This window comes from Psychrobacillus sp. OK032, from assembly GCF_900111345.1.
Classification (GTDB): Bacteria; Bacillota; Bacilli; order Bacillales_A; family Planococcaceae; genus Psychrobacillus.
The window spans coordinates 230,685-288,355 of sequence record NZ_FOGY01000001.1 but is presented as its reverse complement, the minus strand read 5'-3'; the positions used below and the strand labels follow the sequence as shown (position 1 = coordinate 288,355).

The following is a 57,671-nucleotide window of genomic DNA, read 5'->3' as shown; positions in this document are numbered from 1 at the left end:
CTCTCCATATAACGGATGAGTTGAAAAGAGGGGGTATGTGGATAAGTGGTTTACCGATAATTGGAACCTCGTCCTTAAATTTAATCGATTATACCCTATCTTATGGAGCTGGAAATATTTCAGATTTATTTTGGCAACGGGCCATAATTCCAGTGAAATATGAAAATGATTATTTAACTGTTCATTCAAATGAAGAACTTTCCAAAGAAATGAGTTCGCGATTAGATAAGTTAAATATTCCAAATAATACACATATGACCTTGCTTTTCACTGAAAATATAAATAATATTAAGTCACCACGTATCGCATTTACGAAGGATAAAGATATTGACTCGATAGTTGCTGAGTTAATAGTGAAAAATGTTAAATTACAATATGGATTAACCGACGAGCGTCCTTTGCTTGCAGAAGTTGTAAGTAGTTTTTCAATTGATAAACCAATTGGGGCAGAAAAATCAATTTGGATGTATGAAACACTTAAAAATTATTTTACAATGAATCAATTCTCAGAATGGAAAACGGCATTGACTAAAATTAGTTCCTTAAATGCGGAAAAACTAGATAAATTGCTATCAGAAATAATTGGATTTAAAACTTCTTTTTTTCAATTGAACGGACAGGCTGAATCAGAAAAATTTCCGTTGCTTTTTGAGGATTCACGTACTGTGTATGTAAATGGAGTACAACAAGAAGAGATGAAATTATTAATGAAAGACGGGAAAATTTTATATGCCGCTGAACCTTTGCTAGTTGAACTAGGTTACACATTAAATGATACAGATAAAGGTTTATATGTGCAAAATGATACAAGAGCATTTCGATTTCCAATCCAGGAACCTTTTTACGTATTGAATGAAAAAAGATATGACGCAATGTCAGAACCATTTGAGCGAATCGGATCAGAATTTTATATCGAAGAAGGATGGATGATTCGATTGTTTTTATTGAATATAGAAAAACAAGAAGACCGGATAAATATTACGGAATCCGCATCATTTTAACTTCATTCAGCAAATGTTCTCTTGCGACGAGCTTGCGCAAAGAGCAGATTTTTTTTGCGACGAGCTTGCGCAGGAGCAGAAGTCTTCCACTTCTATAAATGGTGTGATAAATTCAAAGCATGTATTCAGTTCAGTGGGGTACACAAACCCTGCTGAAATATCGGGGAACTCTGGCTAAGCTCGCCGCGTCCTGCGGCAACGCCTGAGTGACCAACGTTCTGTCGGCCCAAAGCCTCCGGCGGATGCTACAGATTTTAGAGGAATTTCTCGAGCTTGCTCGAGAAAAATCTGAGCGCACTGTTTTCTGCGACGAGCTTGCGCAGGAGCAAATTCGACGAGGCGAATTTGATCATTAGGAGTTTAAACATGAGAGTCATTTCAGGATCTAAAAAAGGGTTGCCACTAAAAGCGGTGCCTGGAACGAATACACGTCCTACAACGGATAAAGTAAAAGAATCTATTTTTAACATGATTGGTCCTTATTTTGACGGAGGGATCGCAGTAGATCTATTTGCGGGAAGTGGAAACTTAGGTATTGAATCATTAAGTCGTGGAATCGATTTATGTATTTTCATCGAAAAAGATCAGAAAGCCATCCAAACGATAAACGAAAATTTAAAGAAATGTCGTTTGGAAGATTCGTGTGAAATATACAAAATTGATGCTGCCCGTGCAGTAAAAGCATTTGAAAAAAGAGAACTGAAAATTGAGTTACTATTTGTAGATCCACCGTATAATAAGACTGTATTTTATGATTTAGCCAAAAAGATTGTAGAAGTTGGATGTATGAGTGATACGGGACTTATCGTATGCGAACATGATAAAACGGTTGACTTGGCAGCTGATTTAGGAACTTTTACTCTTGCTAGGCGGGAAACGTACGGTGGTACTATTATTTCTATTTATCGTAGACGTTTAGAAGAAGAGGGGGATTAAATTGGTTAAAATTGCAGTTGTACCAGGAAGTTTTGATCCAATAACTAATGGACATTTAGATATTATTAATCGAGGAGCGGCTGTCTTTGGACAAGTCAATATTGTCGTCTTAAATAACTCATCCAAAAATCCACTATTTTCCGTTGAAGAAAGAATAGAACTTATTAAAGAGGCAACAAGCCATCTTACCAATGTAATAGTGGAGACTTATTCTGGATTATTGATGGACTATGCGGAAAGTGTCCATGCAAGCGCAATTATTCGAGGACTACGAGCAGTTTCTGATTTCGAATATGAAATGCAAATTACATCGATGAACCGCGTATTGAACGATGAAATAGAAACATTTTTCATCATGACAAAAAACCAATATTCTTTTTTAAGCTCTAGTATCGTTAAAGAAGTAGCTAAGTATGGAGGAAAGATTGAAGAATTAGTTCCCCCACACGTTGAAGCTGCTCTTCGTCAAAAATTCAATAAATCTTAACCTTGCCGTAGTGGCAAGGTTTTTTTCATCCCTAGGAAACTACCAGTTCAAAAAGAATATAGGGATTATAAGCATGTGTAGGAAGCGAAATAAAATATAACGTTTAATAGGAATACGGGCTTTTTGAGCAAGTACAATGATTTGCATATGAATACTTATACCGCTAAAAGCGATGATAATTGCTACGACAAATGGGAGTATGGCTTTTCCGGCAAGTATTTCACCAGCTAAACTTATCCCGCCAGTCATCTCGAAAAAAGATGCAACAAATACTAATAATAACGGTGAAATAGATGGTAATATTTCCTTCACAGATTCAAAAACAATAATACTCACCGTAGTAAAAAAAATAACGGTTGTACCGATTAACAATAATATTTGTGATGTTTCTTTAATACTTTCTTGAAATGGGGAAACAGCCATTGTCGTTTTGTAATCATTCTGTTGAATAGGGTTTGAAAAAATGATGAATACTAAGAGGAAGATTAAATTGATAAGATGTATAATGATTAACAATTTTATTCCTGCAAATTCTGCGTTGAAAATTTCAATTCCTACAAATCCAATAACAAACATCGGACTCGGGGCATGACAAATCCCTAATAACCAACTAGCGTTTCGTTCATTTAAAGTGCCCATTTCCTTTAACGAAGAAATAACAGCAGCTCCACTTGGAAACCCTCCTAATGCACTTAATATGTAAACATTCATATATAATTTAAACTTATTCGTTGTATGTAAAAATGTATTTTGTGATCTAATAAACATTTGCGTAATAACTAAATAAGGCAACAAATAGGGAAGTAATGCCGTCGTAAAGATACGCATGCCTTCTACAGCACCCTTATGGGCCGTACCAGGTTGTAGAAACAATAAAATAATGAGTGCCCAGCTTGCGATAGTGATTATTATATGCATGTAATTTCATCCTTTATTTTCGATTGTTTTGTCAGAAAAAAATGGAAGTGATAAACTAATACTCATATATAGTTAAGAAAGAGAGGGAGACCTATGAAGAAGAGAAAGTCCGTAATCCTTCTTTTCGTATTTGCGATTGTGTTGGCTCTTGCCTTTTATCCGATGGAGTCATATATTTCTAAACCAGGAGGTGCCTATGAGCTTTCTCCATTCGTTGAAGTGGACGGTGGAGATGAGGATGACATCGGCACAATGAGTCTACTTACCATTGCTCTTGCAAAGGCGACACCACTTACATACGCATACGCTAAACTAGTGGATAATCAAAAAATATATAAGGCAAATCAAATTCGGCAGGAAGACGAAGACGATAAAGAATATAATGTTCGTCAATTAAAGCTTATGTCTGATTCTCAATTTAATGCTATTACGGTTGCATACAATCGAGCGGAAAAGCCTTATACAGTAACAAATAACGGAATATTTATTTTTAATGTAGTGGATGGTAGTGCAGCAGATAATGTGTTAGAACCTGGTGATAAAATTTTAGAAATGGATAATTTGAAAGATTTGACAGAACAATCAATTCAAACATATTTAACAGACAAACGAGAAGGCGATACTATCCAATTACTAATTGAACGAGAAGGTAAGGAGCTAGTGAAAGAGGTCACGCTAAAAGTAGTTCCAGGCGTTCTTGATAAACCTGGTATTGGGATTTCCTATAAAGAAGACAAAGAAGTAGAAACTACCCCTGTCGTTCATATGAACACAGAAGATATTGGGGGACCTTCTGCTGGACTTATGTTTACATTGGAAATACTAAATCAATTGCTTTCTGAAGATATTACGAAAGGGTACAATATTGCCGGTACTGGGGAGATGCTACCCGATGGGACTGTCGGACGTATCGGTGGCATTGACTTAAAAGTAATTGCAGCAGATCGAAAAGGAATGGAAATCATGTTCGCTCCTGATGACGATATAGACCCCGCGGTGTTAGAGAAAAACCCTGATTTAACATCAAATTATGATGTAGCATTAAAAACGGCAAAAAAAATAGGTACAAAAATGGAAATTGTACCTGTTAAAACAATTGACGATGCACTTGCATATTTAGAAAAACTAGAGCCAAAATAAACGTATTATAAACGAATGGGTGCTATTCTAAAATCGCTTCCAACCATTTGCTGTCCAAACGAACTTTGTAAACCAAGATAATATAAGTTAGCTGCTTTAATATCTAACTGAAGTAATCTATTTTCTTTACTTGCGGCAACTCTACTAACAAGTGGAAGCTGCAAGTCCTTTTTTATCGACTGTAAATAAGCTTGTCCTTTTTGATTCATCCCTAATGGGCGAATATAAGTCGGTAACTCGGTTTCACGTAATTGTTTCCAAGTAAATTCAGTATAAATATGTGTTAACATTCGTTGAATTCTAGTCCATGTAAACCGCTTCGATTTTATCTTTTCCATAAAAGATTGAAAAGATATACAAGTAGTAGCGGCATTCCATATAGCATTTTCCATACCTTCTGTCACTTCTGCAAACTGAGCAAGTGATGCTTTTGTATGACGCAAAATAATTAGTCGAAGTAATGGATAAAATCGTTCCCAGCTACCAAAAGAGTTAGCTATACCTTGCCATTCGTATAGTGCATCTAAACTAGTAGGTGGCATAAAAGTTTGCACTCCAGTTAAATCATCATCGTCAAACAATACTTTTCGAATTCCGGTAGCACTCGCAATTGTTTCCGAAGTTTTCGCTGCATCATGATAATTTGCTATTACACGTTGAATCGTCTCCGGTTGAATTTTCGTATGTAACGTTTGGGCAGCCTCTATATAGTGATAACCTAAAATATTATTTGGCTTCGAAAGATCCACTAATGGCACGGACACATCTTTAGAAACAATCTTATAAGCTTCGTTTAATGCTTTAGGATAACTTATCCCTTTTTTCATTAGCGAGGATATCGCTAAATTATATGATGTTTTATTTTCCGTTAATAAATCATACGTATGTTGAAACGCTTCTAAAGAGCCCTCTTCGCTGCCAAAACAAAAAGCCTTACATTTTAACGCATCTAATAAAAAAATCGCTCCTTTTGCAAAATCACTTGCTTGAGCAGTAGCAAATGCATATGGTAGTTCAATTACTAAGTCAACACCAGCTAACAGAGCCATTTTTGTTCGCGTCCATTTATCAACAAGTGCAGGTTCACCTCGTTGCAAGAAGTTACCTGACATTACTGCAATCATAACTTCACTATTTGTTTTCAATCGTGACTGTTCTAAATGATGTAAATGGCCATTATGAAATGGATTATATTCCACAACAATTCCAGTAGCGTTCATATACTAACCAAATCCTTTCCTTATTCAAATTATAATGTTATTATTATGTAGTGACAAGAAATTATCTTGACATCTAAATTCAGTCATTATATAATCAACTTTGTTGTCTTGAGGTGATAATCGTATGAAATGGGCAATTAGTCAACTAGCAAAATATCGTGAAAACGGGATGCCGTTAGATGAGTTCGTTACCCTGGAAAATGTGAAGGAACGAAACCCGGACGTTCGAAACATTTCACCCGTTCATGTAAAAGGGCATTGCACGTTTGGTGCAGCGCAAATGAATTGTCATTTTCAGCTTTCAGGGACTCTAATATTACCTTGTGCACGCACATGGGAAGACGTAGAATTTCCATTTGAGATTCAATCTGATGAAATCTTTAACTGGTCTGAGACGGCAGCTGCTTCTGCGCAGGCATATGATAATTTTCATGTGGTAGAAGGGGATGTCATTCATGTAGACCCTGTTCTAGAAGAGTTAATTCTTTTAGAAATTCCATTGCAAGTGTATAAAGAAGGTGCAGACCAATTTAGACACGAAGGTGGAAAAGGTTGGAGTTATACAACAGATGAAGATCTGAACGATATGCAAGAAGATGAACAACCAAAATTGGATCCAAGACTAGCTGATTTAGCTAAGTATTTTGATCAAACAGACGAATAATAGATCTGTAAGGAGGTGCCACCAATGGCAGTACCAGCTAGAAGAACTTCTAAAACTGTAAAAAGAAAACGTCGTACACATTTTAAATTATCCGTACCTGGTATGGTTGCTTGTTCAAATTGTGGTGAAATGAAATTGGCTCACCGTATTTGTAAATCATGCGGTCAATACAAAGGGAAAGAAGTAGTGAGCAAATAATTCAGTATTTGTTCCATAAAAGACTACCAAAGAGACCATGGCTCTTCGGTAGTCTTTTTTTGTTTTAAGAAATTATGAAATATACGGTATGTGGTTAACTTCCTCTCAACAACTTAAGGTATGTCACTATTTAAGAATACTGCGCAATAGAAGCTCTATTAAGTGGCCGGTATGATTTCCGCTGCAGGCGGACGCTTACTGCCGGGTGAGCGATGAGCCATCTTACGCTTTCGTTGTGATGTCTCATCTGTCTTAGAGAGGAACAAAGGCTAAGAGCGCCACATCGTGTGGCAATGCCTTCGTGACCACCATCCTGTTGACCTCGGCTGGAGTCGCCGCCTTCCGCTACAATCAATGGAACTCGTTGACTAATCGATAGCTGAATTGAAAAGAGCACTAGGTTTATCAACATCCTCCTAGCAGTTTCTTAGTTAGAATCATTTTATACACATCATATAATTACAAGCAATAACCTGAGCATATTCGCAACATAGTGATACATTTACACGATATATTAAAGCTAATTAGAAAATGTCACCCAATGACAATGAAGGATTTACTATGAGAAAGTTTGTCACGTTCAGCGGGCGTTAGTAGAGTTCGGTATAGTCTTTGTCGTGTTCGAAGGATAGTTTGTACCTTAAAGTGTATCTTATCATCCCGAGCTAACCGTAAAGGATAGTTGGATATAAGAATACTGCGCAATAATGTGTTACCGCTAGGATTTCCGCTGCAGGGTGGACGCTTTCCGCGGGCATGGCTTCAGCCTCCTCGTCGCTTTGCTCCTGCGGGGTCTTCAGCTCATGCACCTGACGCTTCGCTTTCGGTGCAAAAAAACATCTGCTATTCCCGCTGGAGTCGCCGCCCTTCCGCTCCAATACATTGAGCTTGCTAGCTAATCAATGTCGCTGCCCTTAATCCGCTTCATGCAATTTTCTGCAGAAATCATGCTTCTTGTTAATCGATAGGTATGGTACCCTTGATATATAAAATTGCAAAAGGGGAATGGATATGGCATTTACAATCGAAAAAAGAGAAGACATCATTATCTTTGAAATCAACAGACCTGCAATCCATAATGCGATTAACGGAGAAGTAGTAGAAGGATTTAAACAATTAGTGCAAAAAGTAAAAACAGATCATTCCATTAAACTTGCTGTCATTACGGGAGCAGGGGAAAAAACATTTTGTTCAGGCGGTGATCTCTCTGTATTCCATATGCTAAAAACAGAAAAAGAAGCATACCCAATGTTAAGGGAAACTGCGCAAGTTTTATATGAAGTAGCAACATTAGACATTCCAACAATTGCTTTGTTAAACGGAACTGCTGTAGGGGGCGGGTGTGAAATCGCTACGTTATGCGATTTTCGTTTAGTGAAGAAAGAAGCGAAGTGTGGCTTTATTCAAGGGAAATTAGGAATTACATCAGGTTGGGGTGGAGGCTCGTACTTATTTGAAAGAGGAATGAGGCATGATCACGCGTTGCAAATGCTAACAGAAGCGGTACCATATACTTCTGACTATCTTCTTTCTATTGGCTGGGCAACAGAAGTTTACGAAGGAGATAAATATAGTGCTTTACATAAGTTTATCGAGAAAATGATTGTCCCACATTCTTCTGTTTTAAAAGCATACAAAAGACAGGCTATTCAAAAATGGGAAAATACCCATTTATATGAGCGTATTATGGATGAAGTATCAACTTGTGCGATTCTTTGGGGACAAGATGAGCATCACAAAGCAGTCGATGCTTTTTTAAAAAGATAACCATATTTAGAGTCTATTTGTACCCACTTTGCATATATTAGTAAAAAAGCAAAGGGTGATAAACATGAATGTTAAAATTAGAAAAGATAGTTGGAGTGCGGAAGAAGACAATCTTTTGAAAGAAATAGTTTTAAAGAAAATAGAACAAGGTCTTACGCAAATTTCTGGTTTTGAAGAAGCAAGCATTTTGTTAGGTCGCTCCAAACAAGCTTGTGCATTTAGGTGGAATAAAAATCTCCGACCACAAATATTTAAAAGAGATACTACGGGGAAAGAACATGTAGTAAGAGAATTGACGGACTCATCTACATTACAAAACCATTTACAGTTAGCGATGGAAAGCTATGATGAGATGAAACAATCGTATGATGAAATTTCTAGTGCCTATAATTTATTAAAACAAGATTACGAGCAATTATTAAATTGGGCAAAACAAGGAATTACGCATTTAGAACGTCAATAGTTAAAGTCTCTTCCATTAGAGGCTTTTTTTTTATTTGAGAAAATAGAAAATTAGCAATAAAGGACGCACAAAAAGTATTTTCTTCTGCTAGAATAGAAAGTGTAAAGAAAATATTCCATTATTCTATGAATTCTTACAAAAAGTGAGCTTTAGAAGTGGAATATAGGCAACATCCTTTTTAAGGGAATGATTCAAACATCAAAGGGAGGAAATATCAAATGAAAAATTTAGAATCAACAATGGCAGGAACAGTTTTTACGGTAAACGTAGCAGTTGGAGAGGAAGTTACCGCTGGACAAGTAGTAATGGTACTCGAGTCAATGAAAATGGAAATTCCTATTGAAGCAGAAACAGCTGGTAAAGTAGCGGCTATCAATGCAAAAGAAGGTGATTTCGTTAACGAAGGCGACGTACTAGTTACGTTTGAATAAAGTCAATCTTGAGCTTTCTTAAAGAATAAGGAAGTAAATCATTTCTATAAGGTAACTGTCCAGCTTCAGCGCCTAGCCCCTCGGGGCAGACATAGGCGCTTGCGCATTTCTATAAGGGGGTATATAAAGTGGGAGAAACAAAAGGGTATAATGAGCGACTAGAACAAAAACTAACATCTATCTACGCAGGTGGTCACGAGAAATATCATGAAAAAATGAAACAACAAAATAAATTATTTGTACGAGATCGCTTAAAATTACTTTTCGATAATGGGGAATATGCGGAAGATGGTCGATTTGCGAATGTAGAAGCAGGTGATTTGCCAGCAGATGGAGTTGTGACGGCGACTGGTAAAGTGAATGGACAAACAGTTTGCGTAATGGCAAATGATTCAACAGTAAAAGCTGGTTCATGGGGATCTCGTACAGTTGAAAAAATTATCCGTATACAAGAAATAGCAGAGAAAAATAGAGTTCCATTATTATATTTAGTAGACTCTGCTGGTGCCCGTATTACCGATCAACTAGATATGTTTCCAAACCGTAGAGGAGCAGGTAGAATATTCCACAATCAGGTGAGGCTTTCAGGATTTATTCCACAAATTTGCTTATTATTTGGTCCATCTGCAGCAGGTGGTGCATATATTCCAGCGTTTTGTGATATCGTCTTTATGGTAGAAGGAAATGCATCTATGTATTTAGGCTCTCCTCGAATGGCGGAGAAAGTAATTGGTGAGAAAGTTACTTTAGAGGAAATGGGCGGCGCACGAATGCACTGTACAGTTAGTGGTGTTGGAGATGTGCTTGTGACCTCCGAAGAAGAGGCCATTTCAGAAGCAAAACGATACTTAAGTTTCTTCCCTGCCAACTATACAAAAAAGCCTAAAAAGGTTGAAGCAAAAGCAATAAAAGAAGGAAGAACGCTAGAAGCGATTATTCCGGAAAATCAAAATGCACCGTTTGATATGTATGAAGCGATTGATGCAATTATAGACGAAGGTACATTCTTTGATGTAAAAAAACTATTTGCACCAGAACTAATTACAGGATTTGCGCGTATTGAAGGACAAGCGGTAGGGATACTTGCAAACCAACCGAAAGCAAAGGGTGGGGTACTTTTTGTAGATTCAGCAGATAAAGCTGCAAAATTTATTTCGCTTTGTGATGCCTTCTCGATACCGTTAGTATTTTTAGCGGATGTTCCAGGATTTATGATAGGGACGAAGGTTGAGCGAGCTGGCATTATTAGACATGGTGCTAAGTTAATTGCTGCAATGAGTTCTGCAACTGTGCCAAAAATCTCTGTAATTGTACGTAAAGCATACGGGGCAGGACTATACGCGATGGCTGGACCGGCATTTGAACCGGATGTATGTATTGCGCTTCCAACGGCTCAAATTGCGGTAATGGGTCCAGAAGCTGCTGTAAATGCTGTCTATTCAAATAAAATTGAAGCAATTGAAGATCCAAAAGAAAGACTAAAGTTTGTGCAAGAAAAGCATGCAGAATATAAAGAGGAAATTGATATTTACAAGCTAGCTTCCGAGATGATTATCGATGAAATCGTTGCGCCGAGTGATTTACGTCGAGAACTTGCAGACCGTCTTCGTTATTATGAAGATAAAGAAATTGCGCCTGCACCTCGAAAACACCCAGTGCTTCCTGTATAATATTTTTAAAAAGGTCTACCATTTCGGTAGACCTTTTTATAAGATAAGAAAGTATAAACATATCTAGCTCCAACGCTTTCCCTGTTTGCCTGTTGAAGGTCGGCAGGATGCAGGTCATGCTCCTGTGGTTACTCGTCGTAAAAGACATTGCAGTCGTTGTAAAATGTTTTATTTTGCGAAGAGCTTTGCGCAGGAGCACCACGATGTCGTGAGCTTAGACTGTATTCCTCTAATATAGGCGCTTGAGCTTTTCTTACTAAACCGAGGTGATTCATATGAAGATTGCAATTATAGGTGCAGGATCTATTGGAATGTTATTTGGAGCTTATTTAGCAGAAGCGAAACATAATATTACATTTTTAGTTCGAAATCCTAATACGCCAAATAATTTATACATAGAAAAAAGCAATACTGGAGAGCAGTTGATCCCTTGCAATCTTGTTTATAGTATGGACAAACTAGATGATATGGATTTAATCATACTTGCGGTTAAGTATCATCACTTGCAATCGTTAAAAGAAGAATTAGATGCATTGCCAAAGAATATTCCTCTTTTATTCTTGCAAAATGGGTTACTCCATCTCTCTTATGCTACTAATTTAAAGCAAGAAACTATAATGGTAGGGTCTGTATTACATGGTGCAACGAAAAAAAATGCTCATACCGTACAGCATTTAGGTGTGGGTGTAACGACGGTTGGCAATTGGAAAGGGGAGTGGGCAAGGATAGGGGAGCTATTCCTTCATCATAACGAGCGTTTTCCTCTGCAATTCTCGACTAATATAGAAGACGTATTATTTAAAAAAGCAATGTTAAATAGTTTGATTAATCCTTTAACGACTATTGCGCGTGTTCCAAACGGAGAGCTTGTTCAAAACATAGCTTATAAAACAATTGCTAAAAATATATACGATGAAATGCTGGATACATTTGATGAGTGGAAAGGTCGATTTTCATGGGATGAAGTGGTCACACTTTGCACAAATACACAATTTAATCACTCTTCCATGTTAAAAGATTATGAGGAAGGGCGCTTAATGGAACTTGATACAATTGTAGGGGCAATTATTGAAGAAGCGAGAAAAAGAAATAAAAAATTACCGATATTAAATACACTCTATTTACTACTGCAGGAAAAGAATAAAGTAGGTGAACGACATCTTTAATACGATTATCTCGTTTTTGCTATTATATCCTATCGTACTATTTATACTGACGTTTATCGTCTCTAAATACTTTTTTCATAAACGAAAAAAATCCATCGGCATAGCGGCAGATGTAACGACGTTTCTATTGTTTTTCTCCGTTTCTCATGTTTACACGGTTATTTTTGTAAAGAATATTGGATTCCTATTAATCATTTGTTCATTAGTATTTGCATCGATACTGACTTTTTTGGAATGGCGTACAAAACATGAGATTGAAGTTCGTTCGCTACTTCGAAAAATTTGGAGAATATTATTTATGTTACTTTGTCTATTTTATGCGTTCCTCTGGGTATTCGGAGTTATCCGATACGTATTTAGTTATATAAGCTAATAATTTTCCACGCATTCTCCTGTAATGATATACTCATACAAGTATTTGTCTTAATTCAGTAGCACGTAAGTCACTCTGTTGAATTAGGATTAAAACCGACGGCATATGAATTGTTTTTTATGAGAAGCAGTACAGAAAATACGCTAAGGTGAAATTGATAATTAGAGGTGGAAAAATCGTGCGATTAGAGCAACACACACAACCATTCGCGAACCTTTTTTATAAGAAATATTTGGAGAATACAACTAGTTTATCTTCTTTTTTTCATTATGAATGGAATCAAAAGGCGCTTAATAAAAGGCTTCAAGATACTGATTTTAGTAAAACCAAAAGAACGGAACTTGTAAACGTAATAACAAATTATATGCGTAAATTTGGACTTTCAGAAAAAAGCAATAAACATTTAGAAGAGCTACAAGATAATGGGGTTGTCGTAATTGGAGGACAACAGGCTGGTATATTAACGGGACCTATGTATTCTATTCACAAGGCAATATCGGTTATTACGCTAGCTAAGCAGCAAAGAGAGATACTTGGAGTTCCTGTTATCCCTGTTTTTTGGATAGCTGGAGAAGATCATGATATTGACGAGATTAACCATGTTTACATAGAAAAAAGTAGAAAACTTCAAAAGCTTGTATATCCGGCAAAATCGAAAATTAAGAAAATGGCTTCCGAAACAACATTTGATAAAACATTAATGGAGAATTACTTGACTGAAATTTTTCAAAGTTTACCGGAAACGTTATACACGAAAGAGCTATTTTCTAAAGTAATGAATCACCTAGAAAATAATGTAATGTATACGGACTTCTTTGCCGCACTTATGAATGATCTCTTTCATGATGAAGGTTTACTTATAATAGATGCTGCATACGAACCGTTAAGAAAGTTAGAAAGCGAATATTTTCAACTTTTCGTGGAAAACGCTTCTGAACTTTCGGAAATAGTATTTAAGAAAGAAAAGGAATTTGAACAAGCAGGTTTCGGATCGCCAATCCAAACAAAGGAATCAGCTGCCCATCTATTTTTTGTGGAATCTGGAGAACGGTTTTTATTAGAACGAAAAGATGGTATGTTCATCCATGAAGCAAAGGGGCTTTCCTTTACGACCGATGAGTTGATGAATATTGCAGTTAATCATCCTGAAAAGTTGAGTAATAACGTTGTAACAAGACCAATTATGCAAGAGATGGTATTTCCTGTATTGAGTTTTATCGGGGGGCCAGGTGAAATCGCTTATTGGGGGACACTAAAAACGGCATTTGAACTTTTCCATATGAAGATGCCAGTCATTATGCCAAGATTAAGTGTTACTGTTGCTAATGCAAGAACACAAACATTACTCGAAAAATTTTCATTCACTATACAAGATGTATGGGGTGGAGCAGTGGAAGATGCGAAACTTCAATATATTAACAATCATCGAAATGAACAAATTTCCGAGTTGATCCAAACGATGAAACAGGAGCTTGTAGCAAAGTATGCACAGTTAAAAGAGCTTTTAATAGAAGATGATCTTAAATTGAGTCCGTTAGTGGAGAAGAATTTACGTTACCATGAAAGACAATTAACATTTATTGAACATGCAATCGATGATACTCTTCTTGGTAAGTTGGATGCTTCTATTCATCGCTATGATCGAATTATTATGGACCTAATTCCAAATGGAGGACTACAAGAGAGAACCTATTCCCCACTTCAGCTATTAAATGAGGTAGGACCAAATTTTATAAAAGAGCTTTTAGAAGTTCCATACGAGTTTAATGGGAAACATCATGTAGTATATATATAACTTAATTCAGCAAATGTTTTATTGCGACGAGCTTGCGCAGGAGCAGATGTCTCCCACTGTTTATATGTGGTGAGATACAAATAAAAATCAAACGAGGGCCAACAAACCCCTGTTCCTGCGGTTACACCTCGCAAATAATTAATAACTTCTGAATAAAGTTATAGCCTCCGGCGGATGCCACAGATTTTCAGAGGATGTTCTCGAGCAAGTTCGAGGGAAATATTGGCGCAAATACGCCGAGGCATATTTGATTAAGCGCAAGCCCCCACAGTTTTGTGGGGGCTTTTGTATGAGGAAAAATATAGCTTTTTGGCACCGATTTTGTCTCAACAAGTACTATTTACGCATTTTGAAAAATTAAATGCTCATTTTTTTAAAAATGGGTGGAGGAAAGTGGGGGGATGTGGTATGTTAATGACATAAAGTGGGGTGAGTAGCATGTTCATGGGCGAATATCAACATAACGTTGATGCGAAGGGACGGTTAATAATACCTTCCAAATTTCGTGAACACTTAGAAGACTGTTTTGTTTTAACACGTGGTCTTGATAATTGTTTATTTGGTTATCCTATGAATGAATGGCGAAAACTCGAGGAAAAATTAAAAGAACTTCCTGTAACTAAAAAAGATGCACGGGCATTTACTCGGTTTTTCTTTTCAGGTGCTACAGAAGTTGAAATTGATAAAACGGGGCGTATTAATATTCCGAGTAATCTTCGTAGTTATGCAAAGATGGACAAGGAATGTATCGTGTTAGGAGTTTCAAACCGCCTGGAAATTTGGGCGAAGGATGCTTGGGAAAATTACTTTGAAGAATCTGAGGATTCCTTCAATGACATTGCAGAAAATATGATTGGCTTCGATATCTAACTTAATTCAGCCGGGGTCACCCCCAGTTTAATTGAGGCAGAGCCTCCGGCGGATGTCACGGATTTTTAAGAGATTGTATCGGGCATGCTCGAGTAAAAATCCAGACGCGCCGTTTTCTATGACGGGCTTTCGTAGGAGAATTCACTTTTGCGGGGCTGAACGAAGAAAAGGAGAGGCAAATATGCCGAGCCGATTTTGATTAAGGAGGAAAAGGCTTGTTTCATCACACAACAGTATTATTAAAGGAAACGGTAGATGGACTTGCTGTTCGTCCAGATGGTATTTACGTGGACTGTACATTAGGTGGTGCAGGTCATAGTGAATACTTAGTGCAACAATTAAATAAACAAGGTAAGTTAATTTGTTTCGATCAAGATATGACCGCAATTGAAAATGCAAAAATAAAGCTTGCACCTTATTTAGATCAAGTAACTTTTGTACATGCGAATTTTCGTTATTTGAAAAAAGAACTTGCTGAAATTGGGATTGAAAAAGTAGATGGCATATTATATGACCTTGGGGTATCTTCCCCACAGCTCGATACGCCAGAACGTGGTTTCAGCTATAACTATGACGCTCCTCTTGATATGCGTATGGATCAAACTAGCGAGTTAACTGCTTATCATGTTATTAATGAGTGGGCATATGAAAAATTGGTGAAAATATTTTTCCGATACGGGGAAGAGAAGTTCTCCAAACAAGTTGCTCGTAAAATTGAACAAGCTCGAGAAACAGCTCCGATTGAGACGACTTTCCAATTGGTGGAGTTAATAAAAGCAGGGATTCCAGCCGCGGCAAGACGAACAGGTGGGCATCCGGCTAAACGAATTTTTCAAGCAATCCGAATAGCAGTAAATGATGAACTTGGAGCAGCGGAGGATTCTCTCGAAGATGCTATCCAACTGATCAACGTGGGTGGAAGAATTAGTGTGATTACATTCCATTCGCTCGAAGATAGATTAGCAAAAACAATTTTTAAGGAAGCTTCGTCCTTACCTGATTTACCTCCAAACTTGCCAGTAATTCCAGCTGGGATGGAGCCAATGTTAAAACTAGTAACAAGAAAACCGATATTACCTTCAGCTGAAGAACTAGAAGTGAATAATCGATCTCGATCCGCTAAGCTACGAATTGTGGAAAAACTAATAGAAAAAGGAAGTGTTTAAATGGCTTTACGTAATCATCAGTCAGAGACTTACATAAGTCGTCCTTCTTTCCCAGAACAACCACAAAAACAAAAAACGGTCCAGAAACATAAAAAGCTTTTATCAAAAGGTGAGAAAATATTACTCATTTGTCTGCTTGCTGTTGTAACTTTACTCGCTGTCATGATTATCCAAACGCAAACCGCTGTTCGTTCTACAACTACGGACATTTCTCAAATCGAAAAACAAATCGATACTACTTCAAAAGAAAATACAGATTTGTCCATACAAGTAAGTGAACTATCTACCTATGATCGCATTTGGAAAAAGGCGGAAGAGCTCGGATTGAAATTGAATGAGCAAAACGTGAAGGTAGTACCAGGACAATGAATAAAAAATTTCGTTTTCAATGGGGAGCCTTTCTTATGTTTTTATTATATGGAGGGCTCTTTTTTCTATTATTGGGAAGATTCGTTTTCATTCAAGTGACCGGAATTGCAGAAGGACAAGTATTATCAGCAAAAGCAGATTCGAAGTATAGTAAAGAACAAGTTTTACAAGCGAGTAGAGGTAACATTATCGATCGGAACGGGGAAATTATTGTTCAAGACACATTAAGTTATAAAATGATCGCCGTTATAAGCCCAAAAGCTTCGGAGAATAGTAAAGTACCTAGACATGTAATAGATACGAAAGAAACCGCTCAAGTATTATCGCAATATATTGATATGACGGAAGAAGAGATAGAGGATTTATTGAACAAAAGTATAGAAAAAGAAAGATATCAAGTAGAGTTTGGAAAAGCTGGTAGAGATATTAGTCATAAAGAAATGAATGAAATAAAAGCACAAAATTTACCCGGAATTATTTTTGAGCAAGATTTGAAAAGACTTTATCCTAACGGTCAATTTGCTTCACATTTAATAGGATTTGCACTAAAAGAAGAGAATGAAGAGGGTGAAGCAGAAACCGTGGGGAAAATGGGGCTTGAATATATATATGACAAAGAGTTAACAGGAACCCCTGGGAAAGTAGAATTTAAAGGTGATACAAAAGGATTTTTACTTCCAAATGCAGAAAAAATGGTGATGGAACCGCAGAATGGTCAAGATATACATTTGACCATTGATAAAACAATTCAAAACTTTTTAGAAGATGCACTTAACAAAGCGGAAGAACAATATAATCCTGAGAAAATGACTGCCATAGTGGCGAATGCTAAAACAGGAGAAATTCTCGCAATGTCCCAAAGGCCAACGTTCGAGCCAAATACCCGAGAAGGCTTGTCTACAAATTGGTTAAATGAGGCAACAGAACAAACGATCGAACCTGGCTCTACTTTTAAAATCTTTACTTTAGCTGCAGCAATTGAAGAAGGTGTATGGGATCCAAATGACTATTTTAACTCAGGATCCTACACATTATTCGGTGATACAATTCGAGATCATAATGTATATGGGTGGGGCCCAATTACGTATATAGAAGGTTTTCAACGATCATCTAACGTGTCCATGGCATATTTACTTAACCGAATGGGAGATGAAACATTCATCGAATATATCCATCGGTTCGGTTTTGGAGAAAAAACAGGTATAGATCTTCCGAATGAAGCTACAGGAACTGTTCTTGATACCTATCCGTTGAACAGAGTAACAACGACATACGGGCAAGGTACTACTGTGACTCCTATTCAAATGATTCAAGGGATGACTGCAATAACGAACAAAGGAAAGATGATGCAACCATATGTTATTGATAAAATTGTTGATCCGAATACCGGTGAAGTACTAAGCGATCATCAACCTACCGAAAAAAAATCGCCTATTTCAGAAAAAACAGCTGATCAAGTGAAGGAAATTCTAGCTAGTACGGTTACATCTGAATATGGTACTGCAAAACGTTTTAAACTAGATGAATATACTACCGCTGGGAAGACAGGAACAGCACAAATTGCAAAACCAGGTGGAGGATATTACTGGGGCCGCGAATTATTTTTATATTCGTTCTTAGGAATGGCTCCTGTGGAAGACCCACAGTTAATCGTGTATGTCACTGTGCATAAACCGAAGTTAGAGTTATCGGAATCTGGGTCACAACCAGTTGCTGAAATATTTAATGCAGTAACAGAAAAAAGTCTGAAATACTTAAACGTTCAACCTGAAAATCTGGAGCTTGCTACCCCAATTGAAATGCCAAATGTAGTTGGTAAAAATATTTTTGAGAGTCAAAGTATGCTAGAGTCACAAGGCTTGAAAACTGTTATAATTGGGCAGTCAGAAAGTGTAATGGAGCAGTACCCGAGTGCTGGTACATCTATTATTTCTAGTGGCACGGTGTTCATTAAAGGACAAGGTGAAATTCAATTACCAAATTTTACAGGTTGGTCAAAACGAAATTTAATGATATATAAATCATTAGCGAATCTTCCTATCGAAATTATTGGGGAAGGGTTTGTGACAGAGCAAAGTTTGACAGCTGGTTCCATTGTATCTAATGAAACACCAATCGTTGTCCAATTAGCGACCCCCGAAGAAATGGTAAATACTACTGCTCCTTTGGAAGAGGAATTAGTGGAAGAACTACCGCAAGATTAGTAGAGTTATATAAAGAGGAATAGAATAGTTACTGTCATTTTCTCATACGTTATCTAAAACGAGCAAAAGGAGAAAATGGCATTTCTAAAATAAAGCAAATGATCCGTCTGCGAATGATTTGGTTAATAACGATTATTTTATTTCTATTAGTTGGAGCTAAACTAATACAACTACAATTTTTTCAATTTGATGAATTGACGACTAAAGCAAAAGAGAGCTGGGATCGAGAGCTTCCTTATTCATCACTACGAGGCAATATTTTGGATAGGAATGGAGAAATAATTGTAGGAAATAAGCTCGCACCGACTTTATTTTACATGCCGTCACAAAATGATGACCCAGAACAAGTAGCTGAACAAATTGCACCACTTATTCAAATGGAAAAAGAAAAGCTATTTGAACAACTGAATAAGAGAGCCTCCATCATAAAAGTTGCACCTGCTGGGAAAAATATCTCTACTGAACTAGCAATGGAAATACAAGATAAGAATATTAAAGGGCTATATTCTGGTGTCGATTATGTACGAGACTACCCCCACGGAGAGATGCTTTCTAGATTATTAGGATTTACCGGTTATGACACACAAGGACTTGCGGGAATTGAATATCAATATGATTCTGTATTAATAGGCAAAGATTCGGCCATTCGAATGTATACGGATGCAAAAGGCATTCCTTTACCGCATGTAGATGATGGTTGGAAAAGTGGCGTGAAAGGTAATCATGTACAGCTAACGATTGATATGAAAATCCAACAAGTGGTGGAAAGGGAACTTTCTCAAGCGATGAAGCAATATGATGCAACGCAAGCTATTGGGATAGCAATGAATCCTAATACAGGAGAAATACTCGCACTCGCATCAGCTCCAAACTTTGATCCTGCAAATTACCAAGATGTGGACTCTACTATATATAATCGTAATTTACCAGTTTGGATGACATTTGAACCCGGCTCAACATTTAAAATAATTACATTAAGTGCTGCATTAGAAGAAAATGTAGTGGATTTAGAAAAGGATCATTTTTTTGATGCTGGTTATACGATGGTAGAAGGTGCAAGGCTAAGATGCTGGAAAAGACAAGGACATGGAGATGAAACTTTCCTAGAAGTAGTCCAAGACTCCTGTAACCCAGGTTTTATCGAGCTTGGGAGAAGAGTAGGTCCGGATAAGCTTCAGGAGTATATTCGAAATTTTGGTTTTGGACAATCGACAGGTTCAGGCATGGCTGGGGAATCTACGGGCATTCTATTTAGTAAAGATCGATACGGACCTGTTGAACATGCGACTACATCATTCGGCCAAGGTATTTCTGTAACACCTATTCAACAAGTGCAGGCGGTTGCTGCAGCAGTAAACGGGGGTTATTTATATAAACCGTATATTGTAAAAAATGTGTTAGAAGGGGAAACAAATAATATTTTATCGAGTACCGAACCAGAGATGAAAAAACAAGTAATTAGTGAAGAAACATCTGCGAAAGTTCGAGATGCGCTAGAACATGTTGTAGCGTTAGGCTCCGGTAGGCAAGCATATAGAGATGGTTTGCGAATTGGTGGAAAAACAGGTACTGCCCAAAAAGTAAAAGATGGTAGATATATGGAAGGTGAATATATCGTATCTTTTATCGGTTTTGCTCCAGCGGATAATCCGGAAATAGTTGTATACGTTGCAATCGATAATCCCAAAAATTCTTTATTGTTTGGGTCTGTCATTGCAGCACCGATTGTAGGGCAAATCATCGAGGACTCATTGGAGGTTACCGCCGGTGGTAAACAATTGGAAAAAGAATACCGCTGGGGAGATATCGAGCAAGTTCGTACTCCGAATTTAATAGGAGTAAAGAAAAAAGAAGTAACGTCCTATATGTATCCATTTTCAATAGTTTGGCATGGTGATGGGGATGAAATACTTACCCAGTTACCAAAAGAAGATAGTCTAATACCTATTGATGGAACCATACATGTATATACGAAATAACCATTTAAAAAATAAATAACTATGGAACATTCAGCTATAGTTGATGGCAATTAAGGAGATTTTTTTATGACATTATCTGCAACGATTATAACACTATTTGTTAGTTTTCTTTTATCGGTCATTCTTGCACCATTCGTTATTCCTTATCTAAGGAAGATGAAATTTGGCCAAAGTATTAGAGAAGAAGGACCTGAATCACACCAAAAAAAAGCAGGAACGCCAACAATGGGAGGACTTATTTTTATTACTTCCATCATCGTCTCCACGATTGGTCTGTCGTTTTACTTCGATAAGTTAACGACACAATCAATTGTTTTGCTCATCATCTTAGTTGGATTTGGAGCTATTGGATTTTTGGATGACTTTATTAAAGTAGTATTAAAGCGAAATCTTGGGTTAACTTCTATTCAAAAATTGATTGGCCAAATTGTAATATCCATTGTTGCTTATTTCTTATTAAAATTAGGTCCATTTGATACATCACTTGCCATTCCATTTACGAATGTCGATTTCTCACTTGGTCAATTTTATGTAGCGTTTCTAATCTTCTGGTTAGTAGGATTTTCTAATGCAGTGAATTTGTCAGATGGGCTAGATGGTTTAGTATCCGGTACTGCGTCTGTAGCTTTCGTAACATTTGCAGTGCTAGCACTTACTTTTGAACAAACAGATATAGCCATTTTCGCATTTAGTGTGGCTGGAGCTCTATTAGGATTTCTTTTATTCAATAAAAATCCGGCAAAAGTATTCATGGGTGATACTGGTTCACTCGCATTGGGTGGCTCGCTGGCAATGGTATCAATTCTAGTCAAGCAAGAGTTAATGTTACTAATCGTTGGTATTATTTTTGTGGTAGAAACTTTATCCGTTATTTTACAAGTAATTAGTTTTAAAACGACTGGCAAGCGTATTTTTAAAATGAGTCCGATTCATCATCATTTTGAACTTTCTGGTTGGAATGAGCGCAAAATTGTAACTGTATTTTGGGCAGTTGGTTTTGTTGCCGCTATGTTTGTTGTATTGATGGAGGTTTTGTAAAGTGAAACAGTTACCAATTGTCTATCATAAAAAAATACTAGTATTAGGCCTGGCGAAGAGTGGTACGGCTGCGGCCGAAATTTTGCATGATTTAGGTGCCTTTGTAACTGTTAATGATGCAAAACCTTTTGATGAAAACGAGAATGCACAGTACTTACTTTCTAAAGGATTAACGGTTATATGTGGAAGTCATCCCGAGGATCTTTTAGACGAAGGATTCAGTCTTATAGTAAAGAACCCTGGTATTCCTTACTCAAACTCCGTTATTGCGGAAGCGAAAGAAAGAGGAATCCCAGTTTGGACAGAAGTCGAGCTTGCTTATCGTATAAGTGATGCACCAATGATTGGTATTACCGGATCTAATGGAAAAACAACAACAACTACACTTATCTTTGAAATACTGAAACAAGGACAAAAACACCCATTAATCGCAGGGAATATTGGAACAGTTGCTAGTAGTGTAGCGAAAGAAGCTTCAAAAGAGCATACAATCGTAACAGAGCTTTCATCGTTCCAACTAATGGGAACAGAACAATTAAAACCGAAAATTTCCATTTTGATGAATTTATATGAAGCCCATTTAGATTATCATGAGGATTTCCAAGAATATACGGATGCTAAATTTAATATTACGAGAAACCAAGATGCTTCCGACTGGTTTATTTATAATGGAGAACAACACCTTGTAATGGAATATGCAGAAAAGAGTAAGGCGATTAAAGTTCCGTTTTATGTTAGCAAAAAGACGAAAGATGGCATAAGCGCGGATGATCAGTTCGTCTATTGGAATGGCGAGCAGGTATTTGAACGATCCAACATCGCACTTCGGGGCAAACATAATTTAGAAAATGTGTTAGCAGCAACTGCCACAGCACTAATAATGGGTTGTTCTATAGAAGATATAACGACTGTTCTTTCTACCTTTCACGGCGTAAAACATCGCACGCAATTTATTAGAGAGTGGAACAATAGAAAGTTCTACAATGATTCTAAAGCTACGAACGCATTGGCAACCAAAAGTGCATTAGAAGGTTTCTCGGAACCAGTCATTTTACTTGCTGGTGGTGTTGATAGAGGTCATTCTTTTGATGAGTTGATTCCATATCTACGTAATGTAAAAGCGTTAATTCATTACGGGGAAACTGCAGAACGTTTGCAAAAGTTTGGAGAGGAACAATCTATTCCAACAGTCGTTCAAGTGAAAAATTTAGTGGAAGCTATTGAAGAAGGGGTAAAAGTATCGGATGAAGGGGATGTCGTATTATTATCACCAGCTTGCGCAAGTTGGGATCAATACGCCAGCTTCGAGCTACGTGGTGATGAATTTATCAATAAAGTTATTTCGCTGAAAGAGTAACGAAAGGATGAAATAATCGGAAGTTAAAAGTAAAGTATTATTCGTTTCCTCCGTCCTATTTTTATCAATTATTGGCATTTTCTTTGTACATTCTGCTGGTTCTTACTGGAGTGAAGTACATTATAAAGGGCAAATGCCATTCGCTATTAAACAAGCAACTTATTTGATCATAGGTATTGCTGTAGCTTTTTTTATCCGAAACAAAAGCATTATACGCATTCCTACATTTTGGAAAATTTTATATTTAATTTCTATCGTATTATTAATAGGGGTATTAATCCCTGGAATAGGTGTAGTACGAAATGGTTCACAAAGTTGGATTCCGTTAGGTTTTATGAATTTTCAGCCAGCAGAACTTGCTAAAATCGCTGTTTTAGGATTATTAGCAACTGCTTTGGCAAATGATAAAAAGCCGAAAAAAGTAGTTTATTTTCAAAGTGCCATTTTGCTGCTATTGCCGATTAGTTTAATCATGCTTCAACCGGATTTTGGATCTGCGTTTGTGTTAGTAGTGGCAGTTTTCTTTTTATTGTTTGCTGCGGGTCTATCTATCAAGTTTTTTATGGCAATTGGTGCTGTGGGGATTATTGGTTTTATAGCATTGATCGTTTCAGCACCGTATAGACTTGTTCGAATCCAAGCATTTCTAGACCCATGGAAGGATCCTTTAGGTTCGGGGTTCCAGGCGATTCAATCGCTACTTGCTATAGGACCAGCTGGCTTATTTGGCTTTGGTTATGGTAATAGTAGACAAAAGTTTTTATACTTACCTGAACCTCAAAATGATTTTATCTTTTCTATATTGTTAGAAGAGACAGGTTTTATAGGTGGGTTAATAGTCATCATCGCTTTTCTTACTTTTTTTACGACAAGCTTTATGATGGCTGCTAAAACCAAAACGAGAGATGCACAGTTAATGATTATAGCATTCACTTCGTTGTTAACTGTACAAACGTTTCTGAATATGGGAGTTGTGACAGGGCTACTTCCTGTAACGGGTGTTACTTTACCGTTTATTAGCTATGGTGGATCTTCTCTTGTTATGACTTGGATAATAATTGGAATTATATTCAACTTAGCGAATACATCTATAAACGAAGGGAGGCGGTAGAATGGAAAAAATCATCGATATTGAAGATCGCATACCTACTTTAAAGGAACGTAGAAGACGCAGAACAAACAAAAAGTTTTCCATTCTACTTTTTCTCTTTGTCACTACTCTCTTAATCGTTCTCTATTTTCAATCTGCCTATAGTCAAGTACAGACAATTGAGTTAGAAGGTGCATTGCTCTTACCAAAAGAAAAGTACATTGAACAAAGTACATTAAAATTGGGCGATTCCATGTGGGGGTTTAAAGAAAATAATATCGAAAAAACGTTAGAACGAAATGAGTGGGTAAAATCTGCTCATGTAAAACGCAACTGGTTGACGGAAGTACATATCCAAGTGGAGGAATACAAACAAATTGGATACGAAGACAAAGATGGAACACTTAGTATTATTCTAGAAAATGGCAAAGTAATCGAGACTGACGGACAAGTCTTACCCTTTGAAGGACCAATCTTTTCGGGCTTTAAAGAGGAAAAGGTTCGTTTAAGATTAATAAAAGAATTAGCTAATTTAGAACCAGAAGTACTGTTAACTATTTCGCAAATCATATATACGCCAACAGAAAATGATGTATATTCTATACAAGTATTTATGAATGATGGTAATGAAATAAAAGCCATAATCCCGTCGTTTGCTGAAAAGATGAATTATTATCCATCCATCGTATCGCAGCTAAATCCCGACGTAAAAGGCATTATCGACCTAGAGGTGGGCTCATTCTTTCAACCATATGTAGAATTGTATAATGAAGAAATCGATGAGGAGGCGACGGAGCTTGAAGAAAAGGAACAAACTCCTTAGAATACCTTCTCGAGGTCGAATACTTATCTCCATAGTAAGTTTGGTTTTGGGCTTTATACTTGCCTATTCCTACAGTATGGCTGTAGAAAATGAATCGGAAAGAAATATTACGAGTGAAAGTTTTTTGGAACAGAACAAATATAGAGAAGAATTGATTGACCAAAAAGAAAGAAATAAGGAACTCACGGAGGAAATAAATGAAAAACAGCAAGGGATTCGTGACTTGGAACAATCGTTTGCAAATAGTGAGGAAAGTGCAGAAGCATTAGTCAAAGAAGCAGAAAAGTTAAGGTTATTAATGGGTGATCTACCGTCACAAGGAAAGGGCATCGCGGTATCATTAGAAGATGGAGCATACAACCCATCCCAAGAAAATCCGAATGATTATATTGTACATGAGAGCCATGTTTTCAAAGTGGTGAATGAATTGAAAATTTCGGGGGCAGAGGCGATTTCCATTAATGGACAAAGACTTCGAGCGAATTCGTTTATCCGTTGTACAGGCCCTGTTATAACGATAGATGGAAAGACATTCCCCGCACCGTTTACAATCGAAGCAGTAGGAGATCCAGCTGTCCTATTAGCTTCTGTTCATCTAGGAGGTGGCGTTTTAGACCAGCTAACAAGTGATAATATTGTCGTAACGGTAGAAGAAAAAGGAAACATAACAATGCCTGCGTTACGGGACGAAAAAAGCTCATAACAAAAGCGTAAGCGATTTTGTACCTAACGGGCTGTGTGCGGTTAAAGGAGGCCGAATAATGAAAAAAGCCGTCTATATTCGGTTTACGATCATTTTGTTAATAGTTGGTTTTATGTTAGCTGTTCAATATAATACCGTTAAAAATCCAGAAACGAGAGACACGAGAGACATTTGGGCTATTCGTCAGGAACTTGCTAGAGAAACGGAATTACATTCAGAGTTATTATCAGAAGTGCGAATGCTAGAGCAAACGATAGGTAAATACGAAAATATGAGGAATGAAAGTCCAGAAATCGCATTAAATGATACAGTTAACCAATTGAAGAAGGATATTGGAATAGAACCGTTTAATGGTCCAGGACTTACCATTAATGTGAAGCCATCTTTGGAAAGTATCGCAATGGGACAAGAAATTGAAGGAATTTCACCCGATTTACTTATTCGATTGGTCAATGAGATTAATCGGTTTAAAGCGAAAGCGGTAGAAATAGACGGAAAACGCATTATTTATTCGTCGGCAATAAGAGATGTAAATGGGAAAACAACCGTAAATAATCTTGCGATACGAAATGCCCCTTTTACAATAAAAATCGGAACAACATCGTTTGAAGATGCTAAAAAAATGTATAACCAACTCGAGGCTTCGGCTATTGGTGATGACTTTTACATTGATAATCTGACGTTAGAAATCGGTGATCCTGAAAACAACCTCACTATTTCTGGTTATGACCAATCAGTGAACAATCAATTTTTACAAGAGATTCCAGGAGGGGAGTAACGCATGTGGTTGCCATTATTAGGTTTAATACTCGGGATTTCCCTTGGTCTTTTAACAGATATCCAAGTTCCGGAAATATATGAAAGCTATTTGTCTATTGCTGTACTAGCGGCTCTTGATACGCTTTTTGGGGGAATTAGGGCACAATTACAACATGTATATGACGATAAGGTCTTTGTAACCGGATTTTTCTTCAATATTGGACTAGCAGCAGCGTTGGCGTTTTTAGGGGTTCATCTTGGAGTAGATTTATATTTAGCTGCAATTTTTGCATTTGGCGTGCGGTTGTTCCAAAATATAGCAGTAATACGCCGAATGTTATTGACAAAATGGTCGGAAAGAAAAAATGCATGAACAATATGTATGAAAAATTAGAATATTAAACTATATATATGATAAAGTTTTAGACTTTATAAGGTTTTTACACTAGAATAATAGATAAAGAGTAAATAGGAGGTGCCACGGGTTGAATCAATCAGAATTGTATGTATCACTAGATATCGGGTCGTCTTCTATCAAAGTCTTAATAGGAGAAATGAATGATGACTCGCTGCATGTAATAGGTGTAGGTAATGTAAAATCAAATGGGATTCGAAAGGGCACCATTGTTGATATAGACGCAACTGTTCAGTCTATTAAAAAAGCAATAAGTGAAGCGGAAAGAATGATCGGAATGGCTATCCATGAAATCGTTCTAGGAATTCCAGCTAATTTAGCAAATATACAAAATGTTAAGGGCGTAGTAGCTGTAAATAGAGAAGATAGAGAAATTACTGATAGTGATTTAGAACGTGTCATTGAATCTGCTCAGGTAATGTCTATACCACCTGAAAGAGAATTGATCAATATTGCACCAAAGCAATTCATAGTGGACCATCTGGAAGAAATAAAAGATCCACGTGGTATGATCGGAACTCGTCTCGAGCTAGACGGAATTATGATGACAACATCCAAAACAATTTTACATAATGTGTTGCGGTGTGTGGAAAAAGCTGGTCTGCAAATTAGAGAGATTTATTTGCAACCATTGGCAGGTGGTCATTTTGCTTTAACAGAAGATGAAAAAAACCATGGTACTGCCTATATTGACATTGGTGGGGGTTCAACTACCATTGCCATTTTCAGTGAAGGACATTTAATCAATACTTCTGTTATTCCTGTAGGAGGAGAGCATATTACAAAAGATCTTTCAATTGTATTAAAAACTCCGACTGAACAAGCAGAAATGATTAAGTTGAAATATGGACATGCCTTTTACGATGATGCTTCAGATGATGAACTTTTTGAAGTTCCAGTAATTGGAGCAGATATGAAAGAGCAATATTCTCAGCGGTATATTGCAGAAATCATTGGTGTTCGTCTAGAAGAATTATTCGAATTAGTATTAGAAGAGTTTTATAGAATGGGTCTACAAGATCTACCTGGTGGTGTAGTAATTACTGGGGGCGTTTCTAAATTGGATGGAATAGGTCAATTAGCAAGACATATTCTCCAAACAAGAGTGAGATTGTATACACCAGATTATATTGGGGTACGCGAACCACAATATACAACTGCTGTTGGTCTTATAAGATATGCCTATAAAGAAGATCTTTTCTATGGTAAAATTGGTAATAGCCAAGCATTAGCACAAATGGCTAGTAGTGAAGCAGTTTCGAGTCCTAAAAAACAAAAACAAACTGTTCAAAATTCGACAAATGATAACAAAGAAAGCGCAATGTCAAAAGCGAAGAAATTTTTCGACAAATTTTTTGAATAAAAAACCTTTATCATAGCTTAAGAGAATATAGGAGGCAATAGCATGTTAGAATTTGAAACAAACGAAGATCAATTAGCCGTTATTAAAGTTATTGGAGTAGGTGGCGGCGGTAACAACGCTGTTAATCGAATGATTGAACATGGGGTTCAAGGGGTAGAATTTATCGCTGTTAATACGGATGCGCAAGCTTTAAAAATGTCTGAAGCCGAAGTCAAATTACAAATCGGTGGTAAGCTCACTCGTGGATTAGGAGCAGGTGCAAATCCAGAAGTCGGTAAAAAAGCAGCGGAAGAAAGCAAGGAACTAATCGAAGAAGCATTAAAAGGCGCAGACATGGTATTCGTTACAGCTGGAATGGGTGGAGGAACTGGTACTGGTGCTGCCCCTGTAATTGCTCAAATTGCACGTGATTTGGGCGCACTAACAGTAGGTGTTGTTACACGTCCTTTTACATTTGAAGGTCGTAAACGAGCTACTCAAGCGGTTGGCGGTATCGGTATGATGAAAGAATCAGTAGATACATTGATCGTTATTCCAAATGACCGCTTATTGGAAATCGTAGATAAAAATACGCCAATGCTAGAAGCTTTTAGAGAAGCAGATAATGTATTACGCCAAGGGGTTCAAGGTATCTCTGACTTAATCGCTGTTCCAGGACTTATCAACTTGGACTTTGCGGACGTTAAAACGATTATGTCCGATAAAGGGGCGGCACTTATGGGAATTGGTATATCCTCAGGTGAAAATCGTGCAGCAGAAGCAGCGAAAAAAGCAATTTCCAGTCCACTTCTTGAGACATCTATTGATGGTGCAACTGGAGTGCTAATGAATATAACTGGTGGCTCTAATTTAAGTTTGTTCGAAGTACAAGAAGCTGCTGATATCGTTGCTTCAGCTTCGGATGAAGAAGTGAACATGATCTTCGGTTCGGTAATTAATGATAATTTGAAAGATGAAATTGTTGTTACGGTAATTGCGACGGGCTTCAACGAAGAACTAATTATGCAAAAACAGCCAAGAAGCTCTGGGTTTGGTGGAAGTAGAACACAACAAGCTGCTCCAACACCTCCAATCCGTGAACAACGTAAAGAAGAAATACAACAACCATTACAACATGAACGCCAAGAACGTCAAGTGTCTAACCATCCACAAGAAGATGCACTAGATATTCCGACATTCTTAAGAAATCGTCAACGTAGATAATAACTACTCATAAAGCTGTCTTCAATTCGATCAAATCGATTTGGAGATAGCTTTTTTGTTTTGGATTATTTAATTTATGGCATGTAGACAATTTTTTCCAAGCGACATAGGGTTTGCCTTTTATAGAGATACTGCGCACTAAAAAGCTTGATTAAGTGTCCGCTATGATTTCCGCTCCAGGCGGAAAGCGTCCACCTGAAGCGGAAATCATAGCGGACACCTAATAGGCTGACGCATTATCCCTAAATTGCGAACTATCCTTAATACTGATAGTATCTTTATTATGTTTTTTTGTCGTTAAAAAAGAAGCTTTTCGACCGTTCTTTTGACAAAGTTTTTATAAGTGACATGATACCATTTAGTAAAAAAGGGGGGAGAATCATGTACGCGGAAGTCATGATTGCAACTAATACTTTTTTCAACTATACCGTGTTAGCGTTCGCAAACAAAATTGGGTGGATTGAAAACCAAAAAAGATATTTATTCCTTTCAGCTTTTGTTGCTGGAGTGATTACAGTCATTTTCTCTCATCACGTAAGTACGATATTCTTGTCTTTTTTCGTTATGATCGGCATTGCTTTTTGGAAGAAACGCACACAAATTGTAAAAGCGATTACGCTGACATTACTTGCAAGCGTATTCGCTGGAGGATTATTAACTGCTATAGCACCGATGTATAGCAATAGTAATAATACATTTATGATGGTTAATTTCGCATTAATCGCAATTGGTGGACTCTATTTCTTAACGAAACATGTACTGCACCTCAATATTTTAAATGCAGAAAGAGAGTTATTATATACATCGCATATAACTTTGTTTGGCGAAACAAAGGAGTTAACTCTTTTTATTGACTCGGGAAATGTATGTAAAGAACCACTTTCAAATGATCCAGTACATTTTGTAGCAGCAGAGGTGTTAAAAGATGTACTACCTAAAGAATTGTTTCAATCAATTAGTGACTGGGAGTTTGAGAAAAATAAAGGACTTGACAAACTCTCCAAAGAATATGCTACTAAATTACGATTAATACCAATATCTACAATACAAAAAGAGAAAACTTGGGTAATTGGGATAAAGTACGAAGAATGGATAGTAAATGATCTGCCTTTACCAAAAGGATATATCGTCATGACGAGAGTGAAAGATAAATTTCCTCATGGAGCAGATGGAATTTTGCACAGTTCTTCTTATTTCCATTTAAAGAAAAGGAGTGTTAGATAATGCTGTTGAAATTATTGCGCAGACTATATTACTGGATATTATCTTTTAAAAGAAGTGGAGTACATTATATTGGTGGTAATGAATCACTACCTAAACCACTATCAAGAGAAGAAGAACGTGAAATGCTTTTAGCTTTTATGGATGGAAACGAGCATGCAAGAGATATACTTATCGAACGAAATTTAAGACTTGTTGTGTATATTGCACGGAGGTTTGATCAAACGAATACGAATATAGAAGATCTAATTAGTATTGGTTCAATTGGACTTATTAAAGCGGTGGAAACATTTAATTTGGATAAAGGTATTAAACTCGCTACATATGCTTCTAGATGTATTGAAAATGAAATATTAATGCATTTAAGAAAAACGAATCGGATGAAATCTGAAGTTTCTTTTGATGAACCATTAAACTCTGATTCTGATGGGAATGAATTGCTTTTATCCGATATACTAGGAACTAGTGAAGATTTAATCATTGAAGATGTGGAGAAAAAACTAGAGCGACAACATGTGTTTGAAGCGATTAATCTACTTGGAAATCGGGAAAAGTATATTATGCAGTGTCGTTTTGGATTGAATGGAAAAGAAGAAATGACACAAAAAGAAGTAGCGGATCATTTAGGAATTTCGCAGTCTTATATATCTCGTTTAGAAAAGAAAATAATTTTAGACTTAAAAGAGCTATTAAATGAACCCATTGCTTAATGGGTGAAATTGGATGCGGCTCCCTCGGAATAATCTTCACGCTACCGGACAAACTGACTTAGAACCAATTAAAAAGTCCGGAGGAAGATCTATGACGAGAACAAAAGTAGAATTATGCGGCATTGATACATCTAAGCTTCCTTTACTTAAGCATGAAGAAATGAAAGAATTATTTATCAGGTTACAAGCAGGTGAAGAGTCAGTTAAGGAAGAACTAGTAATGTGTAATTTAAGGCTAGTGTTAAGTCTTGTTCAACGTTTTGCTTACCGCGGGGAACAAGCAGATGATCTGTTCCAGGTTGGATGTATTGGACTCATTAAGTCAATTGAAAACTTTGACTTAAAGCATAACGTTCGTTTTTCCACGTATGCTGTTCCGATGATTATTGGAGAAATTAAAAGACATTTACGTGATCATCACTCTGTACGCGTCTCTAGATCGTTAAGAGATATTGCTTATAAAGCGATGAAAGCAAAAGAACAATATATAAATGAACATTTACAAGAACCAACACTGGATGATTTATCGAAAATATTAGAAATACCAGTGGAAGATATTTTACTTTCTTTGGATGCTATTCAAGATCCTGTTTCTCTCCAAGAACCTATTTTTAGTGATGGAGGAGACGCTATTTATATGATGGATCAATTATGTGATAATGATGTATCCGAAGATCAATGGGTAACGTATTTTACTGTGAAAGAAAGTTTCCAAAATCTAGATGCAAGACAGAAGAAAATATTAACAAAGAGAATTTACTACGGAGCTACACAAACAGAAATAGCAATGGATTTAGGGTTATCTCAGGCACAAATTTCCCGCTTAGAAAAAAGTGCATTGTCTACTATTCAAAGCCATTTAAATCCAAAATGATTAGTTATTCGAACATTATGACAAAAAATAGACAAAACGCTTTTTCTACATAGAAGAAGCGTTTTTTTTTGATTTCGTTCATACAATGTGTAAAGAGGAGGTTGACGATGAAATTTTCTGATGCACAACAAAAGGAAGTAATTGAAGCAAATAGCGGCCAATTATTAGGATTTATAGTCGATGCGGAAATTGATAAAGAGACTGGGCATATTATTTCTTTTATCGTGGAAACAAATGGATCTTATCCAACATTCTTTAACAAAAAAAGGGAAACTAAAAAAATTGCAGTTCAAAATGTAGCTATTATTGGTAAAGATGTAATAATTGTTTCGAGAAACATAGAATAGGCATGTTTCATCATTGATAAATCAGTGTTTCATTGATACAATAAACAAAAACAAATGATGAAAAGTTGGTTTTCATATGACAAACGTACAGCAAAATTTACAACAAATAAAACAACATATTCAAGATGCTTGTAATCGTTCCGAACGAAAAGTGGAGGATGTAACGATTATTGCGGTGACGAAAGAAGTTTCCGTGGATCGTACAAAAGAAGTAATTGACACTGGCATAACGCATCTCGGAGAGAACAGACCGGATGGACTAAAGAACAAATTAGATGCCATTTCAGACAATGTCAAATGGCATTACATAGGAACGCTACAAACAAGAAAAGTAAAGGCAGTAATTAATGAAGTGGATTATTTGCATTCGCTTGACCGCATCAGTTTAGCAGATGAAATTGAAAAAAGAGCAACTTCGAAGATAGATTGTTTTGTACAAGTAAATGTGTCTGAAGAAGAGTCAAAACATGGTCTTTCTATCGAACAAGCAGAGACTTTTATAAATGAGTTAGAAAATTACTCCCGTATTCGTGTCGTTGGATTGATGACAATGGCTCCAAATACAGATGATCATTCCATTATCCGTAATGTCTTTCGTCAGTTAAAAGCACTACAAGAAAAAATTGCAGCCAAACAGTTAATCCATGCTCCTTGTACAGAACTATCCATGGGTATGTCGGGTGACTTTGAAATTGCAATTGAGGAAGGTGCTACATTCGTTAGAATTGGAACAGCATTAGTAGGTAAAGAGAGGGAGGAAATTATATGAGCATGAAAAACTGGATGAAAAATTTCTTCTACTTAGATGAAGAGGAAGAAACTTCAGTAGCACAGCAGCCAAAACCTCAGCAACAACCAGTAGAAAGTCAAATGAGACAGCAACCGGTTAAGTCCCCTGTGAAAGAGCGTAAATTCAATACGACACCTAAAGAAATGCCTGTACCAAATTTAGTAAGTATCCAAAATGTGCAGAAGTCTTCCAAAGTAATGCTAATAGAACCACGTGTGTATGCAGAAGCCCAAGATATTTCAGAACACTTGAAAAATAAAAAAGCGGTCATTGTTAATTTACAACGTATAGATAAAGATCAAGGAATCAGAATCATCGACTTTTTAAGCGGAACCGTGTACGCTTTAGGTGGAGATATCCAACGAGTTGGTACTGATATATTCCTTTGTGCACCAGATTCCGTAGAAGTAGCGGGAGCCATTTCGGATTATTATTATAACGATTTAGATTAATAGAGGAGCAATTTATAATATGATTTTATTTTTAAACTTATTAAGTCAAGCAGTAACAATATATACGTATGCATTGATCGTATATATTTTAATGTCATGGGTACCAAGTATCCAGCAATCCAGTATTGGAAAATTTTTAGGTAGAATTTGCGATCCGTATTTAGACATATTCCGTAAAATCATCCCTCCACTAGGTATGATTGATATTTCTCCAATTGTTGCCATTTTCACTTTACAGCTTGCAATGAGTGGCGTAGCGTATCTTTTCATAGCATTCATCTAAACCTCACATTCGTGGGGTTTTTTATCATTACGAAAAAAGGCCATCTCCTCAATGAATATACAGGACGTAGCCCAATGAGTAGGTGGGAGATGAGATGGATTTCGGTTGGCGTTAGCAAAATTTGTTTCATAATGATAAAATCTTTATCAATAAAACGATTGATTGTTCAAGATTGGTATTCAATTTCTTCCTTGGTAAACAATAAGAACAAGATACTTATTGGTATATTGTCTCGAAGAAATGAAACAGTATGGAAAGGTGCCTACGAATAATTGGAGGGGGAGAGGTTCCACAAATACGAGATTGTGAAGCAACTTCCAAAACTCAAGCAATACTAACCCTTTTTAAAGGAAGTCGATAGTATTGCCTTACAAAAAACAGTGGAAAATTTAGCAGATTCTTATAACCGTTATTATTGTAATGACGGGGTTCGCCTAATCCATAACTGACGGATATGTTGGTGTACTTAGGAATCTCCCACTTCTAAACGAAGTGAATCGGGGGTACTTAAATATACATAAGGAGATAGACCAAAATGGAACATGTGTTACAGCATTTTAGAAAAGAAGAGCAGCCTTTTATTGAGCAAGTCGTGAGCATGATGCATGAAGTAGAAAATAGGTATGCTCCCAAATTATTGGATTTCTTAGACCCAAGACAGCAGTTTATCGTTGATTCGATACGTAGACAATATGAAGGAATTCAGTCAGAAGCAGATGGGACGCTTGCTCAAGCTGAACGAAAAAGAGTTTTACTTTATCCTTCTTATTTTGTACCAACGACTGAAGACTTCTCTATGTCTGTAGTGGAAGTTAAGTATCCAACTAAGTTTGTTACATTAAAGCATAAGGATGTTCTAGGGTCGATTATGTCTCTAGGCATAGACCGAAGTAAATTTGGGGATATCCGTGTAATTGACGGTGCGATTCAATTTGTCGTTGCTTCGGAAGTATTGGACTATGTACAGGCAAACTTTTCGGCTATCGGAAAAGTGAAGGTGCATATCGAAGTAGTGGAAGACCCACGAAACTATTTCGAGCAATCGGAAGAGTGGCTAACTGAGACTTTGACAGTAAGTTCTTTACGCTTAGACACTGTGCTTTCTGCTGTTTTTAATATTTCGCGTCAAAAATCTGCTTCTCTCATTTCAGGTGGGAAAGTGAAAGTAAACTGGGCGGAGAAAGATCAAACGTCTATGGAACTGCAGGAACTTGATTTACTCTCCATTCGTGGATTAGGACGAGTTAAGTTATTAATGATAGAAGGAAGAACAAAAAAAGATAAAATACGACTTCAAATAGGTCGTTTAGAGCAAAAAAAATAAATATATACAACAATCTTGGAATTTTAGATGTTTTCCCCCTACCGTAAATGTATAATAGAGAGACGAATGATAGTCTAGTCAAAGGAGATGGAACAGATGCCATTAACACCACTTGATATACATAACAAGGAGTTTAGTAAAGGATTTCGAGGGTACAATGAAGATGAAGTAAACGAATTCCTTGATCAAATAATGAAAGATCTTGAAATCTTATTAAAAGAAAAAAAAGAACTAGAAACCAAATTAAAATCTTCAAGCGAGAAAGTTGGGCATTTCACATCGATTGAAGAGACTTTACATAAGTCTATCGTTGTCGCTCAAGAAGCTGCTGAAGAAGTACGAAGAAACTCACAAAAAGAAGCGAAGTTAATCGTAAAAGAAGCAGAAAAAAATGCGGATCGAATTGTCAATGAAGCACTTTCCAAAGCAAGAAGAGTTGCAATAGAAATTGAGGACTTGAAAAAACAATCCAAAGTTTTCCGTAATCGTTTTAAAATGCTAGTAGAAGCACAACTCGACTTGATCAATACAGATGATTGGAATCATCTAATGGAGTACGACGTGGATACAGAAAGCCTTGATCGAGTTTCTGCAACAGAAGATTAACTTCATTCAGCAGAAGTCTCCCTCATAATAAATGGCCAGTTGAATGCGAAGCAAGGATACAATTTAGTGGGTGTCCACAAACCCCTGCTCCTGCGGTTACTCGTCGCAAACAATAAGTGCTGAATAAAGTTAATGCCTCCGGCGGATGCCACAGATTTTTAGAAGAATTTATCGAGCGTGCTCGATAAAAAGCTGGGCACACTGTTTTCTGCGACGAGCTTGCGCAGGAGCAAATTCGCTGAGGCGAATTTGATTACAATTCTTGACTGATTGACTTACATTTTCTATAATGATTTCATATCATATAAATATGCGTTGAAAAAGACGTCTAAAATAGTTTTCGAACAAGCGACTTGGGGATGGTGAGAGCTCAAGCAATGAAAATATTTTAGATTATCACTTTGGAGCAAGGACACCCAAAAAAAGTAAGTGTCTTCGGTTTATGTCCCGTTATGGCATACTAAGCGGCGATTTTTTTACAAAATCGCAAGTAGGGTGGTACCGCGAGCATAAACTTCTCGTCCCTTTTTGGGATGAGGAGTTTTTTTGTTGTTTTAAAAAGAAAGAAGTTATTACTTATTTTTGATCCAACTACAGCGCCTAGCCCCACGGGTCAAATGTGAAAAAGCTACTCCTGCGCAAAGCTCGTCGTAAACAAAATCGCTTGTGGTGGCTGAGGAGCTGCCTCCTGGGCCCGCACGATGCGGGTCATGTCTGCTTTGCCAGAGGATGTGGCGCACTTTGCAGACCTACCCCATCCCCAATTGACTGTCGGATGCAGGTTATGCAGTCGTTGCGACACGATGGCGCGAACTTAGACTGTATTCCTTTGACTAGGCGCTTACGCATTACATTACATTTTAGGAGGAATTTAAATGGAATACAAAGACACGTTATTAATGCCAAAAACAGATTTCCCAATGCGCGGAAATTTACCTGCAAATGAACCGAAAATGCAAGAAAAATGGGACGAAATGGACATTAACAAATTACAGCTAGAGCGCACAGCAGATCGTCCAGAATTCGTTCTACACGACGGACCTCCATATGCAAACGGAGATATTCATATCGGGCATGCTTTAAACAAGGTGTTAAAAGATATGATTACTCGTCATCGCTCTATGACTGGTTACCATGTACCTTACGTACCAGGTTGGGATACGCACGGATTACCAATCGAGCAAGCGTTGACTAACAAAGGCGTAAAACGCAAAGAAATGACTGTTGCGGAATTCCGTGACCTTTGTGAAAAATATGCCTATGAACAAATCGACAATCAACGCAGTCAATTCCGCCGTCTAGGCGTTCGTGGTGATTGGGAAAATCCTTATATTTCATTAAAACCTGAATTTGAAGCTCGTCAAATTGAAGTGTTCGGGAGAATGGCTGAAAAAGGCTATATTTATAAAGGATTAAAACCAGTTTACTGGTCACCATCTTCTGAATCTGCACTTGCAGAAGCAGAAATTGAATATCAAGATAAAAAATCACCTTCTATTTATGTAAGTTTTGAAGTAAAAGATGCAAAGAATGTTGTACCGGCAGATGCTAAATTTATCATTTGGACGACAACTCCTTGGACAATTCCAGCAAACTTAGGTATTTCCGTGCATCCAGAATTCACTTATGCAGTAGTAAAAGTAGAAGACAATAAATATATTGTAGCGAAAGATTTACTAGCATCATTAGCCGAAACTTTAGAGTGGGAAGCATACGAAGTGCTACAAGAAGTAAAAGGTGCGGACTTAGAATATGTTGTAGCTAAGCATCCGATTTATGACCGCGATTCCCTTGTTATGATTGGTGAGCATGTAACAGCTGATGCTGGTACTGGTTGTGTTCATACAGCACCAGGTCACGGTGAAGATGACTACCTAATCGGAAAACAATACGGCTTGGATATTTTAAGCCCAGTAGATAATCGTGGCTGCTATACAGACGAAGCACCTGGTTTTGAAGGATTATTTTATGATGATGCAAACAAAGTGGTAACAGAAAAATTAAATGAACTTGGTCGACTTGAAAAGTTAACGTTCTTTAAACATTCTTATCCACATGACTGGCGTACGAAAAAACCAGTTATTTATCGTGCAACACCACAATGGTTTGCTTCTATTGATGCATTCCGCGATGAATTATTACAAGCAGTTCGCGAAACAGCATTTACACCTGCATGGGGTGAAACTCGTCTGTACAATATGATTCGTGACCGTGGAGACTGGGTTATTTCACGCCAACGTGCATGGGGTGTACCAATTCCGATTTTCTACGCGGAAAATGGGGAACCAATTATCACACCAGAAACAATTACAAACGTCTCTAAATTATTCCGCGAACATGGATCTAATATTTGGTTCCAAAAAGAAGCGAAAGAGTTATTACCAGCAGGCTTTACACATCCAGGTAGCCCTAATGGTGAATTTACAAAAGAAAACGATATTATGGATGTTTGGTTTGACTCAGGTTCTTCTCACCAAGGTGTACTTGTAGAGCGTGGGATGAAATATCCAGCGGACCTTTACTTAGAAGGCTCTGACCAATATCGTGGCTGGTTTAACTCATCACTTATTACAAGTGTTGCGATTAATGGATACGCACCTTATAAAGGGTTGCTTTCTCACGGTTTCGTGTTAGACGGAGAAGGTCGCAAAATGAGTAAGTCAGTTGGAAATGTAATTCTTCCATCTAAAGTAATGAACCAATATGGCGCGGATATTTTACGTCTTTGGGTTGCATCGGTCGATTATACGGGCGACGTTCGAATTTCAATGGATATGTTAAAACAAGTTTCGGAAGTATATCGTAAAATTCGTAACACATTCCGTTTTCTACATGGAAACGTTGCTGACTTTAACCCGGCTAAGGATCGTGTAGCATACGAAAACCTACGTGAAATGGATAAATATGTGTTTATGCGTTTGCAGGATGTATTAAAAACAGCTCGTGCAGCATATGATCGCTACGATTTCGCAGCAGTTTACCACGCTGTAAACAATTTCGTTGCTGGTGAGTTAAGCTCGTTCTATTTAGATGTTGCGAAGGATGTTGTATACATTTATGGAGCGGATCATGCAGATCGTCGTGCAATGCAAACGGTGATGTATGATACATTACTTACATTGTTAAAAGTAATGACACCAATTTTACCGCATACGACTGATGAGCTATGGGCTTATTTGGAGCATGAAACAGAAGAAAGTATTCAATTAACGGATATGCCAGATGCAGTACAATATCCAGATTTCGAAGAATTAGCTCCTAAATGGAAGAAAATTATGGATTTACGTGATGATGTGTTAAAAGCATTAGAAGAAGCACGTAATGCAAAAACAATTGGTAAATCATTAGAAGCAAAAGTAACTTTATATGTGAAAGATGAATATAAATCATTGTTTGAAACAGATGCTATTGATTTTGGTCAGTTATTTATTGTTTCTCAATTTGAGTTAGTAGAAGCTGCTGCCGAAAATAGTCTTGTACTGGAGCATGCGTCTGTATTAGTAGAAAAGGCAGATGGAGAAAAATGTGAACGCTGCTGGACTATTTCTGAAACAGTTGGAACAAATGAGAAGCACGCAACATTATGTACGCGCTGTGCGGATGTAGTAGAAGAAAATTACATGTAATAAAAGAATGTGGTCCTTTTAGCAGGACCACATTTTTTTATGTTATTACACGGAGATCAATCAAATTAATATTGAAAGCAACCAATCAGGTTAACAAAGCAAAAGTTTCTCTGTAATGGGTTTACATGCTATGAGATGTCGATAATTATTATGTATTCTTGCACTCTTTTCCGGATAATCTTGAGACAATAAAGCAAGATACTCTTTGCCATAGCGCGTTTATGCAGGCACTTTCTAAAACTTCTGTTGTGGATTTTCCGGTAAAAGCAACCAGTTATAAAACAATAAACTTACTTGGAGTGAGACGATGATGAATACGAAGTGTTATTCCAATAATTCGTTGAACAGAACGGGCTTTATCTTAGTTAATGCTCTACATATTCTGAGACAGCATATTACAATTAGGCTTAATAAATAGTGTGAAGTGGACCTGATAATTTTAAATCTCTGATAACTGCAGACGCCAAATAGCAAGTAATTCCCATTGATTGCAGCGGAAGGCGGCGACTCCAGCGGGAATAGCAGATGTTTTTTTGCACCGAAAGCGAAGTGTCAGGTGCATGAGCTGAAGACCCCGCAGGAGCAGACAAAGGAACAAAGGCTAAGAACGCCACCTCGTGTGGCAACGACTTCGTGACCAACATCCTGTTGGCCTGAGGAGATCGAAGCCATGCCCGCGGAAAGCGTCCGCCTGCAGCGAAAATCATAGCGGAAACTTACGGTGATTGCTTATTTCTTTTTCTGTTTTTTTACGAAATGTTGCATTGTATGGTAAACTAGGGAAGATTCTTTTAAATCGGGGGAATTTGATGTGTGGAAATTTTATGGACTAGCGGCAATAGTCATAGCGCTTGATCAATGGACTAAATGGTTGATTGTTAATAATATGGAATTAGGCGAACGTATACCTATATTGGACCCTTATTTCGCACTACTTTCACATCGAAATCGTGGAGCAGCATGGGGAATGCTACAAGGTCAAATGGGCTTATTTACAATCGTTACAGTTGTCGTTATTATTGGAATCATTTATTATTTTCATAAAGAAGCAAAAGGCAAACCACTGTTTCAAGTCGGATTAATGATGCTACTCGGCGGAGCTATTGGAAACTTTATCGATCGTTTATGGAGAAGCGAAGTAGTAGATTTTGTCGATGTGTTAATACCAATCATTAACTATGATTTTCCTATTTTTAACATTGCAGATGCGGCGTTATCGATTGGCGTTGTGATGGTTATAATATTTATAATAAAAGAAGAACGAGCAGAAAAGAAAAAGGTGAAGTAATGGAAGAACTTACATTTGTAATAGAAAAAGAACAAGAAAAAGAGAGAATTGACAAAGCATTAGCCTCTTTTGATTCGGATTGGTCACGAACACAAATCCAAAACTTTATTAAAGATGGGCATGTGTTAGTCAATAACGAAGCAGCAAAATCGAATTATAAAGTCAAAGAAGGCGACGTTATTGTTGTCTCACCTCCGGAAGCAATACCACTAGATATTGTTGCGGAAAACTTGGATTTAAACATTGTCTATGAAGACGAAGATGTCGTAGTTGTATATAAACCGCGTGGGATGGTCGTACATCCAGCACCTGGACATACAAGTGGTACGCTTGTAAACGGGCTTATGCACCAAGTGAAAGATCTGTCTGGCATTAATGGAGTACTACGTCCAGGAATTGTTCACCGTATCGATAAAGATACTACTGGATTATTAATGGTTGCCAAAAATGATGTAGCACATGAATCATTAGTGGACCAATTAGTGAAAAAAACTGTGACGCGCAAATATACGGCAGTTGTACACGGACATATTCCACATGACAAAGGAACAATCGACGCTCCTATTGGACGAGATAAAAAAGAGAGACAAAGCATGGCAGTAGTAGATAACGGGAAGCATGCAGTGACGCATTTCCGAGTACTAGAACGATTTAATAAATATACGGTTGTAGAGTGTCAATTGGAAACAGGAAGAACACATCAAATCCGCGTGCATATGAAATATATTGGACATCCACTAGCGGGAGATCCAAAATACGGTCCGAAAAAAACAATTGATTTTAATGGTCAAGTGTTACATGCTGGAGTTTTAGGGTTTATCCAACCAAAAACAGGCGAGTATTTAGAGTTTTCTTCACCACTTCCAGAGGATTTCGAAAAATTATTAGAAGAATTAAGAAAACAATCCTTGATAAAAGAAGACGAGTAGATTATACTGAAAAAAGAAAATCGAATAGCTTCACCTTTAATAACAGTCCAGAGAGGCTGAGAAGGTATATGTGAAAGTGAATCACTATAGGTCTGCGGACTTTTGAGTGTACTTCACCCTATTTAATTACGCGCATACAACCTCTTGGGCAACTCTTGCTCAAGAGGTTTTTTATATTTCGGAAAGGGGAAATGAATGACGATGGCAGAAAAAGCAAGCATTTTAGACGAACAATCTATCAAACGTGCACTTACACGAATTGCACATGAAATTATCGAACGAAACAAAGGAATTGAACAGTGCATACTCGTCGGGATTAAAACGAGAGGCGCATTTTTAGCCGAACGACTTGCTAAGCGAATTGAAGAGATAGAAGGCAAAGCGATAAAAACAGGAGAACTCGATATAACTTTATATAGAGATGACTTATCGTTAAAAAATGGAACAGACGAACCATTAGTACAAGAAGTTGATATAACACATGATGTAACGAACAAGAAAGTAATATTAGTTGATGATGTGTTATACACAGGAAGAACGGTTCGAGCAGCGATGGATGCAGTAATGGATCTAGGGAGACCTGCACAAATTCAACTTGCAGTATTAATAGATCGAGGACATCGAGAGCTTCCTATTCGAGCAGATTATGTTGGGAAAAACATCCCGACTTCTAGCAACGAACGAATTATTGTTAAAGTATCAGAAAAAGATGGTTTAGATGCTGTTACTATCTTCGAGTAATAATTTAAGAAACAAAGGGAGGAATCGTACATGTCAAATACCGTATTAGATGTAAATGAAAAGCCGTCTGGAGGTCAACTCATCACATTAAGCTTCCAGCATATGTTCGCCATGTTCGGTTCAACAATTTTAGTGCCACAGCTAGTAGGATTAAGTCCAGCAATTGCTTTACTTACAAGTGGAATAGCGACAATTGTTTTCTTAATGATTACGAAATTTCAAGTTCCAGCATATTTAGGATCATCCTTTGCGTTTATCGCACCGATTATTATAGCTACTAATGGCAAGACTGAGCCGGGGAACGCAATGATAGGTGCCATGTTTGTCGGATTAGTATATGGTATCGTTTCGCTCATTATATGGAAAAGTGGATATAACTGGATCATGAAATTATTGCCGGCAATCGTAGTGGGACCAGTCATTATGGTTATTGGTTTAGGTCTTTCGGGAGTTGCCGTAGATATGGCCATGAATATTCCTATTGAAGGGACAGATATAAAGGAATATAGTTTCTTACACTTCTCAGCAGCTCTTGTAACATTGTTTACAGCAATCTTCTGCACCATCTATTTTAAAAACATTTTAAGTACAATGCCGATTTTAGTCGGTTTAGTAGTCGGCTACATATATTCTATCGCAATTGGAATTGTTAACTTTGAACCAATTAAAGAAGCAAAAATGTTCGCATTACCGGATTTCTTAATACCTGGTGTGCATTATGAATTTGAAATAACTACTAAAATATTACTAGTCATGGTGCCAATTGTTATTGTCACAATATCTGAACATATCGGTCACCAACTTGTATTAGGAAAAGTAGTGAATCGTGATTATATTAAAGAGCCGGGTTTACATAGATCTTTGCTCGGTGATGGGTTTGGTACGTTTGTCAGTGCATTAATCGGTGGTCCACCGAAGACAACATATGGTGAAAACATAGGAGTTCTAGCTATTACTAGAGTGTATAGTGTATATGTCATCATGGGAGCAGCAGTAATCGCTATACTATTATCATTCTTTGGAAAAGCAATGGCTGTTATTGCAACAATCCCAACAGCAGTTCTTGGTGGAGTTTCCATACTTTTATTCGGAATAATTGCCGCAAGTGGTTTAAGAATGCTAGTAGAAGCAAATGTAGATTTTGGTAATAGTAGAAACCTAGTTATTGCGTCCGTTATCTTAGTAATTGGAATCGGTGGAGCAAAATTCATCGTGTCTGAATCGTTAAGCATAGAGGGAATGGCTCTAGCGGCAATCATTGGGGTTATACTAAATCTGGTTTTACCAGGTAGAAAAGAAGCCGAAACGCAGGATTTAGGAAAAACTGAATAAATAACCTTTTAATAAGTTGAACAGAGAGTCAGCAAAGGGTTCGGATAGACTGGTTGGAACTTCGCTAAGAGATTCCTTTACTTGCCTATGCTTAATCGAACCTTCTTGAGACTTTTCAAGAAGTTTTTTTTATAGGAAAGAGGGGGATTAAGTTGGAAAACTTAGTAACGATGAAAGATTTATCGGTCGAACAAATAACAACTATATTAAAACAGGCAAAAGCTTTTCGAGAAGGTGCTGCCTCGACATTGAAAAATCAATATACAATGGCAAATTTATTTTTTGAACCAAGTACTCGGACCAAGATGAGTTTTGAAATGGCAGAACGTAAATTACAACTAAATGTACTTCCTTTCGACTCAGGTTTTTCAAGTACATTAAAAGGCGAGACGCTTTACGATACAGTGAAAGTTTTAGAAGCAGTCGGAGTGGATGCTTTAGTGATAAGACATGAACAAAACAATTTTTTCGAAGAATTAATAGGCAAAACGAAAGTAGCTATTATTAACGGAGGAGACGGAACAGGGAATCATCCAACACAAAGTCTTCTTGATATCTTCACCATTTGGGAAGAATTTGGGACAGTAGAAAATAAAATAATTACAATAGTCGGAGATATAGCGCATAGTCGAGTTGCAAGATCGAACGCAGATGCCCTTACAAGGCTTGGAGCAAAAGTACAATTTGTTTGCCCGCCTGAATGGCAAGGAGAATTTAAATGCGTTCACGATTTCGATGAAGTAATTGAGTCTAGTGATGTAATAATGCTACTTCGAGTACAACATGAAAGACATGAAGGAAATGGGAACTTTTCTAAAGAAGAGTATCATCAAACATACGGTTTAACAGTGGAAAGAGAGCGAAAAATGAAAAGTGATGCGATCATTATGCATCCAGCTCCATTTAATCGAAACGTTGAAATCGCGAGTGAACTAGTAGAATGTGACCGGTCCAGAATTTTTAAGCAAATGCAAAATGGTGTGGTCGTCCGCATGGCAATCACTGAAATGATCTTGAAAGGGAGAGAATAACATGACAAAAATTATTAAAAATGTTCAAATAGTTAACAATGCAGGAGACTTCGAAAAAACTTCGGTTGTCATTAATGAAGGGAAAATAGTAGAAATCGGAGCAAATGTAACGGCTGAACATGCTATTGTCATTGACGGAAAAGGAATGTTTCTTTCACCTGGATTTATCGATGTTCATGTACATTTACGTGAGCCAGGTGGCGAGCATAAAGAAACGATTGAGACAGGGACGAAAGCTGCCGCTAAAGGTGGATACACAACGATTTGTGCGATGCCAAATACTAGACCAGTACCAGATACAGCAGAAAACTTTTCACATGTGCTTGATTTAATAGAAACTAATGGATTAGTACGTGTACTTCCATATGCATCGATTACACTCCGCCAAGCTGGAAAAGAGCGAACAAATATCGAAGCATTGAAAAATCTTGGAGCATTTGCGCTGACAGATGATGGAGTAGGAGTACAAGAGGCCGGCACGATGCTTGAGGCAATGGAGGAAGCTGCGAAATTTAATCTCCCAGTTGTTGCACACTGTGAAGACAATACACTAATTTACGGTGGTGTGATGCATAAAGGAAAGAGAAACGAGGAATTGGGATTAAAAGGAATTCCATCCGTTTCAGAATCAGTACATATTGCGCGAGATATATTACTCGCAGAAGCCGCGGGAGCTCATTACCATGTATGTCATGTGAGTACGAAAGAATCGGTACGTGTAATACGAGATGCGAAAAAAGCAGGCGTACATGTAACGGCAGAAGTAAGCCCTCACCATTTACTACTTTGTGAGGATGATATTCCTTCAAACGATACGAACTGGAAAATGAATCCTCCCCTTCGAGCAAAAGAAGATATGCTAGCACTTCGAGAAGGCCTACTAGATGGCACGCTAGATTTCATTGCGACAGATCATGCACCACATACAGAGGAAGAAAAAGCAAATGGTTTTGAGAAGGCTCCATTCGGAATTGTCGGACTAGAAACAGCATTTCCACTTTTGTATACACATTTCGTGAAAACTGGAGATTGGACATTAAAGCAATTACTAGGGTTTTTAACGACTAAACCAGCTGATGTGTTTGGCTTTGAATTTGGAAAATTAGAAGTTGGGGCACCAGCGGATTTAGTTTTAATAGATTTGGAAAAAGAACAGGCAATTGATAAGGAAGCATTTTTATCCCAAGGAAGAAACACACCATTTAACGGATGGATTTGCACAGCATGGCCGCAAATAACTATTTATAACGGAGAAATTGTATGGCAGGAGGAGAACGTATGAAAACAAGATTTTTACTACTAGAAGATGGGACAGTATTTAAAGGAAATGCTTTTGGAAGCGAAGAAGGAACTATTGGGGAAGTTATTTTCACTACTGCAATGACTGGCTATCAAGAATCCATTTCAGACCCATCGAACTGTGGTCAAATCTTAACATTCACGTATCCAATGGTTGGAAATTATGGGATTAACCCAGACGATTTTGAGTCGATCGAGCTTGCTCTATCAGGAGTTGTAATTAGAGAGCTTGCGGAACAGCCATCTAACTTTAGAAGTCAACGTACATTAAATGAATTTTTGGAAGTAAAAAATGTCCCAGGGATTGAAGGAATTGATACACGCAAATTAACACGGATTATTCGCAATCATGGATCTTTAAAAGGGAAGCTTACAAAAGCTGGAGAAGAAGTGAACATCGAACAAGAAATAGAAAAACTAAAAGCTACTATTATTCCAAAAAATGTAGTAGAACAAGTCTCTATTACTCGTCCTTATCCAAGCCCAGGACGTGGAAAAAGAGTAGTACTTGTTGACTTTGGTATGAAGCACGGTATTTTAAGAGAATTAAATAAACGTAATTGCGATATTATAGTCGTACCATACAATACACCCGCAAAAGAAATTTTAGCAATGTTTCCGGACGGAGTTATGCTATCAAATGGCCCTGGAGATCCAACAGATATTCCGGAAGCAATCGAAATGGTAAAGGAAATTATCGGGCAAGTTCCGATTTTTGGAGTATGTCTAGGACATCAACTGATTTCTCTTGCAAGTGGTGCTACATCTTTCAAGTTAAAATTTGGGCATCGCGGGGGCAATCATCCAGTAAAAGATTTAACGACTGGAAGAACAGAGCTTACTTCTCAAAACCATGGCTATGCAATTGATGCAGACTCGATTGCTAACACTGAATTGGAAATCACCCATATTGCATTAAATGACGGTACTGTCGAAGGCGTAAAACATAAAAAGTTCCCAGTGTATTCTGTACAGTTCCATCCAGAAGGTTCGTCAGGTCCAGAGGATTCCGTTCACTTATTTGACCAATTTATCGAATTAATGAATGCTAATAGCAAAAAGGAGAGTTTACATGCCTAAACGTAAAGATATCGAAACCATATTAGTAATCGGTTCTGGTCCAATTGTCATCGGTCAAGCTGCAGAATTTGACTATGCAGGAACGCAAGCTTGTATTTCATTGAAAGAAGAAGGATACCGAGTAATTCTTGTAAACTCAAATCCTGCAACGATTATGACAGATACAGAAATAGCAGATAAAGTATATATCGAGCCTCTTACTTTACCTTTTGTAAGCAAAATTATTCGAAAAGAACGCCCGGATGCAATTTTACCGACACTTGGTGGTCAAACAGGACTGAATATGGCGATTGAGCTTGATGAATCAGGTATCTTAGATGAATTAGGAATTGAAATTTTAGGTACGAAGCTAGAGGCTATTCACAAAGCGGAAGACCGTGATCTATTCCGTACACTGATGAATGAATTAGGAGAACCAGTTCCGGAAAGTGATATTATCCATAATATGGACGAAGCGAAAGCATTTGTTGAACGGATTGGATACCCAGTAATCGTACGCCCTGCTTTCACGTTAGGAGGAACAGGCGGCGGTATTTGCCATAACGATGCAGACTTACTGGAGATCGTTACGAGCGGCTTAAAGTACAGCCCGGTAACACAATGCTTGCTAGAAAAATCAATCGCAGGATATAAAGAAATCGAATATGAAGTAATGCGTGACTCAGCAGATAATGCAATTGTTGTATGTAATATGGAAAACGTAGATGCGGTAGGAATTCATACAGGAGATTCAATCGTCGTTGCACCAACACAAACATTATCAGATCGTGAAAACCAAATGCTTCGTAATGTATCGCTTAAAATTATTCGTGCATTAAAAATTGAAGGTGGATGTAATGTGCAGCTAGCACTCGATCCGCATAGCTTCAACTACTATATTATCGAAGTGAACCCACGCGTAAGTCGTTCATCTGCACTTGCTTCTAAAGCAACTGGTTATCCTATTGCGAAACTTGCTGCGAAAATTGCAGTTGGTTTAACTTTAGACGAAATGATGAACCCAGTGACAGAAAAAACTTATGCATGTTTTGAACCAGCCCTTGATTATATCGTGGCGAAAATACCAAGATGGCCATTCGATAAGTTTGAATCAGCAAAACGTAATCTAGGAACGCAAATGAAGGCTACTGGAGAAGTAATGTCTCTAGGGCGTACGTTTGAAGAAGCAATTTTAAAATCAGTTCGCTCCCTTGAAACAGGTCACTTCCATATCGAAATGAAAAACGCTGAATCTATCACAGATGAATGGATGGAAAAACGTATTCGCCGTGCAGGGGATGAGCGCTTGTTCTTCATCGGTGAAGCACTTCGCAGAGGGGTATCGGTAGAGCAGATCAATGAGTGGAGCCAAATCGATTTATTTTTCTTAAATAAACTTCAAAATATTGTCCAATACGAAAAAGTAATTCGACTGAATCCATTTGATCAAGTAGTGTTATATAAGGCAAAACGAATGGGCTTTGCGGACAAAACGATCGCTAAGTATTGGAATGTACCAGAAATTGACGTGTATAACTTCAAGAAAGAACATGGCATCGTACCAGTATATAAAATGGTCGATACTTGTGCAGGAGAGTTTGAATCCGAAACTCCATACTTCTACGGAACATATGAAGAAGAAAATGAATCGATTCGCACAGACAAAGAAAGTGTCATCGTACTTGGATCAGGACCGATCCGCATCGGTCAAGGGGTAGAATTCGACTACGCAACCGTTCACTCTGTATGGGCTATTAAAGAAGCGGGATATGAAGCGATCATTATAAACAATAATCCAGAAACAGTTTCAACTGATTTCTCTATCTCAGATAAACTATACTTCGAACCATTAACGGTGGAAGATGTCATGCATATCGTAGACCTAGAACAGCCTAAAGGAGTAATCGTGCAATTCGGTGGACAAACGGCGATCAACTTAGCTGCTGCTCTAGAAGAAAGAGGTGTAAAAATTCTAGGGACTACTTTAGAGGATATCGACCGTGCTGAAAATCGTAATGAGTTTGAAGCTGCCTTACATGAAATCGATATTCCGCAGCCACTTGGTAAAACGGCGGTTTCAGTAGAAGAAGCAGTAACGATTGCAAACGAAATTGGCTACCCAGTTTTAGTTAGACCTTCTTATGTCCTTGGTGGACGTGCGATGCAAATCGTCTATAACGAAGGGGAGATTAAACATTATATGGAGCATGCGGTAGATGCAAGCCCAGAAAAACCAGTGCTAATCGATCGTTATTTAACAGGTACAGAAATTGAAGTAGATGCCATTTGTGATGGAGAAAATGTATTAATACCGGGAATTATGGAGCATATTGAACGCGCGGGAGTTCACTCTGGTGACTCGATTGCAGTATATCCACCACAAAAGCTGTCACAACAGCATATCGATACATTAGTGGATTATACTACTAGACTCGCAAAAGGTTTAAAAATTATCGGGTTAATGAATATTCAATACGTCATTTCAAAAGATGAAGTATATGTGATCGAAGTAAATCCGCGTTCAAGCCGTACAGTACCATTTTTAAGTAAAATAACTTCTATCCCAATGGCAAATATCGCAACAAAAGCGATTTTAGGTCAATCTATTATAGAGCAAGGCTACAAACCAGGGCTTGCTCCGAATAGTAAAGGTGTATATGTGAAAGTGCCAGTATTCAGCTTTGCAAAGCTTCGTCGAGTAGATATTACGCTTGGACCAGAGATGAAATCGACTGGGGAAGTAATGGGGAAAGACATCACTTTAGAAAAAGCACTATACAAAGGCTTAGTAGCTGCAGGTATGGAAATAAAAGACCACGGCTCTGTCTTAATGACAATTTCAGATAAAGATAAAGAAGAAGGAACGGAAATTGCAAAAAGATTTAATGATATCGGCTTTCGAATTATTGCTACAGCCGGAACTGCAGAAGCAATTCAAACAGCGGGTATTCCAGTAGATATTGTAGATAAAATTGGTTCAAAAGGTACGACAATACTAGATGTTATTCAAAAAGGAGATGCCCAATTTGTCATCAACACACTGACAAAAGGGATGCAGCCAGAACGTGATGGATTCCGTATCCGAAGAGAATCGGTTGAAAATGGTATCCCATGTCTAACATCTTTAGATACTGCAGAAGCAATGCTACGAGTTATTGAATCGATGACTTTTTCGACAGAAACAATGAAACGTGAGGAGGTTCGTTCATGATAAAACAAGAACAAATGCAAGTCGTAAATCAACAACAAATTGCGACGAACATTTTTGAGCTAACATTAATTGGGCAACTCGTACTAGATATGAAACAACCAGGTCAATTTGTCCATTTACGTGTATCTGATCAAATGGAACCACTCCTTCGAAGACCGATTAGTATTTCGTCAATAGATAAAGAAACACTGGAGTTTTCGATGATATATCGTGCAGATGGAAGAGGAACTACACTTCTTTCTGAAAAGAAACCAGGAGACCAAGTCGATGTACTTGGTCCTCTTGGTAATGGTTTTCCTATAGAAAAGATAGAAGCTGGTCAAACAGCATTGTTAGTCGGCGGTGGAATTGGGGTACCACCACTCTATGAGTTATCTAAACGGCTTGTGGAAAAAGGAGTAAAACCAATTCATGTACTTGGATTCCAATCAAAAGATGTAGTGTTTTATGAACGACAATTTCAAGAGCTAGGAGAAACACATATCGTAACGGTAGACGGATCTCACGGCCATAAAGGATTCGTCACGAATGCACTTGAAATATTAGAAGATGATTTTGCCGTTTATTACAGTTGTGGGCCAACGCCAATGTTATCTGCGCTGGAGAAAATGTATCCTGACAAAAAGGGGTATTTATCTTTTGAGCAACGTATGGGTTGTGGAATTGGCGCTTGCTTTGCATGTGTTTGTGAAACAACCGAAGAAACTGAAGCTGATTATGTGAAAGTATGTTCAGATGGTCCAGTGTTCCAGTCAGGAGTGGTTCGTGTATGAATAGATTAGCAGTTGAATTACCAGGACTTTCATTAAAAAACCCAATAATGCCGGCTTCTGGTTGCTTTGGATTTGGAAAAGAATATGCCAAATTGTATAATCTATCGCAACTAGGTGCTATTATGATCAAAGCAACGACATTAGAAACGAGATTAGGAAATCCTACTCCTCGTGTAGCAGAAACACCTGCTGGTATGTTAAATGCAATTGGATTACAAAATCCTGGACTTACAAAAGTTATGGAAAATGAACTTCCTTGGTTAGAACAATATGATGTGCCTATTATAGCTAATGTAGCGGGAACATTAACAGAAGATTATGTTGCAGTAGCGAAAAGTATTTCACAAGCTCCGAATGTGCATGCGCTTGAGTTAAATATCTCTTGTCCGAATGTAAAGCAAGGTGGTATTACATTTGGAACAGATCCAGTTGTTGCCGAAGAGTTAACCCGTGCTGTAAAGGAAGCTTCATCTGTGCCTGTATACGTGAAACTCTCACCGAATGTGACAAATGTAAATGAAATTGCTAAAGCAGTAGAAGCAGGCGGGGCAGATGGTATTACGATGATTAACACGCTACTTGGCATGCGTTTAGATACGAGAACTGGTAGACCAGTAATTGCAAACGTAACAGGCGGATTATCCGGACCAGCGATTAAACCAGTTGCCCTACGTATGGTATATGATGTAGCAAAACAAGTGTCTATTCCGATCATAGGAATGGGTGGTATTTCTACAATTGACGACGTGATCGACTTCTTATCTGCAGGAGCGAGTGCGGTTGCAGTAGGTACAGCAAACTTCGTAGATCCATTTGTTTGCCCAAATTTAATCGAGCAGCTTCCAGAAAAATTAGATGAGCTAGGATATAAAACAGTTTCAGAAATAGTCGGAAGGAGTCATCGATTATGAAAAATAATCCAATTATCGCATTAGATTTTGCTTCAGCAAATGATGCTTACAGCTTTTTATCACCTTTCGAACAATCACTTTTTGTAAAAGTAGGCATGGAGCTTTATTTACAAGAAGGACCAGCAATCGTCTATAAGTTGAAAGAAATGGGACATGATGTGTTTCTGGATTTAAAGCTTCACGATATTCCTAATACAGTTGGTCAAGCGATGAAAGGGCTAGCAAGACTTGGGGCGGATTTGGTTAATGTCCATGCTGCCGGGGGCGAGGCAATGATGATTGCTGCTCGAGAAGGATTAGAAGCAGGAACAACCGGGGGCAATAAAAGACCATCAATTATTGGCGTAACACAGCTTACGTCTACTTCTGAAAAGCAAATGCAAGAAGAGCAGCTTATTCAAACAAAGATCGAAGAATCCGTTGTCCACTATGCAAAATTAGCTAAAAGTGCTGGATTAGACGGTGTTGTAAGCTCAGTTCTCGAAGCCAAAAAAATAACGGAAGCATGTGGCAATGAATTTTTGAGAGTAACGCCAGGAATTCGCTTAGCAGAAGGGGAAGCACACGATCAAATCCGTGTAGCAACGCCTTCTAACGCAAGACTACTAGGTTCATCTCATATCGTAGTAGGACGTGCCATTACAAAAGCGGAAAACCCAGTTGAAGCTTATAGTACTATATTAAAAATGTGGGGGGAACAAGCATGACACTAGAAAATACAATCGCCAAAGCTCTTCTTGAAGTAGGAGCAGTAGAATTAAAACCAAATGATCCTTTCACATGGGCTTCCGGTATTAAATCACCAATATACTGTGATAACCGAATTACGATGTCATCTCCAACTATTCGAAAAGAAATAGCAAAAGGATTAGCAGAAGCAATCGAACAAAACTTCTCGGGAACGGAAGCGGTAGCAGGAACGGCAACAGCAGGTATACCACATGCTGCTTGGGTAAGTGATGTACTAGAGCTTCCAATGATGTATGTTCGTTCAAAAGCAAAAGAACATGGTCGTGGCAATCAAATCGAAGGTAAAATCGTTGCGGGTCAAAAAGTAGTTGTCATTGAAGATTTAATTTCTACAGGTGGTAGTAGCTTAATAGCTGTAGAAGCGCTGCAAAAAGAAGGCTTTGAAGTTCTTGGTGTAGTGAGTATTTTTACATATGGACTTCCAAAAGCGGAGCAAGCTTTTGAAGAAGCTGGCATCTCCTTTGTAAGTTTAACGAATTACGATGCACTAACAAACGCTGCAAAAGAAGAGGGAACAATCGCAGAATCAGATTTACCGATGCTTTCGAAATGGCATAATGATTTGAAAGAAGGATTGTTGAAATAAGAAGAAAAGACATTCACTAGTAGATTGGTGAATGTCTTTTTTAGTCTATACCTCTTTTAAATAACGAAATCTGAAATTAGTAAAACTGATTTTGCAAAACATAGTGATTGGAAATAAGAATTGTTGAAGTAAAGAGAAGAGTCCATCGATTTCTGATGGATTTTTTTATTTCGGTTAATAAAATAATTTTTTCTGAAGTATATCAAGAGCGCGGTCAATTTCTTTTAAATCTTCTTTGGAAGCATTTTGTATTCGATCTAGAAAACGTATTTCTACGGTTGCAAATGCTTCGTTCATCATCGTTTCTCCATCTTTTGAAAGGCAAATATATTGTTTTCGGCGATCTTCTGTATCGCTTAATTTTTTGATTAAATTTTTTTCACTTAACTTTTTCAACTCACGACTTGTATTTGGCATTGACATATGCTGACAATCACTAATTTCACTAGGGGTAACAGGCTGACTAACTGTAATATACTCAAGAATTTTATATTGAACTGGTGTGATCGAATCCGACTTGGAGTTTTGTGTTAACTCGTGTGTCACACGATGAACAGAAGTTAAAAATTTTATGCATTTGTTAAAAAGGACTTTATTGTCTATAATGCTCACCTCTTACTGCTAACATATCAAAAATGTTATCTAAAAACAATTATCAATTGACAACTAAAAAACTAGTGCTATCATTTACTTATCAAATGATAATTAAAAGGAGTGCTATTATAAATACGCTTGTTATTTACACATATCCTAATCATAAAAGTTTAAATTATGCATTTTTACAAAAAGTAATTGAAGGTAGTAAAGAGAATCCTAATATAAAAGAGTTACAAGTATTAGATTTGTATGAAGAGGGCTTTAGTCCTCTTCTCATGTTTAATGAACATAAACGAAGACGTGATATGTACTGTGATCCAGAACTTGAAAAATATAAAAGGCAAATTACTTGGGCAGACAAGATAGTTTTTGTTTATCCGATTTGGTGGGGTAGACCTCCTGCGATGCTTATGGGGTATATCGATCGATTATTTTCTGCGAATTTTGCCTACAGGGATAAGAAGGGTCTACTACCAGAGGGGCTATTAAAAGGAAAGTCAGTTGTATGTGTTTCGACCATGAAGGGGCCAGCAAATTATCTGCTTTTTTGGTTGAATAATGCTCATAAAATCTTAATGAAACGAGCTCTATTCAGTTTTGTTGGAATAAAAAGAGTGAAATTTTTTGAATTTGGCAACATGGAAAATAAAAATGGAAAACAAACGAAAAAATTAGAAAAAATTTATCGATATTTTAAAGAAGTAAACTACTAGAAAAATAACTATAATCTTAAAGGCTAAGACTAAGTGCATGAAAGCAGGATTGTTGAAATAGCTATTTATTTGAAGAGAAATAAAATAATCGAAACAACAAAATTACAAATCCGCGCATATGATATGGTACTGTCTTTTATGGAACGGTGGGATACGGTGAAGCAACATGGAGAAGAGCTTATTTATTCTGGTGCATGGATCGTTACAATTGGTACCGTTATATCAGCTGTAGGACAAACAAATAAAACATTTACTGAAAGTCAGATGGGAGCAAACCTGATTTCCAAAGGAAATGCCATCGAAGCTTTTGGAAACAGTCTGGTGGCAATCGGAAATACAGCATTATTTTCAGAAGAAAGAGAGTCGTACTTAATTGACATGATATTTGGTGCATGGCTTCAAGCCGCCGGTAACGTTACGAATACAGTTGCAACGAATATCGAAATCAATACCGCTGATGAAGGTGCCATTGGTCTAAATGCCGTTGGCAGTGGTATTCAAGGGCTTGGGGCAACTTATGAGGCAATTGGTGCTCTAGAAGGGCATTCGCCCGTTAAAAGTTTAGAAGTAACCGGAAACAGTTTATTTGCGTTAGGAGCATTTCTTGACGCAGCAGGTCTTCTTTTTTCCATGAAAAACCTGAATATAGCTGGTGACAGATTATCGTTTATTGGAAGTTGGACACAAGTTATTGGAGCTATTACCGTGGTGATTGCTTTAAAAACTGCCTCTGATATCAATTTAGCCCAACAACAGGACTACTATTATCCGTATTATAATTATCACCTGGCACACTTGTATGAGCCGAATTCTTACAGAATGATATAACCTTTGATTACTTCAAGTAAAAGTGATCGAAGGTTTTTAGGTTACGGATGGTTAATACATAGAAGAAATCATAGAGCATAATGAAATTTCTTCTTTGAGGATGCAAATTGCACAAATCCCCACTTCTTTTTTAGAAGTGGGGATTTAAAATAATTATTTAAAAATAGGCAATTTTTTTAACACGACACAAACCGGAAGAGCTACACACATACCTACAACATTTTGAACAAGATTTCCGGGAATAGAAGCTAATGGAATAACCCAACTACCAAATAGAACCCGTTCGCAAATATAATAAACAGCTAGCATAAAAGGAATCGAACAAATAGTTGCGGCTAGATTGAAGGCAATACTGTTTCCATTACGACTCATTGACCAAGCAATTTTTCCAACTATATATCCTTGTAAGCCTCGAGCGACAATAGTGAAAGGCGCCCACAATGTCCACCCCATCATTAAATCAAATAATCCCATCCCAACAGCTCCAGCAATTGCTCCTTTTTTAGGACCAAATAAAATAGATGCGATAAAGAGCATACCGGTTCCAAGGTGAACTAAACCGCCGTTTGCTGAAATAGGTAGTTTGATGTTTAGAAGAACTGTTGCAACAAACACGAGCGCAATTAACATAGAGGTAATGATTAAATCGGTCGTATTTGATCTTGAATAACTATTTATTGTGTTCATAATTTTATACCTTACTTTCTTCTGTATTTGTCGATAACTTTATCAAATTTTTGGCACTTGTGAAAGCGTCAGTTTAAGGTGAAGTTTAGAGGTCAGTTTGAGTTGTAAAAAGAGAAAGGTCTTTACAACCTAAAGCAAATAAAAAGCGAGGTATTCGACAATTAATCTGTCGAAAACCTCGCCAAAAAGCAGTGGATCTTTCTTATATATTATTTTGTAAAGTTATCAAAATAACCTTGGATAAATACAATAGGTGTCCCTTTGTCACCACTACCAGAAGTTAAATCAGATAAAGAACCAATAAGGTCTGTCAATTTTCTAGGTGTTGTCCCTTGCGCTTCCATTGAACCTACAAGATCTTCATTTTTATTAGTAATAAATTCTGAAATAGCTTGTTTAAGTTCTTCGCCTCTTAAATCAGCAAAGTTATTATCCGCAAGGTATTTTAACTTCACTTCATTCGGTGTGCCATCAAGTCCTGCTGTATAAGCTGGGGATACAACTGGATCAGCAAGTTCCCATATCTTACCGACTGGATCTTTAAATGCCCCGTCTCCGTATACCATTACTTCTACATTTTTACCTGTTTTTTCTTTTAGCATCTGTTGAATATTATCAACGATTGGTTGGCACTCACGAGGGAATAATTTTACACTATCCTCTGTTGATTTGTTTGATCCAAGCAAGCCGTAAGCTTCATTATAACCACTGCCATTAATGGATGATGATAAGATGTCATCGAGACCGTAAATTTTCTCTCCACCATTTGCTTTTAATATTCTTTTCGTTCTCAATCTTGTATGGATATCACATGTAAGCACATTTTTTGTGTAATCTAAAATAGTTTTAGCATTATTGGAGAAAATGACTTCACATTCCACTCCGAATTCTTCGACTAATGATTTATAATAATCAATATAATCAACACCAGTAAATGTATGTTTAATATAGCCGAAATGATCACGGAATTGTTTTTCTGTAAGAACATCCGTCCAGGGATTGACGCCTTTTTCATCAAGTAGGTCTATATCTACTAAGTGATTACCAACTTCGTCTGATGGGTAGCTAAGCATTAAAACAACTTTTTTTGCACCTTTTGCGATGCCTCGTAGATTATTTGCAAATCGATTACGAC

The 57,671-nt window shown here is 37.4% G+C and carries 56 protein-coding genes, 1 pseudogene and 1 other annotated feature (2 of these 58 cut by a window edge); of the genes and pseudogenes, 52 read left to right on the top strand and 5 right to left on the bottom strand.

The genetic code is table 11. The features are described 5' to 3' along the window. The 3 genes from BMZ04_RS01420 to coaD form a co-directional block, all read left to right on the top strand. Positions 1–1,001, top strand: the 3' portion of a protein-coding gene (locus BMZ04_RS01420; protein ID WP_093263986.1) for a hypothetical protein. Its footprint begins 418 nt before the window's first position; only the last 1,001 of its 1,419 coding nucleotides appear in the window; the start codon falls outside the window, past its left edge; its stop codon occupies positions 999–1,001. 366 nt (positions 1,002–1,367) lie between these two features. Next, the gene (gene rsmD / locus BMZ04_RS01415) at positions 1,368–1,937 is read left to right on the top strand and encodes a 16S rRNA (guanine(966)-N(2))-methyltransferase RsmD (protein ID WP_093263982.1); all 570 of its coding nucleotides are present in this window, start codon (positions 1,368–1,370) and stop codon (positions 1,935–1,937) included. Between the two features lies 1 nt (position 1,938). Next, complete coding sequence (gene coaD, locus BMZ04_RS01410; RefSeq protein ID WP_093263977.1) at positions 1,939–2,424, top strand: pantetheine-phosphate adenylyltransferase; 486 nt, start codon at positions 1,939–1,941, stop codon at positions 2,422–2,424. A gap of 39 nt (positions 2,425–2,463) precedes the next feature. Here the strand turns inward: coaD and BMZ04_RS01405 are convergent, their stop codons facing one another. Further along, positions 2,464–3,342 (bottom strand): hypothetical protein, encoded by an 879-nt coding sequence (locus BMZ04_RS01405; protein WP_093263973.1) that lies wholly within the window; start codon positions 3,340–3,342, stop codon positions 2,464–2,466. Positions 3,343–3,435: 93 nt separating this feature from the next. Between BMZ04_RS01405 and BMZ04_RS01400 the strand changes: the two genes are divergently transcribed. After that, positions 3,436–4,482, top strand: a complete 1,047-nt coding sequence (locus BMZ04_RS01400) for a SepM family pheromone-processing serine protease (protein WP_093263968.1) — start codon at positions 3,436–3,438, stop codon at positions 4,480–4,482. A gap of 5 nt (positions 4,483–4,487) precedes the next feature. Here BMZ04_RS01400 and BMZ04_RS01395 read toward each other — a convergent pair whose 3' ends face one another. Further along, on the bottom strand, positions 4,488–5,702 hold the full coding sequence (locus tag BMZ04_RS01395; RefSeq protein WP_093263963.1) for a nucleotidyltransferase: 1,215 nt from the start codon (positions 5,700–5,702) through the stop codon (positions 4,488–4,490). A gap of 124 nt (positions 5,703–5,826) precedes the next feature. Between BMZ04_RS01395 and BMZ04_RS01390 the strand changes: the two genes are divergently transcribed. The 46 genes and pseudogenes from BMZ04_RS01390 to pyrE all read left to right on the top strand — a co-directional run bounded on the left by BMZ04_RS01390 (position 5,827) and on the right by pyrE (position 53,711). After that, a complete protein-coding gene (locus BMZ04_RS01390; protein WP_093263958.1) occupies positions 5,827–6,366 on the top strand; it encodes a YceD family protein in 540 nt (179 codons plus the stop codon). Between the two features lie 24 nt (positions 6,367–6,390). Then, entirely contained in the window at positions 6,391–6,564 is a 174-nt protein-coding gene (rpmF, locus tag BMZ04_RS01385) for a 50S ribosomal protein L32 (RefSeq protein ID WP_093263953.1), read from the top strand. Between the two features lie 1,011 nt (positions 6,565–7,575). Beyond that, on the top strand, positions 7,576–8,331 hold the full coding sequence (locus BMZ04_RS01375; protein WP_093263945.1) for an enoyl-CoA hydratase/isomerase family protein: 756 nt from the start codon (positions 7,576–7,578) through the stop codon (positions 8,329–8,331). Between the two features lie 64 nt (positions 8,332–8,395). Further along, positions 8,396–8,794, top strand: a complete 399-nt coding sequence (locus tag BMZ04_RS01370; RefSeq protein ID WP_093263941.1) for a hypothetical protein — start codon at positions 8,396–8,398, stop codon at positions 8,792–8,794. Positions 8,795–9,012: 218 nt separating this feature from the next. After that, positions 9,013–9,225, top strand: a complete 213-nt coding sequence (locus BMZ04_RS01365; RefSeq protein WP_093263936.1) for an acetyl-CoA carboxylase biotin carboxyl carrier protein subunit — start codon at positions 9,013–9,015, stop codon at positions 9,223–9,225. Positions 9,226–9,353: 128 nt separating this feature from the next. Continuing rightward, the gene (locus tag BMZ04_RS01360) at positions 9,354–10,895 is read left to right on the top strand and encodes an acyl-CoA carboxylase subunit beta (RefSeq protein ID WP_093263931.1); all 1,542 of its coding nucleotides are present in this window, start codon (positions 9,354–9,356) and stop codon (positions 10,893–10,895) included. A gap of 275 nt (positions 10,896–11,170) precedes the next feature. Further along, entirely contained in the window at positions 11,171–12,061 is an 891-nt protein-coding gene (locus BMZ04_RS01355) for a ketopantoate reductase family protein (RefSeq protein ID WP_093263925.1), read from the top strand. A gap of 16 nt (positions 12,062–12,077) precedes the next feature. Continuing rightward, positions 12,078–12,434 carry a DUF3397 domain-containing protein gene (locus tag BMZ04_RS01350; protein ID WP_177184273.1) on the top strand — a complete coding sequence of 119 codons (357 nt, stop codon included), beginning with the start codon at positions 12,078–12,080 and terminating at the stop codon, positions 12,432–12,434. Positions 12,435–12,612: 178 nt separating this feature from the next. After that, the gene (gene bshC / locus BMZ04_RS01345) at positions 12,613–14,229 is read left to right on the top strand and encodes a bacillithiol biosynthesis cysteine-adding enzyme BshC (protein ID WP_177184272.1); all 1,617 of its coding nucleotides are present in this window, start codon (positions 12,613–12,615) and stop codon (positions 14,227–14,229) included. 438 nt (positions 14,230–14,667) lie between these two features. After that, positions 14,668–15,099, top strand: coding sequence for a division/cell wall cluster transcriptional repressor MraZ (mraZ, locus tag BMZ04_RS01340; RefSeq protein ID WP_093263913.1), 432 nt, complete (start codon positions 14,668–14,670; stop codon positions 15,097–15,099). A gap of 215 nt (positions 15,100–15,314) precedes the next feature. Then, on the top strand, positions 15,315–16,265 hold the full coding sequence (rsmH, locus tag BMZ04_RS01335; RefSeq protein ID WP_093263905.1) for a 16S rRNA (cytosine(1402)-N(4))-methyltransferase RsmH: 951 nt from the start codon (positions 15,315–15,317) through the stop codon (positions 16,263–16,265). Next, a complete protein-coding gene (gene ftsL, locus BMZ04_RS01330) occupies positions 16,266–16,634 on the top strand; it encodes a cell division protein FtsL (protein WP_093263900.1) in 369 nt (122 codons plus the stop codon). It begins immediately after the preceding gene. A 35-nt stretch (positions 16,635–16,669) separates the two neighbouring features. After that, positions 16,670–18,838 carry a penicillin-binding protein gene (locus BMZ04_RS01325; RefSeq protein WP_093265440.1) on the top strand — a complete coding sequence of 723 codons (2,169 nt, stop codon included), beginning with the start codon at positions 16,670–16,672 and terminating at the stop codon, positions 18,836–18,838. Positions 18,839–18,951: 113 nt separating this feature from the next. Further along, entirely contained in the window at positions 18,952–20,817 is a 1,866-nt protein-coding gene (locus BMZ04_RS01320) for a penicillin-binding transpeptidase domain-containing protein (RefSeq protein WP_255367749.1), read from the top strand. Between the two features lie 66 nt (positions 20,818–20,883). After that, on the top strand, positions 20,884–21,855 hold the full coding sequence (gene mraY / locus BMZ04_RS01315) for a phospho-N-acetylmuramoyl-pentapeptide-transferase (RefSeq protein ID WP_093263889.1): 972 nt from the start codon (positions 20,884–20,886) through the stop codon (positions 21,853–21,855). Between the two features lies 1 nt (position 21,856). Continuing rightward, positions 21,857–23,212: a UDP-N-acetylmuramoyl-L-alanine--D-glutamate ligase gene (gene murD / locus BMZ04_RS01310; protein WP_093263886.1), complete on the top strand. Its 1,356-nt coding sequence runs from the start codon at positions 21,857–21,859 to the stop codon at positions 23,210–23,212. 55 nt (positions 23,213–23,267) lie between these two features. Beyond that, a pseudogene (locus tag BMZ04_RS01305) lies at positions 23,268–24,323 on the top strand (FtsW/RodA/SpoVE family cell cycle protein); the annotation flags it as partial. 1 nt (position 24,324) lies between these two features. Next, complete coding sequence (locus tag BMZ04_RS01300; RefSeq protein ID WP_093263875.1) at positions 24,325–25,125, top strand: cell division protein FtsQ/DivIB; 801 nt, start codon at positions 24,325–24,327, stop codon at positions 25,123–25,125. Beyond that, positions 25,100–25,828 (top strand): DUF881 domain-containing protein, encoded by a 729-nt coding sequence (locus tag BMZ04_RS01295; RefSeq protein ID WP_369802611.1) that lies wholly within the window; start codon positions 25,100–25,102, stop codon positions 25,826–25,828. The genes BMZ04_RS01300 and BMZ04_RS01295 overlap by 26 nt, the downstream gene beginning before the upstream one ends. A gap of 58 nt (positions 25,829–25,886) precedes the next feature. Further along, positions 25,887–26,606, top strand: coding sequence for a DUF881 domain-containing protein (locus BMZ04_RS01290; RefSeq protein WP_093263865.1), 720 nt, complete (start codon positions 25,887–25,889; stop codon positions 26,604–26,606). Positions 26,607–26,609: 3 nt separating this feature from the next. Next, positions 26,610–26,960, top strand: a complete 351-nt coding sequence (locus BMZ04_RS01285; protein ID WP_093263858.1) for a small basic family protein — start codon at positions 26,610–26,612, stop codon at positions 26,958–26,960. Between the two features lie 112 nt (positions 26,961–27,072). Continuing rightward, complete coding sequence (ftsA, locus tag BMZ04_RS01280) at positions 27,073–28,365, top strand: cell division protein FtsA (RefSeq protein WP_093263854.1); 1,293 nt, start codon at positions 27,073–27,075, stop codon at positions 28,363–28,365. A gap of 42 nt (positions 28,366–28,407) precedes the next feature. Then, positions 28,408–29,568: a cell division protein FtsZ gene (gene ftsZ, locus BMZ04_RS01275; protein WP_093263849.1), complete on the top strand. Its 1,161-nt coding sequence runs from the start codon at positions 28,408–28,410 to the stop codon at positions 29,566–29,568. Positions 29,569–29,949: 381 nt separating this feature from the next. After that, positions 29,950–30,792, top strand: coding sequence for a sigma-E processing peptidase SpoIIGA (locus tag BMZ04_RS01270; RefSeq protein WP_177184271.1), 843 nt, complete (start codon positions 29,950–29,952; stop codon positions 30,790–30,792). Beyond that, positions 30,792–31,499, top strand: a complete 708-nt coding sequence (gene sigE, locus BMZ04_RS01265) for an RNA polymerase sporulation sigma factor SigE (RefSeq protein ID WP_093263839.1) — start codon at positions 30,792–30,794, stop codon at positions 31,497–31,499. Before BMZ04_RS01270 ends, sigE begins: the two co-directional genes overlap by 1 nt. 91 nt (positions 31,500–31,590) lie before the next feature. Beyond that, positions 31,591–32,373, top strand: a complete 783-nt coding sequence (sigG, locus tag BMZ04_RS01260; RefSeq protein WP_093263834.1) for an RNA polymerase sporulation sigma factor SigG — start codon at positions 31,591–31,593, stop codon at positions 32,371–32,373. Positions 32,374–32,480: 107 nt separating this feature from the next. Beyond that, on the top strand, positions 32,481–32,720 hold the full coding sequence (locus BMZ04_RS01255; RefSeq protein ID WP_093263830.1) for a YlmC/YmxH family sporulation protein: 240 nt from the start codon (positions 32,481–32,483) through the stop codon (positions 32,718–32,720). A gap of 76 nt (positions 32,721–32,796) precedes the next feature. Next, on the top strand, positions 32,797–33,489 hold the full coding sequence (locus BMZ04_RS01250; RefSeq protein WP_093263826.1) for a YggS family pyridoxal phosphate-dependent enzyme: 693 nt from the start codon (positions 32,797–32,799) through the stop codon (positions 33,487–33,489). Continuing rightward, complete coding sequence (locus BMZ04_RS01245; protein WP_093263821.1) at positions 33,486–33,962, top strand: cell division protein SepF; 477 nt, start codon at positions 33,486–33,488, stop codon at positions 33,960–33,962. Before BMZ04_RS01250 ends, BMZ04_RS01245 begins: the two co-directional genes overlap by 4 nt. Before the next feature lie 19 nt (positions 33,963–33,981). Then, positions 33,982–34,245: a YggT family protein gene (locus tag BMZ04_RS01240; RefSeq protein WP_093263817.1), complete on the top strand. Its 264-nt coding sequence runs from the start codon at positions 33,982–33,984 to the stop codon at positions 34,243–34,245. Between the two features lie 121 nt (positions 34,246–34,366). Continuing rightward, positions 34,367–34,450, top strand: coding sequence for a helix-turn-helix domain-containing protein (locus BMZ04_RS23085; RefSeq protein ID WP_369802617.1), 84 nt, complete (start codon positions 34,367–34,369; stop codon positions 34,448–34,450). Positions 34,451–34,780: 330 nt separating this feature from the next. Further along, positions 34,781–35,569: a YlmH family RNA-binding protein gene (locus BMZ04_RS01230; RefSeq protein ID WP_093263812.1), complete on the top strand. Its 789-nt coding sequence runs from the start codon at positions 34,781–34,783 to the stop codon at positions 35,567–35,569. Positions 35,570–35,665: 96 nt separating this feature from the next. Next, positions 35,666–36,175, top strand: coding sequence for a DivIVA domain-containing protein (locus BMZ04_RS01225; RefSeq protein WP_093263808.1), 510 nt, complete (start codon positions 35,666–35,668; stop codon positions 36,173–36,175). A gap of 306 nt (positions 36,176–36,481) precedes the next feature. Then, positions 36,482–36,704: a binding site (T-box leader), on the top strand. Positions 36,705–37,050: 346 nt separating this feature from the next. Further along, positions 37,051–39,801 carry an isoleucine--tRNA ligase gene (ileS, locus tag BMZ04_RS01220; RefSeq protein WP_093263803.1) on the top strand — a complete coding sequence of 917 codons (2,751 nt, stop codon included), beginning with the start codon at positions 37,051–37,053 and terminating at the stop codon, positions 39,799–39,801. Between the two features lie 811 nt (positions 39,802–40,612). After that, positions 40,613–41,089: a signal peptidase II gene (gene lspA / locus BMZ04_RS01215; protein ID WP_093263798.1), complete on the top strand. Its 477-nt coding sequence runs from the start codon at positions 40,613–40,615 to the stop codon at positions 41,087–41,089. After that, complete coding sequence (locus BMZ04_RS01210; RefSeq protein ID WP_093263793.1) at positions 41,089–42,018, top strand: RluA family pseudouridine synthase; 930 nt, start codon at positions 41,089–41,091, stop codon at positions 42,016–42,018. The genes lspA and BMZ04_RS01210 overlap by 1 nt, the downstream gene beginning before the upstream one ends. Positions 42,019–42,219: 201 nt before the next feature. Further along, positions 42,220–42,759, top strand: coding sequence for a bifunctional pyr operon transcriptional regulator/uracil phosphoribosyltransferase PyrR (gene pyrR, locus BMZ04_RS01205; RefSeq protein WP_093265437.1), 540 nt, complete (start codon positions 42,220–42,222; stop codon positions 42,757–42,759). Between the two features lie 30 nt (positions 42,760–42,789). Next, positions 42,790–44,091 (top strand): solute carrier family 23 protein, encoded by a 1,302-nt coding sequence (locus BMZ04_RS01200; RefSeq protein ID WP_093263788.1) that lies wholly within the window; start codon positions 42,790–42,792, stop codon positions 44,089–44,091. Between the two features lie 152 nt (positions 44,092–44,243). Next, positions 44,244–45,122 carry an aspartate carbamoyltransferase catalytic subunit gene (locus tag BMZ04_RS01195; RefSeq protein WP_093263784.1) on the top strand — a complete coding sequence of 293 codons (879 nt, stop codon included), beginning with the start codon at positions 44,244–44,246 and terminating at the stop codon, positions 45,120–45,122. A 1-nt stretch (position 45,123) separates the two neighbouring features. Then, entirely contained in the window at positions 45,124–46,404 is a 1,281-nt protein-coding gene (locus tag BMZ04_RS01190) for a dihydroorotase (RefSeq protein WP_093263780.1), read from the top strand. Beyond that, a complete protein-coding gene (locus BMZ04_RS01185; protein ID WP_093263776.1) occupies positions 46,401–47,501 on the top strand; it encodes a carbamoyl phosphate synthase small subunit in 1,101 nt (366 codons plus the stop codon). Before BMZ04_RS01190 ends, BMZ04_RS01185 begins: the two co-directional genes overlap by 4 nt. Continuing rightward, on the top strand, positions 47,494–50,691 hold the full coding sequence (carB, locus tag BMZ04_RS01180) for a carbamoyl-phosphate synthase large subunit (protein WP_093263772.1): 3,198 nt from the start codon (positions 47,494–47,496) through the stop codon (positions 50,689–50,691). Before BMZ04_RS01185 ends, carB begins: the two co-directional genes overlap by 8 nt. Beyond that, positions 50,688–51,464: a dihydroorotate dehydrogenase electron transfer subunit gene (locus BMZ04_RS01175; protein ID WP_093263767.1), complete on the top strand. Its 777-nt coding sequence runs from the start codon at positions 50,688–50,690 to the stop codon at positions 51,462–51,464. The genes carB and BMZ04_RS01175 overlap by 4 nt, the downstream gene beginning before the upstream one ends. Then, a complete protein-coding gene (locus BMZ04_RS01170; RefSeq protein WP_093263763.1) occupies positions 51,461–52,375 on the top strand; it encodes a dihydroorotate dehydrogenase in 915 nt (304 codons plus the stop codon). The genes BMZ04_RS01175 and BMZ04_RS01170 overlap by 4 nt, the downstream gene beginning before the upstream one ends. Then, positions 52,372–53,082, top strand: a complete 711-nt coding sequence (gene pyrF, locus BMZ04_RS01165; RefSeq protein WP_093263758.1) for an orotidine-5'-phosphate decarboxylase — start codon at positions 52,372–52,374, stop codon at positions 53,080–53,082. Before BMZ04_RS01170 ends, pyrF begins: the two co-directional genes overlap by 4 nt. Further along, the gene (gene pyrE, locus BMZ04_RS01160) at positions 53,079–53,711 is read left to right on the top strand and encodes an orotate phosphoribosyltransferase (protein WP_093263753.1); all 633 of its coding nucleotides are present in this window, start codon (positions 53,079–53,081) and stop codon (positions 53,709–53,711) included. Before pyrF ends, pyrE begins: the two co-directional genes overlap by 4 nt. Positions 53,712–53,885: 174 nt before the next feature. Here the strand turns inward: pyrE and BMZ04_RS01155 are convergent, their stop codons facing one another. Beyond that, a complete protein-coding gene (locus tag BMZ04_RS01155) occupies positions 53,886–54,314 on the bottom strand; it encodes a MarR family winged helix-turn-helix transcriptional regulator (RefSeq protein WP_093265434.1) in 429 nt (142 codons plus the stop codon). 119 nt (positions 54,315–54,433) lie between these two features. Here BMZ04_RS01155 and BMZ04_RS01150 point away from each other — a divergent pair, with 119 nt between their 5' ends. Together BMZ04_RS01150 and BMZ04_RS01145 are read left to right on the top strand one after the other, a co-directional pair. Beyond that, complete coding sequence (locus BMZ04_RS01150) at positions 54,434–55,021, top strand: NAD(P)H-dependent oxidoreductase (RefSeq protein ID WP_093265431.1); 588 nt, start codon at positions 54,434–54,436, stop codon at positions 55,019–55,021. Positions 55,022–55,054: 33 nt separating this feature from the next. Further along, positions 55,055–55,849: a DUF6944 family repetitive protein gene (locus BMZ04_RS01145; RefSeq protein ID WP_093263749.1), complete on the top strand. Its 795-nt coding sequence runs from the start codon at positions 55,055–55,057 to the stop codon at positions 55,847–55,849. A gap of 153 nt (positions 55,850–56,002) precedes the next feature. Here BMZ04_RS01145 and BMZ04_RS01140 read toward each other — a convergent pair whose 3' ends face one another. Beyond that, positions 56,003–56,536, bottom strand: a complete 534-nt coding sequence (locus BMZ04_RS01140) for an ECF transporter S component (RefSeq protein WP_093263744.1) — start codon at positions 56,534–56,536, stop codon at positions 56,003–56,005. A gap of 209 nt (positions 56,537–56,745) precedes the next feature. Further along, positions 56,746–57,671, bottom strand: the 3' portion of a protein-coding gene (locus BMZ04_RS01135) for a coenzyme F420-0:L-glutamate ligase (RefSeq protein ID WP_093263740.1). It continues 265 nt past the right edge of the window; only the last 926 of its 1,191 coding nucleotides appear in the window; its start codon lies beyond the right edge, outside the window; the stop codon is at positions 56,746–56,748.

What these genes read in the sequence shown, in the direction of transcription:
- rsmD (WP_093263982.1), top strand. Translation starts at nt 1,368, where the DNA reads ATGAGAGTCATTTCAGGATCTAAAAAAGGGTTGCCACTAAAAGCGGTG.
- BMZ04_RS01405 (WP_093263973.1), bottom strand. Translation starts at nt 3,342, where the DNA reads ATGCATATAATAATCACTATCGCAAGCTGGGCACTCATTATTTTATTG.
- BMZ04_RS01400 (WP_093263968.1), top strand. Translation starts at nt 3,436, where the DNA reads ATGAAGAAGAGAAAGTCCGTAATCCTTCTTTTCGTATTTGCGATTGTG.
- BMZ04_RS01395 (WP_093263963.1), bottom strand. Translation starts at nt 5,702, where the DNA reads ATGAACGCTACTGGAATTGTTGTGGAATATAATCCATTTCATAATGGC.
- BMZ04_RS01390 (WP_093263958.1), top strand. Translation starts at nt 5,827, where the DNA reads ATGAAATGGGCAATTAGTCAACTAGCAAAATATCGTGAAAACGGGATG.
- rpmF (WP_093263953.1), top strand. Translation starts at nt 6,391, where the DNA reads ATGGCAGTACCAGCTAGAAGAACTTCTAAAACTGTAAAAAGAAAACGT.
- BMZ04_RS01375 (WP_093263945.1), top strand. Translation starts at nt 7,576, where the DNA reads ATGGCATTTACAATCGAAAAAAGAGAAGACATCATTATCTTTGAAATC.
- BMZ04_RS01370 (WP_093263941.1), top strand. Translation starts at nt 8,396, where the DNA reads ATGAATGTTAAAATTAGAAAAGATAGTTGGAGTGCGGAAGAAGACAAT.
- BMZ04_RS01365 (WP_093263936.1), top strand. Translation starts at nt 9,013, where the DNA reads ATGAAAAATTTAGAATCAACAATGGCAGGAACAGTTTTTACGGTAAAC.
- BMZ04_RS01355 (WP_093263925.1), top strand. Translation starts at nt 11,171, where the DNA reads ATGAAGATTGCAATTATAGGTGCAGGATCTATTGGAATGTTATTTGGA.
- mraZ (WP_093263913.1), top strand. Translation starts at nt 14,668, where the DNA reads ATGTTCATGGGCGAATATCAACATAACGTTGATGCGAAGGGACGGTTA.
- ftsL (WP_093263900.1), top strand. Translation starts at nt 16,266, where the DNA reads ATGGCTTTACGTAATCATCAGTCAGAGACTTACATAAGTCGTCCTTCT.
- BMZ04_RS01325 (WP_093265440.1), top strand. Translation starts at nt 16,670, where the DNA reads ATGTTTTTATTATATGGAGGGCTCTTTTTTCTATTATTGGGAAGATTC.
- BMZ04_RS01320 (WP_255367749.1), top strand. Translation starts at nt 18,952, where the DNA reads ATGATTTGGTTAATAACGATTATTTTATTTCTATTAGTTGGAGCTAAA.
- mraY (WP_093263889.1), top strand. Translation starts at nt 20,884, where the DNA reads ATGACATTATCTGCAACGATTATAACACTATTTGTTAGTTTTCTTTTA.
- BMZ04_RS01300 (WP_093263875.1), top strand. Translation starts at nt 24,325, where the DNA reads ATGGAAAAAATCATCGATATTGAAGATCGCATACCTACTTTAAAGGAA.
- BMZ04_RS01290 (WP_093263865.1), top strand. Translation starts at nt 25,887, where the DNA reads ATGAAAAAAGCCGTCTATATTCGGTTTACGATCATTTTGTTAATAGTT.
- BMZ04_RS01285 (WP_093263858.1), top strand. Translation starts at nt 26,610, where the DNA reads ATGTGGTTGCCATTATTAGGTTTAATACTCGGGATTTCCCTTGGTCTT.
- ftsZ (WP_093263849.1), top strand. Translation starts at nt 28,408, where the DNA reads ATGTTAGAATTTGAAACAAACGAAGATCAATTAGCCGTTATTAAAGTT.
- BMZ04_RS01270 (WP_177184271.1), top strand. Translation starts at nt 29,950, where the DNA reads ATGTACGCGGAAGTCATGATTGCAACTAATACTTTTTTCAACTATACC.
- sigE (WP_093263839.1), top strand. Translation starts at nt 30,792, where the DNA reads ATGCTGTTGAAATTATTGCGCAGACTATATTACTGGATATTATCTTTT.
- sigG (WP_093263834.1), top strand. Translation starts at nt 31,591, where the DNA reads ATGACGAGAACAAAAGTAGAATTATGCGGCATTGATACATCTAAGCTT.
- BMZ04_RS01255 (WP_093263830.1), top strand. Translation starts at nt 32,481, where the DNA reads ATGAAATTTTCTGATGCACAACAAAAGGAAGTAATTGAAGCAAATAGC.
- BMZ04_RS01250 (WP_093263826.1), top strand. Translation starts at nt 32,797, where the DNA reads ATGACAAACGTACAGCAAAATTTACAACAAATAAAACAACATATTCAA.
- BMZ04_RS01245 (WP_093263821.1), top strand. Translation starts at nt 33,486, where the DNA reads ATGAGCATGAAAAACTGGATGAAAAATTTCTTCTACTTAGATGAAGAG.
- BMZ04_RS01240 (WP_093263817.1), top strand. Translation starts at nt 33,982, where the DNA reads ATGATTTTATTTTTAAACTTATTAAGTCAAGCAGTAACAATATATACG.
- BMZ04_RS01230 (WP_093263812.1), top strand. Translation starts at nt 34,781, where the DNA reads ATGGAACATGTGTTACAGCATTTTAGAAAAGAAGAGCAGCCTTTTATT.
- BMZ04_RS01225 (WP_093263808.1), top strand. Translation starts at nt 35,666, where the DNA reads ATGCCATTAACACCACTTGATATACATAACAAGGAGTTTAGTAAAGGA.
- ileS (WP_093263803.1), top strand. Translation starts at nt 37,051, where the DNA reads ATGGAATACAAAGACACGTTATTAATGCCAAAAACAGATTTCCCAATG.
- BMZ04_RS01210 (WP_093263793.1), top strand. Translation starts at nt 41,089, where the DNA reads ATGGAAGAACTTACATTTGTAATAGAAAAAGAACAAGAAAAAGAGAGA.
- pyrR (WP_093265437.1), top strand. Translation starts at nt 42,220, where the DNA reads ATGGCAGAAAAAGCAAGCATTTTAGACGAACAATCTATCAAACGTGCA.
- BMZ04_RS01200 (WP_093263788.1), top strand. Translation starts at nt 42,790, where the DNA reads ATGTCAAATACCGTATTAGATGTAAATGAAAAGCCGTCTGGAGGTCAA.
- BMZ04_RS01190 (WP_093263780.1), top strand. Translation starts at nt 45,124, where the DNA reads ATGACAAAAATTATTAAAAATGTTCAAATAGTTAACAATGCAGGAGAC.
- BMZ04_RS01185 (WP_093263776.1), top strand. Translation starts at nt 46,401, where the DNA reads ATGAAAACAAGATTTTTACTACTAGAAGATGGGACAGTATTTAAAGGA.
- carB (WP_093263772.1), top strand. Translation starts at nt 47,494, where the DNA reads ATGCCTAAACGTAAAGATATCGAAACCATATTAGTAATCGGTTCTGGT.
- BMZ04_RS01175 (WP_093263767.1), top strand. Translation starts at nt 50,688, where the DNA reads ATGATAAAACAAGAACAAATGCAAGTCGTAAATCAACAACAAATTGCG.
- BMZ04_RS01170 (WP_093263763.1), top strand. Translation starts at nt 51,461, where the DNA reads ATGAATAGATTAGCAGTTGAATTACCAGGACTTTCATTAAAAAACCCA.
- pyrF (WP_093263758.1), top strand. Translation starts at nt 52,372, where the DNA reads ATGAAAAATAATCCAATTATCGCATTAGATTTTGCTTCAGCAAATGAT.
- pyrE (WP_093263753.1), top strand. Translation starts at nt 53,079, where the DNA reads ATGACACTAGAAAATACAATCGCCAAAGCTCTTCTTGAAGTAGGAGCA.
- BMZ04_RS01140 (WP_093263744.1), bottom strand. Translation starts at nt 56,536, where the DNA reads ATGAACACAATAAATAGTTATTCAAGATCAAATACGACCGATTTAATC.